Source organism: Serratia sp. MF1(2023), assembly GCF_030954545.1.
GTDB classification, from domain to species: Bacteria; Pseudomonadota; Gammaproteobacteria; order Enterobacterales; family Enterobacteriaceae; genus Serratia; species Serratia sarumanii.
In genome coordinates this window covers 57,672-113,326 of record NZ_JAVHUX010000004.1, presented here as the reverse complement: position 1 = coordinate 113,326, position 55,655 = coordinate 57,672, and the positions used below count along the sequence as shown (strand labels likewise).

The following is a 55,655-nucleotide window of genomic DNA, read 5'->3' as shown; positions in this document are numbered from 1 at the left end:
TTAGCAAAGGCACAGTAAAACCGCTCGTCGATTGGCGCGGCTATTTTCATGGCTCAACGGACTATACTTCCACCGAGTTCACCGGCTATGGTGTCGGATATGGCCTCTGATTGATGCAAGCAGGTGTTGCTCTAGCTGGCATTAGAAAAAGACTAAAACATTCAAATATCTCTGAAGGAGTGAAAGAACTTGGTCGTATATTCATGATCGCAGGACTCATTCATCTCGCTTTTATGTCACTTTCAGGGATATTCCTTTAGCTGCTAAGATTACGTTTCAGCTTAACGCATAGACAGCCATGATGAGCCAGACATTGAGCGAGCTTGTCCCGCCAATGCCCACACCGTTGTGAATGAGTAATATTTTCCTTATCAATCAGAGAGATTAACTCATCACACCGGCATATTCATGATGTCCTGGTAGGCCGCGACCAGCTTGTTGCGCACCTGCACGCCCAGCTGCAGCGAGACCGATGATTTCTGCAGATCGACCATCACATCGTTCAGGCTGATGCCCGGCACGCCCAGTTCGAAATCCTGCGCCTGCTTGCGCGCCGTTTGCTGGGTCTCGCTGATCTTGCCGAGCGCCGCGGTCAGTTCGCTGGCGAAGCTGACGCCCTGCGGCGCCGTATTCTGCCCCATCTTGCCGGCCTGAACCGCCATGGTCTGCATCTGCTGCAGCACCCCTTCAATGCCCTGAATCGCCATCTGGTCCTCAATCATCTCGTCTCGCCGGGTGACGTTTCACCCTGCACTTCTCCAATGATGCACACCCTAGCACAGCGTTTTCAGACCTAAAGCTGCTAATTAACTGCAAAAAACCCGGCTTATCGGGCAATCGGAATCGTCTGATAAGGCGAATAATGGCCTGCCCAGAAATGGGAGCGCCGCTATTTAGAAGATATGTGTATCAGGGAGTCTGTTTTGTCACACAACGCTAACCATACCGTTCATCAGCCTGGCAGGGAGCTGCTCAGCGGCCCATACGGGATCGTGAGCGCCATTGAAGGACGAGACCTAAAATGAGTGCTTCGATAACCGCCGGCGAAAGCCGCGACAACGGCCTGCAGGCCATCTGGAATCGTCTGCGCGCCAACCCGAAAATTCCGTTGCTGGTCGCCGCCTCTGCCGCGATCGCCATCGTTGTCGCGCTGCTGTTGTGGGTGAAAAGCCCTGACTACCGCGTGCTGTACAGCAATCTGAACGACCGCGACGGTGGCGCCATCGTCACCCAACTGACGCAGATGAATATCCCTTACCGCTTCGCCGAGAATGGCGCGGCGCTGCTGATCCCGGCGGAAAAGGTGCATGAAACCCGCCTGCGCCTCGCGCAGCAAGGGCTGCCGAAGGGCGGCGCCGTCGGCTTCGAACTGCTGGATCAGGAAAAATTCGGCATCAGCCAATTCAGCGAACAGATCAACTATCAGCGCGCCCTTGAGGGCGAGCTGTCGCGCACTATCGAATCGCTGGGGCCGGTGCAAAACGCCCGCGTTCACCTGGCGCTGCCTAAACCTTCGCTGTTCGTGCGCGAACAGAAATCCCCTTCCGCCTCGGTGACGCTGACCCTGCAACCCGGCCGTGCGTTGGACGACGGCCAGATCAACGCCATCGTTTATATGGTGTCGAGCAGCGTCGCCGGCCTGCCGCCGGGCAACGTGACCGTGGTCGATCAGGCCGGGCGCCTGCTGACGCAGTCCGACGGCACCGGGCGCGATCTCAACGCCTCGCAGCTGAAATACGCCAACGAAGTGGAAAACGGCTTCCAGCGCCGCATCGAAGCGATCCTCGCCCCGGTGGTCGGCAGCGCCAACGTGCGTGCGCAGGTCACGGCACAGATCGACTTCGCCACTCGCGAACAAACCGATGAACAGTACCAGCCGAACCAGCAGCCGGACAAAGCCGCTATCCGCTCTCAGCAAACCAGCCTGAGCGAGCAGATCGGCGGGCCACAGGTGGGCGGCGTGCCGGGCGCGCTGTCCAATCAGCCGAGCGCGCCGGCCACCGCGCCGATTGAGACCGCCAAGCCGGCCACCGCCGCAGGCAACAATGCCAACGCCAACGCCACAGCGCAAAACGCCGCGACCACCCGCAGCACGGCGGTCAACGGCGTGCCGCAAAATACCCGTCGCGACGCGACCACCAACTACGAGCTCGACCGCACCATTCGTCACACCCAGCAAAAAGCCGGCACCGTGCAGCGTCTGTCGGTCGCCGTGGTGGTCAACTATCTGGGCACCGATAAAGACGGCAAACCGCAGCCGATGAGCAAAGAGCAGCTGGCGCAGATCGAAGCGCTGGTGCGTGAAGCGATGGGCTACTCCAGCAGCCGTGGCGACACCCTGAACGTGGTCAACACGCCGTTTACCGACACTCAGGTGACCGGTGGCGAACTGCCGTTCTGGCAAAGCCAGTCGTTTATCGATCGCCTGATCGATGCGGGCCGCTATCTGCTGGTGCTGCTGGTGGCCTGGCTGCTGTGGCGCAAACTGGTGCGGCCGCAGCTGCAACAGCGCCAGGCGGCGCAACAGGCCGCCGTCGCCGCCGCCAACGCCCCTGCCGCCAAAGCGGTCGACAGCAGCAAACCGAGCAACGAGGAGCTGGCGCAGCGTCGTAAATCGCAGCAGCGCGTCAGCGCAGAAGTCCAGAGCCAGCGGATCCGCGATCTGGCTGACAAAGACCCACGCGTGGTCGCTCTGGTAATCCGCCAATGGATGAGTAACGAGATATGAGCCTGACCGGAACCGACAAAAGCGCCATCCTGCTGATGACGCTGGGTGAAGATCGCGCGGCGGAGGTGTTCAAACACCTCTCCTCGCGCGAAGTACAGCTGCTGAGCGGCACCATGGCCGGCATGAGCCAGGTTTCACACAAACAGCTCGGCGAAATACTGACCGAGTTCGAAGACGACGCCGAGCAATACGCGGCGCTGAGCGTCAACGCCAGCGACTACCTGCGTTCGGTGCTGGTCAAGGCGCTGGGCGAAGAGCGCGCCGCCAGCCTGCTGGAAGACATTCTCGAATCGCGCGAGACCACCACCGGCATGGAAACGCTCAACTTTATGGAGCCGCAGAGCGCCGCCGATCTGATCCGCGACGAACACCCGCAGATCATCGCCACTATCCTGGTGCACCTCAAACGCGGCCAGGCGGCGGATATCCTGGCCCTGTTCGACGAACGCCTGCGCAACGACGTCATGCTGCGTATCGCCACCTTCGGCGGCGTGCAGCCGGCGGCGCTGGCGGAGCTGACCGAAGTGCTGAACAACCTGCTCGACGGCCAGAACCTCAAACGCAGCAAAATGGGCGGGGTGCGCACCGCCGCCGAGATCATCAACCTGATGAAAACCCAGCAGGAAGAAGCGGTCATCGACGCGATGCGCGAATACGACGGCGAGCTGGCGCAGAAGATCATCGACGAGATGTTCCTGTTCGAAAACCTGGTGGAAGTCGACGATCGCAGTATCCAACGCCTGCTGCAGGAAGTGGAAGGCGAGTCGCTGCTGATCGCCTTGAAAGGCGCCGAGCAGCCGCTGCGCGAGAAGTTCCTCAAGAACATGTCGCAACGCGCCGCCGACATCCTGCGCGACGATCTGGCCAACCGTGGGCCGGTGCGCATGTCGCAGGTGGAGAACGAGCAGAAAGCCATCCTGCTGGTGGTGAGACGCCTGGCGGAAAGCGGCGAAATGATCATCGGCGGCGGCGAGGACACCTATGTCTGATCGCATTAACACCCTGCCCTGGCAGCCCTGGTCGCTCAACGATCTGGGCGAACAGAAACCGGCGATCGAACTGCCGCAGTTGCCGGATCTCGAACTTGACGATCCGTCGCCGGACGCACAGGCCGAATTGCAGCAGCAGTTGGCGACGCTGCGCCTGCAGGCGGAGCAACAGGGCCAGCAGTTGGGCTATACCGACGGCCAGCAAAAAGGCTATGAGGCCGGTTTTCAGTCCGGACTGGAGGAAGGCCGCCAGCAAGGGCTGCTGGAAGCGCAACAGCAGCAACAGCCGCTGACCGCCCACTGGCAGCAGCTGGTCACCGAATTCCAGCACACGCTGGACGCGCTCGACAGCGTGATCGCTTCGCGGCTGATGCAGCTGGCGCTGACCGCCGCCAAGCAAGTGCTGGGCCAGCCGCCGGTGTGCGACGGCACCGCCCTGCTGGCGCAGATCCAACAGCTGATCCAGCAGGAACCGATGTTCAACGGCAAGCCGCAGCTGCGGGTACACCCAGACGACTACTCGCGCGTCGAGCAGCAGCTGGGGGTCACCCTCAGCCTGCACGGCTGGCGCCTGCTGGCGGACGGCGAACTGCATCCGGGCGGCTGCAAGGTCAGCGCCGAGGAAGGCGATCTCGACGCCAGCCTGGCGACGCGCTGGCATGAACTGTGCCGCCTGGCGGCACCGGGAGAAGTCTGATGACCGCGCGTCTCGGCCGCTGGCTGAGCTCTCTGGATACGCTGGAAAAACGCATCGCGCGCGCGCCGATGGTGCGCCGCTACGGTCGCCTGACCCGCGCCACCGGATTGGTGTTGGAAGCCACCGGCCTGCAGCTGCCGCTCGGCGCGACCTGCCTCATCGAACGGCACGACGCCGGTGAGGTGCAGGAAGTGGAAAGCGAAGTGGTCGGCTTCAACGGCCAGCGGCTGTTCCTGATGCCGCTGGAAGAGGTGGAAGGCATCGTGCCGGGCGCGCGGGTTTACGCCCGCATCGCGCCGGAAGGCCAAAGCGCCGGCAAACAGCTGCCGCTCGGCCCGGCCCTGTTGGGGCGGGTGCTGGACGGCAGCGCCAAACCGCTCGACGGCCTGCCTTCACCGGAAACTGGTTACCGCGCGCCGCTGATCACCGCGCCGTTCAACCCCTTGCAGCGCACGCCGATCGAGCAGGTGCTGGACGTGGGGGTGCGCACCATCAACGGCCTGCTGACCGTCGGCCGCGGCCAGCGTATGGGCCTGTTCGCCGGCTCCGGCGTCGGCAAGAGCGTGCTGCTTGGCATGATGGCCCGTTATACCCAGGCGGATGTGATCGTCGTTGGCCTGATCGGCGAGCGTGGCCGCGAGGTCAAAGACTTTATCGAGAACATTCTCGGCGCCGAAGGCCGGGCGCGATCGGTGGTGATCGCCGCGCCGGCGGACGTCTCGCCGCTGCTGCGCATGCAGGGGGCGGCCTACGCCACCCGCATCGCCGAAGATTTCCGCGATCGCGGGCAGCATGTGTTGCTGATCATGGACTCCCTCACCCGCTACGCCATGGCGCAGCGTGAGATCGCCCTGGCCATCGGCGAGCCGCCGGCGACCAAAGGCTATCCGCCGTCGGTCTTCGCCAAGCTGCCTGCGCTGGTGGAACGCGCGGGCAACGGCATCAGCGGCGGCGGTTCCATCACCGCCTTCTACACCGTGTTGACCGAAGGGGACGATCAGCAAGACCCGATCGCCGACTCGGCGCGCGCCATCCTCGATGGTCACGTGGTGCTGTCCCGGCGCCTGGCGGAAGCCGGCCACTACCCGGCGATCGACATCGAAGCGTCAATCAGCCGCGCCATGACGTCGCTGATCGACGAAGAGCATTACCGCCGGGTGCGCACCTTCAAACAGATGCTGGCCAGCTATCAGCGCAACCGCGATCTGATCAGCGTCGGCGCCTACGCGGCGGGCAGCGATCCGTTGCTGGACAAAGCGATGACGCTGTATCCGCAGATGGAAGCCTACCTGCAACAGGGCATCTTTGAACGCAGCGGCTACGATGAAGCCTGTCAACAGCTGCAGCAGTTGATTGTTTAACGTCACCAGAGGCGCACAGCGATGAAATCACAGTCACCCCTGATTACCCTGCGCGATCTGGCGCAGGATGCGGTGGAACAGGCCGCGCAACAGCTGGGCCAGGTACGGCAGGCGCAGCAGGCGGCGGAGCAACAGCTGTCGATGCTGCTCAACTATCAGGACGAATACCGCCAGAAGCTGAATCATACGCTCTGCGACGGCATGGACAGCTCACGCTGGCAAAACTACCAGCAGTTTATCGGCACGCTGGAACAGGCCATCGACCAGCACCGCCAGCAGCTGCTGCAGTGGGGGCAGAAAGTGGATCATGCGGTGAAGCAATGGCAAGACAAACAACAGCGGTTGAACGCTTTCGAGACCCTGCATACCCGCGCCATAACGGCGGAGCAGCAGCAGGAGAACAAACGGGATCAAAAACTGATGGATGAGTTCGCTCAACGCAGTGCACAAAGGAATATCAACCCATGAATCTGAACGCCCTGCCCGGCCTGGCCTTACCCGGCGACGCCGGCGGCCTGGCCGAACTGACGTCGGCGCTGGATGAAAGCCAGCTGTCGTCCGCTTTCGCCCAGCTGCTCGGCGCCCGTTTCGCGCCCGCCGCCGACGGCAAACAGCCGCCGGTCGCGCTGAGCACGGACGATGAACGCGCCCCGGCCCTGAGCCGCAACCAGCTCAATCAGCTGCTGGCCACCTTCGGCGAGCGCGGAGGCCTGCTGCCGGGCCAGACCGTCTCAGCCGACGCGCTTTCACCTGAGGGTGCCGAGGGCGGAGCGCCCGCCGCCGGCGACAAACCGGCGCAGCCGCCGATCGCCGCCGCCAAAGAGCTGGATGCCGCAACGCTGCAGGCGCTGTACGCCATGCTGCCGGCCGCGATCGTCGCCCAGACTCAGCCAGCCGAAGGCCAACGCTCGCTGCCGGTGGAAAGCGCTGACGAGGCGACTGCGCTGCAGCCCGGCAACGGCCTGCTGAACATCGCGGCGGCCGGTGATAAAACCGCCACACATTCATCGGCATCCCCTGCTCCGTCGCCGACGGGCGCGAAAACGCCTGCCGCCGACGGCGATAACGCCACGGCGGTGCTCCCGCAACCGACCAACGGCGAACGCGCAAGCACCGCACAACCGCTACAGGCGGGCGATACGCCACAGCAGCCGCCGCTCAATCACGCCGTCGCCCTGGCCGCCGCCAGCCCGACGCAAACCGCCGCCCCGGCCAGCGCACTGGTGACCGCGCCGCCTGCGCCGCAACTCAACGCGCAGCTGGGCAGCCCGGAATGGCAGCAGGCGTTGAGCCAACAGGTGCTGATGTTCCACCGCAACGGCCAGCAGAGCGCCGAGCTGCGCCTGCACCCGCAGGAACTGGGCGCCCTGCAGATCACGCTGAAGCTGGACGATCAGCAGGCGCAGCTGCACATCGCCTCCGCTCACGGCCAGGTGCGTGCGGCGGTGGAAGCGGCGATGCCGCAGCTGCGTCACGCGCTGGCGGAGAGCGGCATCAACCTGGGGCAAAGCAGCGTGGGCGGCGAGTCCACGCCGCAATGGCAGCAACAGGCGCAGCAGCAGGCTTCCAACGGCCAGGGGCGTGCCAGCTATGCGGAACATCATGGCGGTGACGCTGCGGCCGCCGAGGGCATCAGCGCACCGGTGGCGCTGCAGCGCATGGCCAGTGCGGTCAACGGCGTCGATATTTTCGCCTGAGCCGCCGCAAACGCCCAAGCTGGCACCCATTTCCGCGTCTATTCAGGCTATTGCACGCCGCAATAGACGCGATAATACCTTTACATGTCATGCGTGCGGCTTTGCCGCGCGCTATGCCCGCCGCCTCGCCGGCCGCGGGTGGAACAACAGGAATTAGATTTGGCTATGTCTCAGAACACCCTTCCCGCAGCACCGAAACGCCCCCTTCTGGTCATCCTGCTGGTGTTGATCAGCGTCGTCGCCTGTGGCGCCGCGGGCTACAGCTGGTGGCTGCTGCAACAGCATAAAAACGGCGCCGAACCGGCCGCCGCCAAACAGCAACCGCCGGCCGCGCCGGTGTTCATGCCGCTCGACACCTTTACCGTCAACCTGGTGACGCCGGACAACAACCCGGATCGCGTGCTGTACATCGGCCTCACGCTGCGTCTGCCGGACGAAAGTACCCGCCGTCAGCTGAACGATTTTCTGCCGGAAGTGCGCAGCCGTCTGCTGATGCTGCTCTCCCGCCAGGAAGCGAGCCAGCTGGCCAATGAACAAGGGAAGCAACGGTTGGTGGCGCAGATTAAGGACGTGCTCAGCCCGCCGCTGGTTAAGGGACAACCGAAGCAGGTGGTCAGCGATGTGCTGTTCACCGCCTTCATACTGCGGTAATCACTATGGGCGACAGCATTCTTTCACAGGCAGAGATCGACGCCTTGCTCAACGGCGACAGCGCGGGTGATGAACCCGAAGCGATAGTCGGCAAAGAGAGCGAGGTCAAGCCTTACGATCCGACCACCCAGCGCCGCGTGGTGCGCGAGCGTCTGCACGCGCTGGAAATCATCAACGAACGTTTTGCCCGGCAGTTCCGCATGGGGTTGTTCAACCTGCTGCGCCGCAGCCCGGACATTACCGTCGGCCCGATCAAAATCCAGCCGTATCACGAGTTCGCCCGCAACCTGCCGGTGCCGACCAACCTGAACCTGGTGCATCTGAACCCGCTGCGCGGCACCGCCCTGTTCGTGTTCGCGCCGAGCCTGGTGTTCATCGCCGTCGATAACCTGTTCGGCGGCGACGGCCGCTTCCCGACCAAGGTCGAAGGCCGCGAGTTCACCCCGACCGAACAGCGGGTGATCAAGCGCATGCTGCGCCTGGCGCTGGACGCCTACGGCGATGCCTGGAGCGCCATCTACAAGATCGACGTGGAGTACGTGCGCGCCGAAATGCAGGTGAAGTTCACCAACATCACCACTTCGCCGAACGATATCGTGGTCACCACGCCGTTCCAGGTGGAGATCGGCGCGCTGACCGGCGAGTTCAACATCTGCATTCCGTTCGCCATGATTGAGCCGCTGCGCGAGCTGTTGACCAACCCGCCGCTGGAAAACTCGCGGCAGGAAGACAGCCATTGGCGCGAAACCCTGGTGAAGCAGGTGCAACACTCCGAACTGGAGCTTATCGCCAACTTCGTCGATATCCCGATGCGGCTGTCGAAAGTCCTGAAGCTGCAGCCGGGCGATGTATTACCGATAGACAAGCCGGAACGCCTGATTGCCCATGTGGACGGCGTGCCGGTACTGACCAGCCAATACGGCACGTTGAACGGGCAATATGCCCTGCGTGTTGAACATTTGATTAACCCTATTTTGAATGCTCTGAGTGAGGAACAGCCCAATGAGTGATCCTAAGCAACCGTCTGGCGAAGGAAAGGAATCCGTAGACGATCTGTGGGCTGATGCGTTTAACGAGCAGCAGTCCTCAGAGAAGTCCGGCGCGAGCACCGAAGGGGTGTTCAAGTCGCTGGAAGCTCAGGATGCGCTCGGCAGCCTGCAGGATATCGACCTGATCCTGGATATTCCGGTCAAGCTGACCGTGGAACTGGGGCGCACCAAGATGACCATCAAAGAGCTGCTGCGCCTGTCGCAAGGCTCGGTGGTAGCGCTGGACGGCCTGGCCGGCGAGCCGCTGGACATCCTGATCAACGGTTACCTGATCGCACAAGGTGAAGTGGTGGTGGTGGCCGACAAGTTCGGCGTGCGCATCACCGACATCATCACCCCGTCCGAACGCATGCGTCGACTGAGCCGCTGATGACCGTCGCGGCGCCCGTTACCGTCCAAAGCAGCCAACCACCCGCCGCGCCGGCCTTGCCGGCCGGTTCGGTGTTGATGCAGGTCAGCAGCGCGCTCGGCGGCATTCTGCTGCTGATCCTGCTGGCCGGTTGGCTGTTCCGCCGGCTGGGCTTCGCCCCGCAGGCGCGCAACAACAAGCTGCTCAACCTGCGCGCCAGTTGCCAGGTCGGGCAGCGCGAGCGCGTGGTGGTGGTGGAAGTCGACGATACCTTGCTGGTATTGGGCGTCACCGCCCAGCAGATCACCCCGCTGCACACCCTGCCCGCCCCGCCGAAAGACGAGGGCGCGGCCGACGCGGCGACGCCGGCGGACTTCCGCCAACTGATGCAAAAAGTTCTGAAACGCCCGGAAAAATCGGCATGACCTCGACTCTTCATACCCTCGTCCGCCGTCCGGCGGTTTGGCTCCCTGCCGCCCTGCTGTTCATCAGCCCGGCGGCTTTGGCGCAACTGCCGGGGCTGATCAGCCAGCCGCTGGCCAACGGCGGCCAAAGCTGGTCGCTGCCGGTGCAGACGCTGGTGCTGTTGACCTCGCTGACTTTCCTGCCCGCCATGCTGCTGATGATGACCAGCTTTACCCGCATCATCATCGTGCTCGGGCTGCTGCGCAACGCGCTGGGCACCCCGTCGGCGCCGCCGAACCAGGTGATGCTGGGGCTGGCGCTGTTCCTGACCTTCTTCATCATGTCGCCGGTGTTCGATAAGGTCTATCAGGACGCCTACCTGCCGTTCAGCCAGGACAAGATCGGGCTGGAGGTCGCGCTGGATAAAGGCGCGCAGCCGCTGCGCGAATTCATGCTGCGCCAAACGCGCGAAACCGATCTGGCGCTGTACGCCAGGCTGGCCAATCAGCCGCCGCTGGCCGGCCCGGAAGCAGTGCCGATGCGCATCCTGCTGCCCGCCTACGTCACCAGCGAACTGAAAACCGCCTTCCAGATCGGCTTTACGGTGTTCATTCCGTTCCTGATTATCGACCTGGTGGTCGCCAGCGTGCTGATGGCGCTGGGGATGATGATGGTGCCGCCGGCCACCATCTCGCTGCCGTTCAAGCTGATGCTGTTCGTGCTGGTCGATGGCTGGCAGCTGCTGCTCGGCTCGCTGGCGCAGAGTTTCTATTCGTAACCCCCGACCGGAGAACGCGAGATGACACCTGAATCGGTTATGGCGCTCGGCACCGAAGCGATGAAAGTGGCGCTGGCGCTGGCCGCCCCGCTGCTGCTGGCGGCGCTGATCAGCGGCCTGGTGGTCAGCCTGCTGCAGGCCGCCACCCAGATCAACGAAATGACGCTGTCGTTCATCCCCAAAATTCTGGCGGTGGTGGCCACCATCATCATCGCCGGCCCCTGGATGTTGAACCTGCTGCTGGACTACATGCGCACCCTGTTCAGCAACCTGCCCACCCTGATCGGCTAACCGTGCTCACCTTCGACAGCGCCCAGCTCACCGTCTGGCTCAGCCACTATTTTTGGCCGCTGCTGCGCATTCTGGCGCTGATAAGCACCGCGCCGGTATTCAGCGAAAAGCAAATCAGCAAAAAGGTCAAAATCGGCCTTGGCGGGCTGATCGTCATCCTGATCGCGCCGACGCTGCCCGCCAGCAATATCCCGATCTTCTCCGCCGCCGGCCTGTGGCTGGCGATTCAACAGATTCTGATCGGCGTGGCGCTGGGATTGACCATGCAGTTTGCCTTCGCGGCGGTGCGCCTGGCGGGCGAAGTGATCGGCATGCAGATGGGCCTGTCGTTCGCCACCTTCTTCGATCCCAGCGGCGGCCCGAACATGCCGGTGCTGGCGCGCCTGCTCAACCTGCTGGCGATGCTGCTGTTCCTCAGCTTCGACGGCCATCTGTGGCTGATTTCGCTGCTGGCGGACAGCTTCCACACCCTGCCTGTCCAAACGCAGCCGCTGAACGGCAACGGCTTCCTGGTGCTGACCCAGGTCGGCTCGCTGATCTTCATCAACGGCATGATGCTGGCGCTGCCGCTGATCTGCCTGCTGTTGACGCTCAACATGGCGCTCGGTTTGCTCAACCGCATGACGCCGCAGCTGTCGGTCTTCGTGATCGGTTTCCCGGTCACCATGACCTTCGGCATCATGACGCTGGGCATGATGATGCCGATGCTGGCGCCGTTCTGCGAACATCTGTTCGGTGAAATCTTCGATCGGCTGGCGGCGGTGATCGGCGGCATGACTTTCTGAGCCCCTAAGCCGCCCCTTCTTTCCCTCCCGCTTCCCTCTGAGACAAAATGGCAATAAAAACGCTTTCCTGGAACAAAAGCCTGAGAAACGTCTTTTATCCGGATTAAGGTTCAAATGTCTCCGGCGGCTTGAATAAATAAAACCCCGACCTAGAATAGACCCGGTAACAAAAAAATATCGCCTTGCACCTCCTTAATTTTCCGCGGCGATAAAATACGTTTATCTCGAGTAAAAAAATAAAAACAACCCCGTCACGCATTGTTAAATGCGCGGCAGATAACTGACACCCTGAATAAATGCGTCCGGCGCCTGCCGGCTGCAGGGCGCAGCATCGACCTTTGCTAACCACAGGAGCGAGATCATGATTAAAGCGAAAAGCAACCGCAAGGCACGCCGGTTATTCGGTTTGACCCACTGGAAAAGCAACAAGTTTAGAGTTTCTTTTACCGAGACGGCCGACGGCGGGAAATGGAAAGTGGTGAAGAAAAAGAAATAATACCGTACGGTTTTTAGCAAAACACTCCGGGTTGCGCCCGTATCCGGCCTCTGCTGCGCCATTCGACGCTGCACCGGGACGGCAACCCGGCTCCTGCCGTAACCGGCATTGATCACCCGTCGGCAAGCCATGTCGACATCCTGTGCATTTCATTGTCAGGAATGAAATAATGCAGCACGTCGCCCTCGCTGCCACGCTAAATTTAGAGATAATGCATTAATAATTTGATTTACTCACACCTCTTATTTATCCGCTGACAAGAAAAATCGATTTCGCCCCTTATTCCCCCAGCGTTATATTGAGAACGACCTTGCAGACAGCACGCTGCAAACCTCACCAAAATATAATCGGTGTAAATATGAAGATACAATTTCAGCTGAGTGATTTATTTATCTCCGGCATTGCCCTCTTGATCATGAGCACCATTTTAAACACGTTGGGCTTTTCATGGGGTTTGTTTGTTCTGCCGCCTGGCGTCGATAGGTTTGTCATCATCCTGTTTACTTTGTTCGGGTCATTAAAACTGGCCGAGTATATCTGCAAACCCATACGGTGGCTGCTCAATGCAAGCCTCAAATCAAAAACAACAACCCTAAAAATAACGCGAAGTCGCGTTAACAGGAGATCGACCTATGTTGAGAGAACTGACCAGCCGTAACGGCAGTGCGATTGGCACTGCGGCGGCCTCAGCCTTTGTCAATATAGGCAGTCAATGCACTAGTCCGGCAACGATCGCGGCGTGCCTTTCCGCTGACGCTTAAGGTGAATGGGAACACGCAGACAAAAAAAGGCGCGTCGCTCAGTCAGTAGTGGGAGAACAAGCGACGCGCCAAACGAGTGCGCCCGGTTTCAAGAAGCCTCCCTCCCCGCGGGGCGGAGAGGGTATTTTCTAAGCGCACTAAAGGGAAACCCGTCGCGGTCAGGCAACGGGGTATTGCTCTTAACGATTCATCTGGAACAGCGACATGCCCTGCATATCGCTGAAGGTTTTATACGACGCCTGCAGCGCCGCCTGCTGCATAAAGTAAGACGAAATAGACTCGGCCAGATCGGCATCCGTCAACGCGCTCATCTGGACCTGGTTGGTCATGTCGCGCTCTTTGCCGATGCTGTCCAGCTGATCCATTTCCTGCAGCTGGCTGCCCAGCTCGGCGCGCACGCTCAGCACGTTGTTGTAAGAGTTGTCCAGGCCGCGGTTGGCTTTCGCCAGCGCATCGTTCACCTGCTGCCTGGTGGCCTCATCGGCGCCCTGCAGCGGGGTTTTCAGCGCGTTCAGCGCGATATCGATACTCTCGAACACGTTGCTGACCGGCGCGCTGCCGTCCGGCTCAGGCTTGGGATTGCTGGTCAATGACATGAACACCGCGTTGCCGGTATGGCCGATGGTCATGGTGCGGTTGGCGTCCACTTTCTGCTGAACCGTCTTGTCGCCGCCCTGATAGCTGACGGTGCCGCCGTTATCGACGAACGGCGCCTTGTCGTTCACGTATCCGCCGAACATATAGCGGCCGTTGCCGTCGGTGCTGTTGGCCTGGTTCAGCAGCTGATCTTTCAGCCCCTGCAGTTGGGTGGCCAGCGACTGACGGTCGTTATCGCTTTCGGTGCCGCCGGCGCTGACGATCAGCGCCTTCATGTCCGCGATGGTGGACGTTGCGCCGGCCAAGACCGTTTCTTCCATCGACACGCTTTGGCGAGCGAAAGTGCGCGCCAGCGTGTATTGGCTGTTTTCCGCCTGCGACTGCGACAACATCACCGCGCGCGACGCCGCCAGCGGATCGTCGGACGGGTTGATCACCCGCTTGCCCGAGGAAAGCTGCTCGGCGGCCTTCATGAACAGCGACTGGTTGCCCGTGATGCCGTTCATGTTCTGTTGGTACATCATGCTGGTGCTCATGCGCATGCTGTGGGTTCCTTACTCTGAGCGGCCGGCGCCGTTATCGGCGCCGGTTAACAATAAAATCAACGAATATTCAGCAGCGCATCGAACAGCGAGCTGGCGGTCTGGATCACCTGCGCGTTGGCCATGTAGTACTGCTGGAAACGCAGCAGCTCACCGTACTCTTCGTCGAGGTTGACGCCGGACATCGACTGCTGTTGCGCGCCCAGCTGCGTCACGATCTTGGCCTGCGACGTGGCGATGGCCTTGGCGGCAGCGGTCTGGTTGCCGACGCCGCTGACGATGCCGGCGTAAGCGCCGCTCAGGGTCGCCTTGCCGTCCACCAGGTTTTTGGTTTGCAGATCCAGCAGCTTCTTGGCGTTTTCGTTATCGCCGCGGCCGCTGTCGTCTTTACCGGCGGCGGCGATCTTGGACGAGTCGGTGATGGCCACTTTCAGATTGCCCGCCACGTCGCTGACCGGCTTCACGGTGAAGCTGTCTTTGGCCTGCGCATTGCCGTCGATGCTCACTTCCAGCCCGTCGAAGTTCAGCGTCGGTTTGCCGTCGGCGCTGGTGCCCGGCGTGGCGTTGACTTTCACGTTGTCCGGCAGGCGGCTGACCTGCCAGTTGCTGCCGTCGAACTCGACGCGATAATCGTTGGCCTTCACCTTGCCGGTGTCGGTGTAAGCGACCGACAGCGACGCATCGCCGGTGTTGCGGGTGTTATCCACCACCCGGCCGCCGCTGAAGCTGAAGAAGTCGCCGCCCGCGTCGCCGTTCAGGTCGAAACCGGCGCGATGCTGCTGGTTGAAGCTGTCCGCCATCGCCAACGCCAACTGGCCCAGCTGATTGCGCACGCCGTCCAGCGTCTCGCTGCGGAATTTCAGCACGCCGCTCAGCGTGCCGCTGGTGATCTGGCCTTCCGGCACTTCGCTGGCGCCGTTGCCGCGGTTATAACCGATGGTCAGACGGGAAGGATCGCTGCTGGAAGGCACGGCTTCCACCTGATAGGTGTTGCTGCCCTGTACCAGGGTCAAACCGTTGGCGAAGGAGACGGTATAGGCGTCGCCGTCCTGCTGCGTGACCTGTACGCCCACCAGCTGGTTCAGCTCGGTAACCAGCTGATCGCGCTGATCCAGCAACGCATTCGGCTCGCCGCCGGCGCTGCCGCGCAAGCGGGTGATCTCGTCGTTCAGCTTGGCGATCTGTTGGCTGTAGCTGTTGATCTGCTGCGCCGTATCGCTGATCTGCTGATTGATGCCGCTGTCCATGTCGCGCAGGAATTTGTCGGTGTTGTTGAACTGGTTCACCAGGCCGTTGGCCTTGCCCAGCACCGTCTGGCGCGCGGCGTCGTCACCGGCGTTGCTCACCAGGTTCTGCAGGTTGGTGAAGAAATCCTGCATGTTGGTCGACAGCGGGTTGGTTTTGCTCGCCAGCAGGTTGTCGATCTGCGAAATCTTCTCGTAATAGGCGTTTTGCGCCCCGAACGAACTCTGTGCGCCACGCAGCTGGTTGGTGATGAACTGGTTGTACTCGCGGTTGACGCTGGTGACGGTGACGCCGTTGCCGATAAAGCCGCTCATGGTGGCCATGCCGCCGTTCTGCGCCAGGATCGCGGTCTGGCGGTTGTACCCCGCCACGTTGTAGTTGGAGATGTTGTTGCTGACGGTACTGAGCGCCACCTGAGCCGCATTCAGCCCGCTCATCGCGGTATTGATTAAGCTATTGGACATCGGAATTCCTTATGCTGCGGCGCCGGTGGCCCACAGGGTTCAAATTGAGCTGCTGAGCCTGTTCGCTCAGCCTGTCTCGGTTATCGGCAAAAATGAGAAGAACTTGAGGAAAAAAAGCGGCAATGCGGTCAGCCTCCAGCCAGCCTTCATTACCGCCTATCCCCTAAATAATTGGCGCCGCAGCAAGGCAACAAGCATGACGGGGATTTAGAACAACTCTTTCAAATCGTGGGTATAGGCTTTGACCGCCTGTTCCCCCGCGCTCTTCATCTGCTGGATCACGCTGACCAGTTTGCTGGCGTACTGCGGGTCGGTGGCGTATCCGGCGCGCTGCAACGCATGCGCCGCCTGCTCCGGGCTGCGCGCGGCGGCCACGTCGGCGTAGCGCGGGTTGTTGGTCAGCAGTTTGACGTAATCGGCGATCGCTTCGACATACGAACCGTAAACGCGGAACTTCGCCTTCACCTTCTTCGCCGCGCCCTGTTCGAACTCGGTGGTGGTGATCTCCGTCACCGGCCCGTTCCAGCTGCCGCCGGCCTTGATGCCGAACAGGTTGTAGCTCGGCGTGCCGTCTGAGGTCGGGATCTCGCGCTGCCCCCAGCCGGACTCCAGCGCCGCCTGCGCGACGATCAGCTGATGCGGAATGCCGCTCTGCTGGCTGGCGACCTTCGCCGGGATCGACAGGCGGGCGACGAAGTTGCCGTTGTTGAGCGACAGCGGCGCGGCGGCCGGCGGGGCTTTCGGCATCGCGCGGCGCACCATCTGCTCCAGCGCCTGGTTCGGCAGCGTTTGCAGCACCTCGTTGTCCAACGCCATCGGCGACAGGCCCGCCGTTTCACTCGGCACCGCGTTGGCGTTGCTCATCTGCTTGACCATCATGTCCGCCAGCCCCAGCCCTTTTTGCGACATCTGCTGGGCGATTTGCTGGTCGTACATCGAGGTATAGAGCCGCGTTTGATCGCTGCTCAATACCCCGTCCTGCGGCAAAGCGGAACGCATGCTTTTCAGCATCATCTGCACGAACATGCCTTCCACCTGCTGGGCCACCTGCTTGAGGTTGCCCTGCGGGTCGGCCGCCGCGTCGCGCTTGAGGCCGTTCAGCGCCTGGGCGTCATAGGCCGCGCCCGACATCGCCATCAGATCGCCGGCCATCAGATGATTTCCAGCTTGGCGCGCAGGCAGCCGGCGCTCTGCATCGCCTGCAGGATCGACATCAGGTCGATCGGCGTGGCACCCAGCGCGTTCAGCGCGCGGATCACGTTGTTCAGGTTGGCGCTGGCGTTCACTTTCTGCAGCGATCCGCCCTGTTGTTGCACCGAGATCTGGGTGTTTGGCGTCACCACCGTCTGGCCGCCGCCGAACGGCGTCGTCGGCTGGCTGACGGTGTTCTGCCGATCGACCACCACCGACAGATTACCCTGAGCGACGGCGCAAGAGTCGAGGATCACATCGCGGTTCATCACCACCGAACCGGTGCGCGAGTTGATGATCACTTTGGCGTCCATCGCGCCGACGTTGACGGTAATGTTTTGAATCTCAGCCAGGAAGCGCACCTGAGAGCTGTTGCCCTGCGGCACCAGCACCTGGATCGTGCGGGCGTCGAGCGGCGTCGCGGTGCCGCCGCCGCGTTGGCGGTTGATGGCGTCGCTGATCTGCTGCGCCAACGTGAAATCCTCGTCGTTCAGCTGCAGGTTGAGAACGCCGCCGCTGCCGAAGGTGGTCGGCAGCTCACGCTCGATGGTGGCGCCGTTGCTGATGCGCCCGCCCGCCAGCTGGTTGACCTGCACGCTGCTGCCGCCGGCCGCCGCGCCCGCGCCACCGACCAGCACGTTGCCCTGCGCCAGCGCATAAACCTGGTTATCCACGCCTTTGAGCGGCGTCATCAGCAGGGTGCCGCCACGCAGGCTCTTGGCGTTGCCCATCGAAGAAACCACTACGTCGATGTTCTGCCCGGCGCGCGAGAACGGCGGCAGTTTGGCGGTCACCATCACCGCCGCCACGTTTTTCAGCTGCATGTTGGTGCCCGGCGGCACGGTGATGCCCAGCTGCGACAGCATGTTGCTCAGGCTTTGGGTGGTGAACGGCGTCTGCATGGTCTGGTCGCCGGAGCCGTCCAGCCCCACCACCAGGCCGTAGCCGATCAGGGCGTTGTCTCGCACGCCCTGCACCGTCACCAGATCGCGGATGCGCTCCGCCGCCGCCGGCAAGCACACCAGCCCGACGCACAGCGCGATAAACCATTTTTTCAGCATCAGTCAATCCTTAGAACGGTGAAACATTTAAGAAGAAGCGCTGCAGCCAGCCCATGGTCTGCGCTTCGTTGATATAGCCATTGCCGACGTATTCGATACGCGCGTCCGCCACCTGCGTCGAGGTCACCGAGTTGTTGCCGCTGATGGTGCGCGGATTGACGACGCCGGAGAAGCGGATGAATTCCGTGCCCTGGTTGATGGCGATCTGCTTTTCCCCCACCACGTGCAGGTTGCCGTTGGCCAGCACCTGGTTGACCGTCACCGTAATGGTGCCGTTGAAGGTGTTGTTGGCGTTGGCGCCGCCCTTGCCGCCGAAGGTGCTGTCGCCGGAAATGTCCATATCGGCGCGCGCATTGCCCAACAGGCCGTCGAGGTAACGCGGCGAGGTGGCGACGCCGAACTTGCTGGCGCCGTTGCGGCTGGCGTTGGCGGAGGAGCTTTTGCTGGCGCTGACGTTTTCCTGCAGCACGATGGTCAGGGTGTCGCCGACGTTGCGCGGACGGCGGTCTTCGAACAGCGGCTGGTAGCCGTAGTTCATCGGCTGCACCGTCTGGAAGATCGAGCCGTTCGGCATCGGCGCGCTGGCCGGCGCCGGTTGCGCCGTGGTCGCGCCGTCCACCAGCGGTTTGTGCGGGATATAGGCGCAGCCGCTCAGCGTCAGCATCACCATGCCCGCCAGCCAGCGTTGTCCCTGCCGCGGCAGGATTGCCATCGAATATGTGGTTACCACGGGTATCGCCTTTGTTTCACGAAAGAGAATGACGGGCGCGGCAAGCCGGGCCCGTCAATGACAGATTACAGTTGCGTCAGCTTTTGCAGCATCTGATCGGAGGTCGATACCGCTTTGCTGTTGATCTCGTACGCGCGCTGAGTCTGGATCATGTTGACCAGCTCTTCCGCCACGTTGACGTTGGAGGTTTCCACGTAACCCTGATACAGCAAACCGGCGCCGTTCAGCCCCGGGGTGCTCTCGTTCGGCGCACCCGAGCTTTCGGTTTCCTGGTACAGATTCTCGCCCACGCTCTCCAGACCGCTGTCGTTGACGAACGTGGTCAGCGTCAGTTGGCCCACCTGCTGGGCGGCGGTTTGCCCCTGCTGGGTGACGCTGACGATGCCGTCGCGGCCGACGGTGATGGACAGCGCGTTAGCCGGAATGGTGATCGCCGGCTGCACCTGGAAACCGCTGGAGGTCACCAATTGGCCGTTCTGATCGATCTGGAACGACCCGTCGCGGGTATAGGCCTGGGTGCCGTCCGGCAGCATCACCTGGAAGAAACCCTGCCCCTTGATGGCGACGTCTTTACTGTTGTTGGTCTGCGACAGATTGCCCTGGCTGTGCAGACGCTCGGTCGCCACCGGGCGCACGCCGGTGCCGATCTGCAGGCCGGAAGGCAGCGTGGTCTGCTCGGAGGACTGCGCCCCCGGCTGACGCATGGTCTGGTACAGCAGATCTTCAAATACCGCACGCTGGCGTTTGAAGCCGTTGGTGCTGACGTTCGCCAGGTTGTTGGCGATCACGTCCATGTTGGTCTGCTGCGCGTCCAGACCGGTTTTGGCAATCCATAAGGATGGAATCATCGGTTATTTCCTTGCTGCTTAACTCAATGAGAGCAGTGAGTTGGCACGCTGTTCGTTTTCATCCACGCTGTGGATGACCTTCATTTGCATTTCAAAACGGCGGGCGTTGGCGATCATGTCGACCATGGTCTCCATCGGCTTGACGTTGCTGCCCTCCAGCACGCCCGGCATCACCCGCACCTGCGGATCGTTTTGCAACTGATTGCCGCGCTGCTGTTGGGTTTCCGGCGTCAGGCGGAACAGCCCGTCGTCACCGCGCATCACTTCGCGCGCATCAGCCTTCACCAGCTTCAGGCGGCCGATCTGCGCGATGGTGTTCGGCGGATCGCCGGCGTTCAGCGCCGAAATGGTGCCGTCGGCCGCGATGGTGATCTCCGCCGACGGCGGCACCTCGATCGGGCCGCCGTCGCCCATCACCGGCAGCCCCTGCACCGTCAACTGCCCGGTGGAGGAGATCTGAATGTTGCCGTTGCGAGTATAGGCTTCACCGCCGCCCGGCAGGCTCACCGCCAGGAAACCGTCCTGCTGCAGCGCCACGTCCAGCGGGCGCGCGGTGTAGTTCAGCGCCCCCTGGCTCATGTCGGCGCCCGGCGTCGACGCGGTCACCAAGGTGCGCGTCGCCAGGCTCGGCCCGTCGACCGGCACCGCGCGCAATGCGGCGAGCTGGGCGCGAAAGCCCGGCGTCGACGCGTTGGCCAGGTTGTTGGCGGTGATGGACTGCTGCTCCAGCGTTTGGCGCGCCGCGCCCATCGCGGTATAAATCGCGTGATCCATGACTCGGCCCTATTAGCGCAGGCTAACCAGCGTCTGCAGGATGGAGTCCTGCGTCTTGATGGTCTGGGCGTTGGACTGGTAGTTACGCTGCGCGACGATCATGTTCACCAGCTCCTGGCTCAGATCGACGTTGGAAGATTCCAGCGCGCCGCTGGTCAGCTTACCGAAGCCGCCACCGCCCGACAGACCGACGCGCGGCTGACCGGACGCGCCGGTTTCCTGCCAAACGTTATCGCCCTGCGACGCCAGCCCTTCCGGGTTGGAGAAGTTGGCCATGACGATCTGGCCCAGCACCTGGGTCTGCTGGTTGGAGTAGATGCCCACGACGGTGCCGTCGTTGTTGATTTGGAAGTTGGTGTATTCACCGGCGGCATAGCCGTCCTGCGCCACTTTGCTCACCGAGTCGCTGCCCACGTTCTGCTGCATGCTGCCGGCGAAGCTCAGGGTGAAGTTTTGCGCCGGTGCGCCGTCTTTGGCAGTCATCGGGATCACCATGCTGAACTCGCCCGGCGCGCCGTTGGTGCTGGTGGTTTTCACCAGGTTGCCGCTGGTGCTGAACTCCATGGTGCCGGCGTTCACTGGCGCGGCGCTGCCATCCTGGGTATAGACCTGCCACTTGTTGTCGTCGGTCTTGACGAAGTAGGCGTTGATGTTGTGCGCGTTGCCCAGCGAGTCGTAAGCGGTGATGGTGTTAACGTAGTTGTAGCTGTCCTGTTTGGTCGGATCGAAGGTCTTGTTCTCCGGCACCTTATGGGTGGACTTCAGGTTGGTCACCATCTCGCCGGAAGTGGACGCCTTGGCATTCATCATGCCTTCAGGAATGCTCAGCGGCACCGGGTTGGCGCCCTGCTGGATGGTCGGCGGGGAACCGGCCGCCGGATAACCGGTCAGCTGCAGGCCCTGCATGTTGGTCAGGTTACGGTTCTCGTCCAGCTTGAACTGGCCGTTGCGGGTATAGAAGATGCCGCCGTCTTTATCCTGCATGCGGAAGAAGCCGTTGCCGTTGATGGCGATATCCAGCGCACGGCTGGTGCCGGTGGTGGTGCCGCCCTTGAAGTTCTGGGTGATGCCGGACACCTTGACGCCCAGCCCAACCTGCGAACCGGCGAACATGTCGGCGAAGGAGACGCTGCCGGATTTGAAGCCCGCGGTCGCGGAGTTGGCGATGTTGTTACCGATCACGTCCAGATTGGTTGCTGCCGCGTTCAAGCCGCTGACTGCCTGAGAAAAGGCCATGTTATTCTCCGAATAGTGGTCAGGCTATCGTCCGATTGAGCCTGATGCTTAGGGTTATAAGATCTGTCGCACGTCTTCCAGGGTGGCGTTGCCCGCCAGGCCGAGATCCAATTTGGCGCCGTTGCCGTCGCGGATCACGCCGTTGACCAGCCCGAAGTGCAGGCTGCGCGCCACCAGCTGCTCGCCGTTGCCTTTGGCGTTAACCGCCACTTTGTAGGCACCGTCAGGCGCGGTGGTGCCGTCATCCAGCGAACCGTCCCAGGTGAAGGCGTGTACGCCGGCGGTCAGGCCGCCGATTTCGATGGTGCGCACCACCTGCCCGCTGGCGTTGGTGATGGTGGCGGTCACCTGATCGGCGGCGCGCTCCAGTTCCACGCCGAACGGCGTGGTGCTGACCTTGCCGTCCTTGCTGCCGACCAGAATGTTGTTGCCCGGCACCATTACGCCGTGACCGATCAGCGCAGTCGCCTGCAGTGACTGATTGCTGTTGATCTGGCCGGAGATCGACCCCAGCGTGGTGTTGAGCTTTTCGATGCCCTGAACGGTGTTGATCTGCGCCAGCTGCGAAGTCAGTTCGTTGTTCTGCATCGGATTGGTCGGATCCTGGTTTTTCAACTGCGCCACCAGCAGCGTCAGGAAGCTGTTGTGCAGATCCTGGCTGTTGGTATTTTTGCTGTTGTTACCGATGACGGTGTTGTCCAACGACTCGTTGGTGGTTGCGGCGATAGCCATGGGAACCTCCGGTTACTGACCCAGCGTCAGGGTTTTCATCATCATCGACTTGGTGGTGTTGAGCACCTCGACGTTGGCCTGGTAGCTGCGGGAAGCGGAGATGGTGTTGACCATTTCCCCCACCACGTCGACGTTCGGCATGCGCACGTAGCCCTTGGCGTCCGCCAGCGGGTTGCCCGGCTGATACACCAGACGTTCGGGCGCCGGATCGTCCACCACCTGGGCGACGCGCACGCCGCCGGTCGGCTGCCCGGGCGCCGCCGCGACCTGGAACACCACCTGCTTGGCGCGGTAAGGCTCGCCGTCCGGGCCAGTCACGCTGTCGGCGTTGGCCATGTTGCTGGCGCTGACGTTCATGCGCTGGGATTGCGCCGATAGCGCCGAGCCGGAGATATCAAAAATGTTCAGTAAAGACATGCGCCTTATCCTTGTTGCAGCACGGACATCATCCCTTTGATCTGCCCGTTGAGCAGCGTCAGGTCGGTCTGATATTTCAGGCTGTTATCGGCAAAGTTGGTGCGTTCGCGATCCATGTCCACCGTGTTGCCGTCCATCGATGGCTGGTCCGGCACCCGGTACAACAGATCGAGCTGCGGCGGCTGCAGGGTCTGCGCCGGGATGTGGCGCGCCGCCGTCAGGTTCAGCGACATGCCGTTGCCGTTGACGCGCCCTTGTTCCAGCACTTTGTTCAATTGGCTGGCGAAATCGATATCCCGCGCCTGATAACCCGGCGTATCTGCGTTGGCGATATTGGCGGCCAGAATTTCCTGCCGCTGGGCGCGCAAGTTCAGCGCCTCTTGGCCAAAGCGCAGAGCCGCGTCCAGTTTGTCGAGCATGCTCCCTCCGCGAGGTTAGAATTTGGAGTCGACAGCATAAACGCCCCCTGCGCCACCCTATCGCGGGAATAAACGCAAAATGGGGCGCTATTTATCTGCTTAGCCTGCGCGCGCTGCGGGTACACTTACGCGTATCCCGATGAGGCTTGAGAAGATGACGATGAAAGGTAAAATGCTGCTGCTTATCGGCCTGCTGTGCAGTCTGAACGCGCGCGCCGACGATCTGGCGACGCAAATCGAAAGCTTCATCCAAGGCAAGTTCAGCGGCGAACCGGTGCAGGTGAAAGTGCGGGTGCGCACGCCGCCGGCCCAATGGCCCGCCTGCGAACTGCCGCAGCTGTCGCTGCCGCCCAACGCGCGGATCGGCGGCAACGTCAGTATTTCGGCGCGCTGTGGCCAGGAGCGGCGTTTTATCCAGACGCAGGTGCAAGTGTTCGGCCGCTATCTGGTTTCGGCGCGCGGCATCAGCGCCGGCAGCCGGTTGACCGCGGCGGATCTGACGTTGAAAGAAGGCCGGCTCGATACCCTGCCGCCGCGCGCGCTGACCGAAGCGGGCAAGGCGTTGGGCGCCGTCAGCCTGCGCAACATCAGCCCCGGCCAACCGCTGACCCTCGCCATGCTGCGCCGAGCCTGGATTATCAAGGCCGGGCAATCGGTACAGGTCAACGCGCAGGGCGAAGGATTCAACATCAGCGGTTCGGGTAAGGCGATGAACAACGCCGCCGCCGAAGACAGCGTGCGGGTGCGCATGGCGTCCGGGCAGATCGTCAGCGGCGTGGTCGGGGACGACGGCGCGATCCGCATTACGTTATAAAAAAGTAAAGGTTCCGCAAACCTTGCCGATAAGACAAATCAAGCAGCATTTTATCGGCCACCAGGGCCGCAACACTTTCATTGCAGCGTCGTCGCCCGAGAGCGGTCACGGCGTAAACGGAGATGGACCATGAGTATCGATCGCACCCAGCGGTTACAGCCGGTTTCCACTGTGCAACCGCGTGAAACCCCGGCCGACAACCCGCTCCAACCGCGTAAGGCCGCCGTGGCCGAAACGGCCGTCAGCGGCACGCAGGTCAAGCTGAGCGAGGCGCAGGCGCGCCTGATGCAGCCGGGCACCCAGGATATCGATATGGGCCGGGTCGAGGCCATCAAGCAGGCGATCCGCAGCGGCGAACTGAAGATGGACGCCGGCAAAATCGCCGACGCGCTGCTGCAAGACGCGCAGAGCGACATTCAATGGATCGCCGGGCGCGACTGACGGCGCGGCGGCGAGTAGCGGTAAAGGATAAGTCATCACTATGGAAAACCTGGCACAACTGCTGGATAAACTGTTGGAAACGCTGCAGGCGCTCAATGGCGTGCTGGAGGAAGAGCACGACTTGCTGTGTTCCGGCCAGTTGCCCGGCGTGGCGCTGCAGCGCGTCACCGATGCCAAAAGCCAGCTGCTGGCGACGGTCGCCTACCTCGAGCAACAGCGCCTGGGGCAGGAAAAAGCCTGCGGGCAACGCGCGCCCTACGCCAGCCATGCGCCCCTGGCCGATCGCTGGCAACGCGTTCAACTGCTGAGCCAAACGCTGCGCGAAAAGAATCAGCACAATGGCCTGCTGCTCAATCAGCAGATCGACCATAACGCTCAGGCGCTGGCGATCCTGAGCAAGAACAATAAATCGCTGTATGGCCCGGACGGCCAGTCGCACGCCGGCAGCCTGCTCGGCAGAAAAATCGGCGTCTGACCTGACTCATTTCGCCCGGTGAACGCACCGCCGGGCGCGGGTTTCCCCGGTTATGCGCAGCCTCTCGCATTTTCTTCTTACCGCTTTCTGAATTCCCTTAACGCTATGCGCCAGGCTGCGCATGCCGTGAATTTGGCTGTTTCTTTCCCTTTGGCCGCTTGTCACCCTGTGGTTATTTTTAAACCACTTGAAATATACCCTTAACGGGTATAGATTCGCAGGGAGAGCGAATGGCCGATATTTATCTCACCAAAACCTTTCTGGGTTTTGCCGCGCGCGAGCGCATCAGCGACGCCACGATAGTGAAAGCGGCGCGAGAGATGCAACGTCAGCTGTACGACGCCAATCTTGGCGGTTGCGTATACAAAAAGCGCATCGCTCGGACGGGTGCGGGCAAACGGGGCGGCTATCGGGTACTGATCGTTTTTCGCGATGAAGAACGCCTGTTTTTTATGCGCGGCTTTGCCAAAAGCGAGAGAGAAAACATCAGTACGGACGAGTTACAAGGATTGAAACATCTGGCTGCGCTGTATCTGGATTATTCGCCATTCAGACTTTACCAGCTGGTCAACAACAAGGAATTGCGGAGGCTAAGCGATGAGTAAAATTCTTGCCGAGATCCACCAGGAAGTTCAGGGCCTGCACCGCGCCGGTTTCGTCGACGACGTGACCATGCGCACCTTCGACATGCTGTGCCTGCGGCCGGTGAAACAGTTCGGGCCGGCCGAGATCCGCGCATTGCGCGAACGCGAAAACGTCAGCCAGCCGGTGTTTGCGCTGTATCTCAACGTCAGCAAAAAGGCGGTACAGAAATGGGAGCGCGGCGAAGCGCAACCGAACTCCGCCGCGATGAAGCTGTTGACGCTGGTGGAACGCAACGGCCTGGCGATCCTGGCCTGAAGCGCCCCTCCCACCACTTCGCTCACCGGATGAGGTCGGCAGCCGTCGGCCAGACAATCAAAGTTGAAATCAGAACACATTAAACAGCCCTCGATACAACAAGGAACTATCCGATGTATATTATCGATTCTATTAATTACTTCATATCGAGAGCCAGCGAATCGGCCTATTGAATAAAACGCTTCAGGGTATTTATATTCATACCATAAATGCCCGCAGCTTACATTTACCTTACCTGTTTTTGTTACTTAAACGGCGTCAATTTAGACGCTCGCAGCTTATAAAGCTCATTGTTTTTCGCTTTAAACTGGCCATCGATAATACCGCCATACCAATCGCCATACATCGGATTCGGGAAGATAATAAAACGCTTGCCAAATTCTTGCTGCACATCCTCCATCATTTTATTCCTTTCAGCCTGGCTTTTACCTTTTGAATCAATAAAGTCAGCCAGATTGTCGCCAAAATACAGCACGACGTCATACTGGCTTTCCAACGCGTCGCGACGACTCTGTTTACCCTGCATCTCCGGTGTTTTTAACAACAGATTTTCTTTTTTCGCCTGAGGCAAATTAATGCGGCGTAAATTTTTTAGCGTCACGTCAATCTGCGACTGCTTTCTGTCACTCAGGTAGAAAATGGTAACGCCGTTTTCATCGGCAAACCTCAGGAAATCGATAGCGCCGGGCACGGCTTCCGCCGCTGCCATGTCGACCCATTCATCCCAACCGTCAAGCAAAAACGACTGGTTCTTTATCAACCAGGCCTGGTGCGGGCTGTCATCCAGCACGGTCTCATCAAGATCCAGCACGACGGCACGCGGCTTCTCCGATTTATTCTTTAATTCCTGCTCAAGTCGGAGCTTGCCCAACTGATACCCTTGATAAAAAGCCGCCCGTGCCTCTGCCGCATTCTGATACCACAATACCGACATGGCGAATTGTTCCGTGAGGCAACTGGCGGGCAGTTCAGTCCGGGAAGGATCGCAGTGATTATTTGACGAAGCGGTGAAAGCCACGCATAAAAGTAATAATGGCATGTATGATTTTAAAATTTTCATAGATACTCCATATAAGTTTAATTTTATGAGAGTACGGCGAGGATTATTTATATAGTTAATACATTGCGCATAATTTACTAAGGGACGGGTAAATTAACGCCCTTCACGCACGTTTAATCTTCATAAATTTGAAGATTAAGCGGAAATTACAATAAAACAAAGAGAGAAACAACGTATAAAAATAGGATTATGACTGTTGTCACACAAACAGGCTCCAGATTGTGCCGCGCGACAAAGGCGGCCGTGAGTCTTGAATTTCCAGGCTCATTTTATCGCTTAAGCATAACGCCGGCCGGCGCCAAACTACCCCACCGAACCGGGCGGCGACCTATTCGTAATTGACGATCACCTGATTGCCAATCACCCGCAGCGGCGGATTCAACCCGCCTTGCGACTGCACGTAATAGACAAAGCGCAATTCCGCATTGGCCGGTTCGCCCTGCAGACCGTTGCTGCTGCCACTGCCGCCGCCGAGCGGAATGCAGCGGTTTACCGTGCAGAGCTGGGCCTGCAGCCCGGCCGGCTCCGGCCCCAGCAAACGGTAGCGCCAGCTGACGCGGGTGATGCGCGCATTGGCGTCCGGCAGCGCGTTCGGCGGCCGCAAACCGGCGGACTCATCGCGCATGCCGCCCTGTTCCAACGTCACGCCCGCCCCTTCGGCCACCCAAGAGCCGGACACCGCGCCGGCAGTCAACGGGGCCAGCAAACACAGCACGAACAGACAGCGTTTCATCAGGCGGCTCCGATGGTCGAGGTCATGCGAATCTGGCGATCGTCGTTGATCTCGAGGTTGGACAGCACCACGAGCTGCGGCAGGCTGCGACGCAGGAAGCGCGCCAGTAAAGGCCGCAGCGCATGGTTAACCAACAGCACCGGCGGCGCGCTGAGCATCTCTTGCCGCTGCAGCGCCTGGCGCGCCTGTTCCAGCAGGCGATCGGCCAGCCCCGGCTCCAGCCCGCCGCCGCCCTGCAACGCCTGCAGCAACAGACGCTCCAGTTGGGTATCCAGACCGATGACCTGAATCTCGCCGTTGCCCGGGAACCACTGCTGCGTGATCGCCCGGCCCAGCGCCACCCGCACCACGGTGGTCAGTTCATAAGGATCGCTCTGCGCCGGAGCGTGCTCCGCCAACGTTTCGACGATGGTGCGCATATCGCGGATGGAGACGCGCTCGGCCAGCAGGTTTTGCAGCACCTTGTGCAGCGTGGTCAGTGATACCACGCCCGGCACGAAGTCTTCGGTCAGCTTCGGCATCTCCTGCGACACGCGATCCAGTAACTGTTGGGTTTCCTGGCGGCCAAACAGTTCGCTGGCGAACTGGCCGATCAGGTGATTGAGGTGCGTCGCCACCACGGTGCTGGCTTCCACCACGGTAAAGCCCTGGATCTGCGCCTGCTCGCGCAAGGCACTGTCGATCCACACCGCCTCGAGCCCAAAGGCCGGATCGACGGTTTTGTCTCCCGCCAGGTCGCCCACGGCATTGCCGGGGTTGATCGCCAGCCAGCGGCCCGGCTGCGCTTCACCGCTGCCGATTTCGACGCCTTTCATCAGGATGCGGTAGCTGGCAGGCGGCAGTTCCAGGTTGTCGCGAATGTGTACCACCGGCGGCAGATAGCCCATGTCCTGCGCGAATTTCTTGCGGATACCGCGAATACGCCCCAGCAGCTCGCCGTTCTGTTGAAAATCGACCATCGGAATCAGCCGGTAGCCCACCTCCATCCCCAGCGGATCTTCCAACTGCACGTCGGCCCAGCTGGCTTCGGCGGCCTGCGGGTTGTCCGGCATCACTGGCTCTTCAACCGCTCTCGGCGCCTGTTGTTCACGGCCGCGCAGCCACCAGGCAAGACCCAACAGAGCCGCGGTAAACAGCAGGAACACCAGGTTCGGCATGCCCGGCACCAGGCCCAACAGCCCGAGCACCCCGGCGCTCAACAGCATCACGCGCGGATTGTTGAACAGCTGGCCCACCATCTGCTCGCCGACGTCCTGATCGGTCGCGACGCGGGTGACGATAACGCCGGCGGCGGTGGAGATCACCAGCGCCGGGATCTGCGCCACCAGGCCGTCGCCGATGGTCAGCAGCGTATAGCTTTCCGCCGCCGCCCCCAGCTCCATGCCGTGTTGCACCACGCCGACCAACAGGCCGCCGACCACGTTCAGCACCATGATCATCAGGCCGGCGATGGCGTCGCCGCGCACGAATTTACTGGCGCCGTCCATCGAGCCGTAGAAATCGGCCTCCTGGGTGACTTCGGCGCGGCGTTTCTTCGCTTCGTCCTCGCCGATCAACCCGGCGTTCAGGTCTGCGTCGATCGCCATCTGCTTACCCGGCATGCCGTCCAGCACGAAGCGCGCGCCCACTTCGGCGATACGCCCCGCCCCCTTGGTGATCACCATAAAGTTGATCAACACCAGGATGATGAACACCACGATACCGATGGCGAAGTTGCCGCCCACCAGGAAGTGGCCGAAGGCCTCCACCACGCGGCCGGCGGCGGCGGAACCGGTGTGCCCTTCCAGCAGGATGATGCGCGTCGACGCGACGTTGAGCGACAAACGCAGCAGCGTGGAGAACAGCAGAATGGTCGGGAAGGCGGCGAATTCGAGCGTGCGCTGGGTGAACATCGCCACCAGCAGCACCATGATCGACAGCGCGATGTTGAAGGTAAACAGCAGGTCGAGGATAAACGCCGGCAACGGCAGCACCATCATCGACAGGATCAGCAGGATCAACACCGGGCCGGCCAACACCTGCCACTGCGTATCTTTAAAATTGCCCGGCAAACGAAGCAGGGAGGCCAAATTAGCCATCAGAGTCACTCTCTTTTGCAAAATCCAGTGCTTCCGGCACCGGTAAACGTTCAGGTTTTTTCGGGATCAGGCCGCCCTCGCGCCGCCAGCGGCGCAGCTGGTACACCCAGGCCAGCACTTCGGCGACCGCGGCATACAGGGTGGCCGGAATATGTTGCCCAATTTCGCTGTGTCGATACAGCGCACGCGCCAGCGGCGGCGCCTCCAGCATCGGGATGCGGTGTTCCGCGCCGAGCTCGCGGATGCGCAAGGCGATTTCACCGGCGCCCTTGGCCAGCACTTTCGGCGCACTCATTTTTTTATCGTTGTACTGCAACGCGACGGCGTAGTGCGTCGGGTTGGTGACGATCACGTCCGCCTTGGGCACATCGGCCATCATGCGGCGCCGGGCGATCGCCCGCTGCTGCTGACGAATGCGCCCCTTGACGTGCGGGTCCCCCTCCTGGTCTTTGAATTCGTCGCGAATATCCTGCTTGGTCATCTTCAGCTTTTTGAAGTGGCTCCACAGCTGGTAGAACACGTCGAACGCCACCATCGGCGTCAATCCCAGCACCACCAGAAAACCGCAGAACAGAATCATCTGCAGCGCATTGCCCAACGCGTCGAGCGGCTGCTGGGTCATCAGATGCAGCATCGCCGCCCAGTTGTGCCACAGATAGAGGCCGGTCACCCAGCCGACCAGCGTCGCTTTCAGGATCCCTTTCAGCAGCTCGGCCAGCACCTGGCTGGAAAAGATGCGCTTCAACCCGGACAACGGGTTCAGCCGTTTCAAGTCGAACTTGATCGACTTGCCGCTGAACAGGATGCCCCCCAACAGCATCGGCGCGGCGAGCGCCACCAGCACCAGCCCCGCCATGATCGGCAACAGCGCCAGCACCGCCTGGCGCAGCAACATGCCCAGCTGGCGCAGCATCTGTTTATCGTTGCTGACCATGCCGTGGTCGAAGTTCAAGCCCTGCGTGAGCATCGCCGCCAACTGTTGCGCCATGTTGCTGCCGGACATCAGGATGATCGCCAGGCCCGAGAGCAGCATCAGTACCGAGGTCAGTTCGCGGGAACGCGGGATCTGGCCGTCTTCACGCGCCTTCTCCAGCCTGTGGGGCGTGGGGGCCTCGCTTTTTTCCAGATCGCTGTCTTCAGCCACGAAACGCCGTTCCTGTGTCGGGAGGGTAAAGAATGGCGGTCAGCATGCCAAAAAATTGGCGATGTCATTGACGGAACAACGGGGGAAAAGGCGGGTTATTTAGGGGATGAGACGAAAACTGCGCGGAATGTTGTCGGGGCGCGCCGCTGCGCGCCCCGATAAGCCTCAGAAACCGAGGCTGTCGAGCAGATCGTCGACCTGCGCCTGGTTGGCGATCACGCCGACGCCGTTCTGATCGAGCTGTGGGCCGTTCAGCAGGCTGTCGTTCGGCCGTTTTTCCTTCACCGGCTGCTCCGGCATGTTTTCCATCAGCACCATCAGCAGCTGCTTTTCGATCTCCTGCACCACGTCCATCATGCGCTTGATCACCTGACCGGTCAGATCCTGGAAGTCCTGCGCCATCATGATCTCCAGCAGTTGGGCGTTGGTGAAGGCCGTATGGCCCGGCACCTGATCCAGATACTGGCGCGTGTCGTTGACCAGAGAACGCGCGTCGTCCAGTTCGATAGGATTGGCGAACCACTCGTCCCAGCGCCCCTTCAACGCGTTCGCGCCGGATTCCAGCTCCGCCTGGCGCGGTTGCGCCGCCTCCACGCAGTTCAACGCCCGTTCCGCCGCCTGCGCCGTCATGGTTACGACATAGTCAAGACGGTCGCGCGCATCCGGGATCGCCTCTGCCGCCTGGGCGATCGCCTGATCGAGCCCCAGTTCGCGCATGCTGTCGCGCAGCATTCGGGTCAGTTGGCCGATGCGGGAGATGATCTCTCCCGCGGTCGCTGCATCGCTGGCAGGCATTGGAATGTCTCTCATCGCCCTCTCCTTACATGCCCAATTTTTCAAAAATCTTGTTGAGCTTTTCTTCCAGCGTCGCCGCCGTAAATGGTTTCACTACATAACCGCTGGCGCCGGCCTGCGCCGCCGCGATGATATTTTCTTTCTTGGCTTCCGCCGTCACCATCAATACCGGCATCGCGGCCAGCGCGCTATCGGCGCGGATGGTTTGCAGCAGCTCCAGCCCGTCCATGTTCGGCATGTTCCAGTCGGACACCACGAAGTCGAAACCGCCGGCGCGCAGCTTGTTCAGCGCATCCGCGCCGTCTTCAGCTTCTTCGACGTTGTTGAAGCCCAGCTCTTTGAGCAGATTTCTGACGATGCGACGCATGGTGGAAAAATCGTCCACAACCAGAAATCTGAGGTTCTTGTCTGCCATTGTTACTCCTGAAATAGTTAACCGTTTAATGATGCAAAACCGCAGGCCGCCGCGCGGCGAACCTGGGTCATATCGCCGCCGAGTAGACCCTGCGGACTAAAATCAAATGCGCAATGCCTGGCCGCCGGCGATCTGCGCCAACATGCGCTGGCTCATCCTGTCCAGCTCGACCACTTCGCTGACGCCGCCGCCGGCGATCGCCTCGCGCGGCATGCCGAACACCACACAGCTCGCCTCGTTTTGCGCCAGGGTATAGGCCCCGGCGCGGTGCATCTCCAGCATCCCCGCCGCCCCGTCGTTGCCCATGCCGGTGAGGATCACGCCCACCGCATTGCGGCCGGCATATTGCGCCACCGAGCGGAACAGCACGTCGACAGACGGACGATGGCGGTTAACCGCCGGGCCGTCATGCAGCTTCACCTGATAGTTGGCGCCGCTGCGCGCCAGTTCCAGGTGGCGGTCTCCCGGCGCGATGTAGGCATGGCCCGGCAGCACGCGCTCGCCGTCCTCCGCTTCTTTCACCGTGATCTGACACAGCTTGTTCAGCCGCTCGGCGAACGAACGGGTGAAACCGGGCGGCATGTGCTGGGTGATCAGCAGCGCCGGACTGGTGGCAGGCAGCGGCTGCAGCACCTGGCGGATCGCTTCGGTGCCGCCGGTGGAAGCGCCGATGGCGATCAGTTTTTCACTGCTCAGCAGCGGCGCGTGGCTGAGGATCGCCGGCGCCGGGCTGTTGGAACGCTGTGGCAGGCGCGCCCTGGCGGCGGTGCGGATCTTCTCGGCAATCAGCTCGCTGTAAGCCAACATGCCTTCGCGAATGCCGAGCTGCGGTTTGGTCACGAAGTCCACCGCGCCCAGCTCCAGCGCGCGCAGCGTGATTTCCGAGCCTTTGCCGGTCAGCGAAGAGACCATCACCACCGGCATCGGCCGCAGGCGCATCAGCTTCTCGAGGAAATCCAGCCCGTCCATGCGCGGCATCTCGACGTCCAGCGTCAGCACCTGGGGATTAAATTTTTTGATCAGATCGCGCGCCACCAGCGGATCCGGCGCGGTCGCCACCATTTCCATGTCGGCGTGGCCGTTCACGATTTCCGTCATCAGCTGACGCATCAGTGCCGAATCGTCTACGCATAACACTCTGATTTTACTCATTACCTCTCCTTGGTCAGCCCATACACAGTCTGCCCACGCAAGTAGAAATCCCGGCTGATTTGGCTGAAATTCTCGGAGTGGCCGGCGAACATCAGCCCCCCCGGCTTAAGCAAGGGAACGAAGCGGCGCAGGATGCGCTCCTGCGTCGCCTTATCGAAATAGATCATGACGTTGCGGCAAAAAATGGCGTCGAACTGCCCCGGCAGCGCCCACTCCGGCGCCAGCAGGTTCAGCGGCTGAAAGTTCACCCGCGCCGCCAGTTCCGGCCGCACGCGCACCAGCCCCTGATGCGGCCCGGTGCCGCGCAGGAAATAGCGCTGCATTTGGGTCGGCGTCAGGGTGCGCAGATCTTCCTGGCGGTAAACGCCCGCTTCCGCTTTTTCCAGCACCTGCGTATCGATGTCGCTGGCCCAGACCTGGCAACTGCCGGCCCGCTGGCCCAATGCATCGCTCAGCGTGATGGCGATCGAATACGGCTCTTCGCCGGTCGAGGCCGCGGTGCTCCAGACGCTGTAGCCGTTCGGCCGCGAGCGCGCGTGTTCCGCCAGGATCGGGAAGTGATGCGCCTCGCGGAAAAAGGCCGTCAGGTTGGTGGTCAGCGCGTTGATAAACGCCTGCCACTCCGCGCTGTTCGGATCGCTTTCCAGCAGCGCCAGGTAGTCGCCGAAATCGTGCAGTCCCAACAGCCGCAGCCGGCGCACCAGACGGTTGTAAACCATCTCGCGCTTATGCTCCGCCAGCACGATGCCGGCGCGTTGATAAATCAACTGGCTGATACGGCGAAAATGCACGTCCGACAGCGGCAGGCGCTGCACCATTTGCGTCAACATCGACGCAGTATCCCGGTTAGAAGTTGACGGCACCTGTTTCATGCCACCTCACCGGGGAAACACGTGCTGCTTATGCGGTTTAACAATCTTGGGCTTCCTTTACCACGGGTGAAACTGCGTTGTTGCTGTTACCTGGCGCGACGAAGTTATCGTCCGCCAGACGGAATACCGCGACCGCGTCAGCCAGGGTAATGGCCTGCTCTTCCAGCGCGGTGGCGGCAGAAGCGGACTCTTCCACCAGCGCGGCGTTCTGCTGGGTGACCTGATCCATCTGGGTCACCGCCTGCGTCACCTGCTCGATGCCGCGGCTCTGTTCATCCGAAGCCGACGCGATCTCGCCCATGATATCGGTCACGCGGGTCACCGAACGCACGATGTCCTGCATGGTGGCGCCGGAGTTTTCCACCAGCACCGAGCCGTGTTTGACGCGGCTGACCGATTCATCGATCAGCACCTTGATCTCTTTCGCCGCCTGCGCGCTGCGGCTCGCCAGGTTGCGCACTTCGCCGGCGACCACGGCGAAACCGCGCCCCTGTTCACCGGCGCGCGCCGCTTCCACCGCCGCATTGAGCGCCAGAATGTTGGTCTGGAAGGCGATGCCGTCAATCACGCTGGTGATGGCGCCGATTTTCTGCGAACTGTTGGCGATATCGTGCATGGTGGTCACCACGTCGCCGGCCAGTTCGCCGCCCTTGGCCGCGGTGGCCGAGGCGTCGCGCGCCAGTTGAGAAGCCTGTCGCGCATTATCGGCGTTCTGTTTCACCGTGGCGGTCAGCTGTTCCATGCTGGCGGCGGTCTGTTCCAGCGACGCGGCCTGCTGCTCGGTGCGGGAAGAGAGATCGTTGTTGCCTTCGGCGATCTCCTGCAGGCCGATCAGAATCGACTCCGCCCCGTCGCGCACCGCGCCGACGGTGCCGATCAGCGACTGCTGCGTGCGTTGCAGGCTGGCGAACAGCATGCTGATTTCATTGCGGCCATACACCTGAATCGGCGTCGCCAAATCGCCGGCGGCGATGCGTTCAAAGTGGCTGCGGATCTGGTTCAGCGGCTGTACCAGCATGGTGCGTAACCACCACATGGCGCTGCCGGTCACCACGATCAGCATCAAGACCGCCCCCGCCAGCATCAGGCCCGCCAGCGTGAAGGAGAACTGGTTGGCGTCTCTGGCTTCGCTGATGTCGCCGTTGACCAACTGCAGGTACTGCACGAAGTCGGCTTCGAACAGGTCCTGGGTTTTCTGCGTCGGCTGGTCCATAAACGCCTGCAGCTCCCCTTTCTCCAGGAAGCCGATCAGCTCGCGCAGCGCGCCGCGCAGCCGCTCGTAGCTGGCCTTGGTGGTTGCCGTCTGCTGACTCTGTTGCTCACTGCTGCGCTCAACCGCCATGAACTGATTGAAATAAAGATCGGCCTTCTGCAGCGAACTGCGGGCGCTGCTCATCAATTCGTTCACCTGCTCCTGCGGCAGTTTCAGCGCCGCACGGGTGCCGGCGCGGTTAAGCGTATTGCGCGCCTGCAACAGCGACACCCAGCTCAGGCTGAGCGAATCGCGCTGCTGGCTGCCGAGGGTGATGATGTCGAGGTTGTGGTTATCGGAACGAAACGCGGAATACGACAGGCCGCTGCTGGCCAACTGCAGAACGCAGAAGGTCATCAACAACAGGAACAAGCTGGTAGAGATACGGATTCGGTTAAACACTGTGAACCTCCTTGCAGCCGGCCGGCGACCGGCCTACGTAGGGGAAAGGGCCGCTGCGAGAGAGGCCCGATACCGGTCAGAACGTTTCCCAGTTATCCTGCAGGTCGCTGGCGTTCATTTTCTTATGATTGATTACCGGTGTTACCGTCGCCTTGCTGGTGACAGGCGCTTTAAACTCTTCCTGGCCTTCCGCCCTCAGGCGGAATACCGCCACCGACTGGGTCAGCATGCTGGCCTGTTCTTCCAGCGCCGCCGCCGCCGAGGCGGACTCTTCCACCAACGAGGCGTTCTGCTGGGTCACGCGGTCCATTTCCGCTACCGCCTGGCCAACCTGATCGATCCCGCGGCTCTGTTCGTCCGAAGCCGAGGCGATTTCGCCCATGATGTCGGTCACGCGGGTGACGGCGTTGACGATGTCGCCCATGGTTTCGCCGGCGCTTTCCACCAGCACGGAACCCATATCGACGCGGCTGACCGAGTCTTCGATCAGGCCTTTGATCTCTTTGGCCGCCTGCGCGCTGCGCTGCGCCAGGTTGCGCACTTCACCGGCCACCACCGCGAAGCCGCGGCCCTGCTCGCCGGCGCGCGCCGCTTCCACCGCGGCGTTCAACGCCAGGATGTTGGTCTGGAAGGCGATGCCGTCGATCACGCCGGTGATATCGGCGATTTTCTGCGAGCTGCCGGCGATGTCGTGCATGGTCTGCACCACGTTGGCCACCACCTTGCCGCCCTTCTGCGCGGTTTCGGAGGCGCTCAGCGCCAGCTGTGAAGCCTGACGGGCGTTTTCGGCGTTCTGTTTCACCGTCGCGGTCAGCTGTTCCATGCTGGCGGCGGTCTCTTCCAGCGAAGCGGCCTGCTGCTCGGTGCGGGAGGAGAGATCGTTGTTGCCCGCGGCGATTTCAGACGCGCCGCTGTAGATGGCGTCCGCGCCCTGACGCACGCCGCTGACGGTTTCGATCAGTTCGCTTTGCATGTGTTTCAGGCTGGCCGCCAGCACGCCCATTTCGTTGCGGCTGGTGACGACGATCTGCTGAGTCAGGTCGCCGGCGGCGATCTGTTTGATGTGGTCAATCATGCGGTTCAGCGGGCGCACCAGGATATGATGGATGCCGGTCCAAACGAGCACGATCACGGCCAACACGACCAGCAACACGATCACCAGCGTCCAAATGGCCGAGGAGAACGACTTGTTGCTGTCTTCTACCGCGCCTTGGTACAGCTTGTCGTTTTGTGCCAGGTAGGTGTTGTAGATCTGCTCGAAGCCATCCTGATAGCTTTGTGTCGGTTGATCGAAGAAGGCATTGATTTTGCCTTCGCCCAACAGCTGAATCAGTTCGGTCAAAGCACCGTGCAAGATGTCATACTGTTGCTTGAATTTTTCCGCGGACTGCACGTCCTGACGCGGATCGAGAGGGATTTTTTCATAGGCGGCGTAATGCTGTTCCGCGACCGTCAGCATGCTCTTCGCCGAAGTCAACAGATCGGTGACGGTGGCACCGCTGCCGATTTTGTTGGTATCCATCATGTAACGAATACCCGCTCGGTTCAGGGTATTACGAGTCTGCAGCAGGTTGACCCAGCTTTCGTTCAATTCAGACTGCTGCTGGCGGATCGTTTGCAGGACGGTAAAGTTTTCCTTATCGCTTTTCAGCGAGGAGAAAAAGAGTCCGCCCGAAATCAACTGCAAGGCGCCAAACAGCACCAACACCAGCAACAGGCTGGTGACCACCTTCATACGATTTAACATGATTTCCCTTGTTGAAGCCCGCGCAGACAGGCTCTGATGACGTTGAATGTGAGAGTTATCGGCGCCGTGCGGCAAAACTTTATGCGGGAAAGTAACTATTTTTAGTGGGGGTTCCGGGCGCGGTCTGCGGCGCCGCGACAGGTCAGGAAGAGTGATGGATGAAGGGGGCAGCGCCCTGCCCCCTGGGGTCATGAATCAGACGCTTTTCGCCACGCTGTCGACCAGCGACATCTCTTCGCTGCTCAGCAGCTTTTCGATATCCACCAGGATCAGCATGCGCTCGCCCAGCGAACCGAGACCGGTGAGGTATTCGGTCGCCAGCGTCACCGCGAACTCCGGCGCCGGGCGGATCTGCTCGGCGGTCAGCGACAGCACGTCGGAAACGCCGTCGACCACGATGCCCACCACGCGCTGACCAAAGTTCAGCACGATCACCACGGTGTTTTCATCGTAAGACACGCTTTGCTGCGAGAATTTCACCCGCAGATCGATGATCGGGACAATCACGCCGCGCAGGTTGGTGACACCCTTGATGAACGCCGGCGTGTTGGCGATGCGGGTCACCTGATCGTAGCCGCGAATTTCCTGCACCTTGAGGATATCGATGCCGTACTCCTCATTGCCCAGGGTGAAAATCAGAAACTCTTGCCCTACCGTTTCGCCAGCCAATTTGCTGACGGCTGCCAATCCTGCCATATCATTCACCTTTTAAATCAATAAATTCATTATTATGCGGCGGCGTCCGTCAGACGCTTTTCACGGTTCAAGGTTTGCAACGCCGAGACATCGACGATCAAGGCCACGCTGCCGTCGCCCAAAATGGTCGCGGCGGAGATGCCCGGCACTTTGCGGTAGTTGCTTTCCAGATTCTTCACCACCACCTGGTGCTGGCCGATCAGTTGATCCACCAGCAACGCATAGCGGCGGCCGGCGCTTTGCAGGATAACGACGATGCCCTGCGTGGCGTCGGTTTTGGCGCCGTCCACTTCGAATACCCGATACAGCTCCACCAGCGGCAGGTATTCGCCGCGCACCTGCAGCACGCGTTCGCCCCCGGCCAGCGGATGCAAGTCTTCCGCCTGCGGCTGCAGCGACTCCATCACCGCGTTCAGCGGCAGGATAAAGACTTCGTCGTTCACCTTGACCGACATGCCGTCGAGGATCGCCAGCGTCAGCGGCAGCAGGATGCGGATGGTGGTGCCTTTGCCGGCCTGCGAACGGATCTCGACGTGGCCGCCCATCTCCTGAATATTCCGTTTCACCACGTCCATGCCGACGCCGCGGCCGGAAACGTCGGTCACCTGCTCGGCGGTGGAGAAGCCCGGCGCGAAGATCAGCATGCCGACTTCTTCGTCGCTCATGCTGTCGCTCACCGCCAGCCCTTGCGACGCGGCCTTGGCGAGAATTTTTTCGCGGTTCAGGCCGGCGCCGTCGTCGATAACCTCAATACAGATGTTGCCGCCCTGATGTTCGGCCGACAGCACCAGATTGCCCACCGCCGATTTGCCGGCGGCGATGCGGGTGGCCGGCTCTTCGATACCGTGATCGAGGCTGTTGCGCACCAGGTGCGTCAACGGATCGATGATGCGTTCGATCAGGCTCTTGTCCAGTTCGGTCGAGCTGCCCTGCAGCGTCAGCTCCACCTGCTTGTTCAGCTTGCCGGCCAGATCGCGCACCAGGCGCGGGTAGCGGCTGAAGACGTATTCCATCGGCATCATGCGGATCGACATCACCGACTCCTGCAGATCGCGCGCGTTACGCTCCAGCTGGCTCATGCTGTTCAGCAGATCGCCGTGGTTGACCGGATCGAGCGTGCCGGAGCGCTGCGCCAGCATCGACTGGGTGATCACCAGCTCGCCCACCAGGTTGATCAGCTGATCCACCTTTTCCACCGCCACACGAATGCTGGTGGACTCGCTCGCCTTGGCGCGCGCTTTCGGCGCTTCCGCCGCTGCGGCGGCCGGTTTGGCGGCAGGCGGCGCGGCGCTGGCGACCGGCGCTGGCGCAGGTTCCGGCACGGCGACCGCTGCCGGTAAGCTAGCTTCTGCGGCGGCCGGTTCGCTCGGCGTCGGCGTCGAGAAGCTGATTTGTTCCGGTTCCAGCACGAAGCACAGCACGGCGCTGATGTCGTCTTCGCTGGCGGAGGTGAGCAACGTCACGTCCAGACTGTGTTCCGTCTGATGAGGGTCTTTAACCTCACCGAGGTTGCCCAGCTCTTCCAACATCAAGGGAATTTCACTGGCTTTCAGCCCGTTCAGGCTGATGCGCATGCCGCCTTCGATCGCCGCCGGCGCAGCCGCCGGCTTCACGACAGGCTGCTGAACGGCCGGTTGAGCCGCGGGCGCCGCCTGCTGCTGTTGCGCTTCCAACGCCAGCTGGCGCAGCGCCTGGCAAATGTATTCAAAGCTTTCGGCGTCAGGCTGTTGCGAGGTTTTATAGGCGTCCAGTTGCTCCTGCATAATGTCTTTGGTTTCCAGAAACAGGTTGATAATCTCGGTGCTCAGGCTCATTTCCTGGCGTCTTGCACCGTCCAGCAGGTTCTCCAGCAGGTGGGTGGTTTCCTGCAGCACCGAAAAGCCAAAGGTCGCCGCGCCGCCCTTGATCGAGTGCGCCGCGCGGAAGATGGCGTTCAACGGCTCGATATCGGGGGCCAGCGGATCCAGCTCCAGCAGATGTTGCTCCATGTCGGCCAGCAACTCGTCCGCCTCATCAAAGAAGGTCTGATAAAAATCGCTAATGTCCATGCTCACGGGGTCACCTCTGGCTGTGAGTCGCGGTTAGTCGGTGCGGGTGCGGCCGCCGGTTGTTCCGGCGCCTGATCGGCCGGGGCTATCGCCGGGGATGCCTGCGCTGGGACGCTCGGCGCTGGCGTTGACGCCGCCGGCTCCGGGGCTGCCGCCGAGGGCTCCGGCGTTTGGCTGGCCAGCGCAGTCGCCGACGGCGCCAGCTGTTTCAGGCTGTCCGGCTGGGCGATATCCATCGCGTTGCTTTCGGCATTTTCATGTTCGATGCCTTCTTGCGTTTGCTTATTCAGCACCAGCACGGTGATGCGACGGTTAATCGCGTCATCGGCGCCGTGCTGTTTCAGGCTCATGGTGGCCGCCATGCCCACCACCCGCAGCACCTTGCCTTCCGCCAGGCCGCCGGCGATCAGCTCGCGCCGGGAGGCGTTGGCGCGATCGGCCGACAGTTCCCAGTTGCTGTAGCCGCGCTCGCCGCTGGCGTAAGGGATATCATCGGTGTGGCCGGACAGGCTGATCTTGTTGGGCAAATCGTTGAGGATCGGCGCTATCGCCCGCAGAATATCGCGCATATAGCTCTCGACCTGCGCGCTGCCGGTTTTGAACATCGGCCGGTTTTGGCTATCGATAATCTGGATGCGCAGCCCCTCGTCCATCATGTTGATCAGCAGATGCGGGCGCAGCGCCTTCAGGCGCGGATCGGACTCAATCAACTCATCCAGCTTTTCGCGCAGCTTGTTCAGGCGCAGCTCTTCGGCGCGCTTGTCCGGCGAATCGACCTGCTTTCTCACCAGGCCGTGCTGCTGCGTAGGATCGTCGCCGCCGCCCGGGATCGGGCTGCTTTCGGAGCTGCTCTTGTCGCCGCTGGTCAGGGCCACCTTGAGCGGCGTGCGGAAATATTCGGCGATTTGCGTCAGCTCCTGCGGGCTGGCGATCGCCAGCAGCCACATCACCAGGAAGAACGCCATCATCGCCGTCATAAAGTCGGCATAAGCGATCTTCCAGGAGCCGCCGTGATGGGCGGCATGATGTGACTTGCGCTTTCTGACCAGAACGACCGGATGATTCTGTTTCATGCTTCTTCTTCTTCCGTCGCCTGCTGCGCCGGCGCTTTCACGCGGCGCACGTGTTCTTCCAGCTCAACGAAAGAAGGACGTTCGGTGGTATACAGCGTTTTGCGGCCAAACTCGACGGCGATCTGCGGCGCGTAGCCGTTCAGGCTCGACAGCAGCGTGACCTTGATGCACTGCATCATCTTGACGTTTTCGGCGCTCTTCTGGCGCAGCAATGTGGCCAGCGGCGAGATGAAGCCGTAGGCCAGCAGAATGCCGAGGAAAGTACCGACCATGGCGTTGGCGATCAGCGCGCCCAGTTCCGCGGCCGGCCGATCGGCCGAAGCCAGGGCGTGCACCACCCCCATCACCGCCGCGACGATACCGAACGCCGGCAAGGAGTCGCCCACCATCGCCAGGCTGCCGGCGGGCACTTCGCTTTCCTGCTCGTAGGTTTCGATCTCTTCGTCCATCAGCGCTTCGATCTCGAACGCATTCATATTGCCGCTCACCATCAGCCGTAAATAGTCGGTAATGAACTCCACCAGGGTGTTATCGGCAAGGATGCGCGGATAATTAGAAAAAATTTCACTTTCTTGCGGATTATCGATATCGAACTCGAGCGACAGCATGCCCTGCTGGCGCGATTTGGCCAGCAGGCGGAACAGCAGCGCCATCAGATCCATGTACAGATCTTTGTTGTATTTGGAACGGCGCATCAGCCGCGGCAGCGCGCGCAGCGTGGCTTTGATTGCCTTGCCGTTGTTGCCGACGATGAAAGCGCCGACCCCCGCCCCGCCGATAATCAGAAACTCCGCCGGCTGATACAACGCACCGAGATGGCCGCCCACGATCAGGTAGCCGCCAAACACCGCACCCAATACCACCAGATAACCCAAAATAACTAGCACACGCATTCCTTAAATTAACAATGTGGATGGAAGGTGGGGCAAACGCGCCCTGGCGCACAGACCAGGCTGCGTGTCTGGGGGCGGCATGCCGCCCCTGCGTATCACACGTCGGTATTCATTGCCGAGAGCCGGCAATGTGGCGGCTCAAATGGCGCGTTTGACCTGCTCGTCCAGCAGTTGAGGAATAATATCGGCCAGTTGCGGCGAAAGTTTACGTCTTTTTACGGCGCGGGATGGGGGTTGGCATAAACTGCAGATGAAACCGTTCAGCGGCTGGTGCGCGTGGGTGATAAATGCGCCGCCGCAGCAGCTGCAGGCAGAGAGCTGCAGCATGCCGCTGTCGACGAAACGCACCAGCGTCCAGGCACGGGTCAGCGCCAGCAACGGCGCCTCACCGGCCTGCTGAGGACACTGCTCCAGGTAGAGGCGATAGGCTTTGATCACCGCCTCCACTCCGCTGCACTGCCCGCTTTTCATCAGAAACAGGTAGGCGTTGTAAAACATCGACGAGTGAATATTTTGTTCCCAGGTCATAAACCAGTCGGTTGAGAACGGTAACATTCCTTTTGGCGGCGGGCTGCCGCGTAACTCCTTGTAAAGTTTAATCAAGCGCCCGCGGCTGAGCTGGGTTTCGCTCTCCAGCATCTGCAATCGGGCTCCCAGCGAAATCAGCTCCATGGCGAGCTGAATGTCCTTGGCTTCTTGAACGATACTTTTCTCAACCATCATCAGGCTCTTTTCTTCGTCGGGCTAGCGTCTTTACTCGATAGCTCTTGCAGTAAATGGCTTGATAGCAAAATGCCGGTATGGATTTGTTGCAGATCGTCGACGCGCGACTCTTTGGTCAGGCGTTCGATGGTCTGGCTTTCGTTAAAGCGGAAGTGGCAAACCAGCTGGTTGGTCTCGGCCAGTTTAACCATTTGCGGCAAAGTCAGCTGCGCCAGCGCATCGGCCATGGCTTCATCAATACCAAGACGGAACATCGCGGAGGCTTTTTCATCGTTGATCAAACGCTGTGCTAAAAGTAAATATGACAGATTGATGTCATAAATATGCTTAAGTAATTCAGACGTACCCATATTCCCCATCCCGACAGACTATGTTTAAAAACATACGCTGGGTGATAAATTTTATCGCCCGTGACCTGGGTTGTTTCCCAAAGCTGGCAAATTAATCTCTCAAAAACGACTGCTATAATTTTCAACAATCGCTAAATTTGACCACTGTTCAGTATTTGCTACGAGCGTAAACCAACGTGTATGGATGTACAGCATTCTGCTTCGATAGTGTTTAGTCACCATGAAACTATTTTTACAAATTTAATAAGATTATTCCTAAAGCAGCGCAACTCTACCCCCGAACCATTAGCACACACAATGTAAGTGAGAGGCAATTTTAAATACAATGTGACATAGATCACAAAAATAAAAAATAATTAAGCCAAATACACCCAAATACGCTCGCTTATTGACCGCCATTTTGTTCACAAAATAGCCATAGGTAAAAAAACGTCTTAAAAACAATGTTTATCCGCCAAAAAATTATCTTTTTTAGATCAATTCGAACAAAAGCATCACCAAACCAAAATAACAGAACAAAAATCTGTATATAGGCGACAAACTCAGTATAAATAACCATTTGAGTTACTAAAAAATATCCAAGCTGAAAAATAACCTGCGTAAACTATAAGGTTATTAGCTATCGGATTTGACTTAAGCCCTCAGCCTGAAGCTGTTCTAATTTTCCACATCAGGTGATTATGGCTTATCAATGATTCGCAGGCGTAGTGAACAAGCTAACAGACGTAACGATATGTTTCCGTATTAGCGCGATGCAAGAATGCTTTTTCTACATTAGAGTTCCCCAAAACGACATATCGGCAGCAATCCATAAAACTTTAATGCCTTTTATTTCTTTTTCTGTCGCCGTGATAATTCTCTCTCCCCCAGAGATTATTTACATGGCTTACGTTTTCATCACTTCATTGTCATAAAATAAAACGCAGTTTTGTTTTACTCTTCATATTTCCCCATCGAGAAAAACGGCTTTTCAGCGCAAGCGACGACGACAAACACCGCCCAATGCCGCAGCGGCACCACGGACGGTGAAAAAATCACCGCAAAAGATGGCCTGGCGCGGCGCCGCGAGCTTGTGCACGGCAAGAACGACGACGCGTCGGCCGTCAGCCGCCCTGAGACTTTCCCTATTTATCCGTTTATCAGCAGGATGAGATTGCTGACGGCGCACTGGCATATTATGATTTATCAAAGCGCCGTTACGTGCGGCGTGACATCATTACCCGGTGCAATTTATCTACTTGAAATGATTTTTGTCAGGTCGTACATCGCTGCCTCGACGGCGTCGCCGTGAGCCGCCGATGTGTTATTCACCCGGCTTTAACTATTAACAGGCTATATTTTAATCATGACCGATACGCTCGAATATCTGCTGACATTCCGTAAATGCTCCTCTTTGGACAGCCTGGAGAAGGTGTACGACAAACTGAACTACTCCATTGAAAATGATAAAGAAATGAGCAACATGTACCGCGCCGCCGACCACCGTCGCGCCGAGCTGGTTGCCGGTAAATTGTTCGATCTGGGCAAGGTGCCGAAAACGCTGTGGGCGCAGGTGCTTTAATTCAGTGAAATTACGTGCGGCAACGGTTTTATCTTTTATTGCTATATAACCGGGGTAAATTCGGCTTTTATTGCCGCGCGTGATGCGAAACACATTTATTCCCCCCGCCAGGCTCTACCCTTATCCGACGCAGTACCTCCGCCAAGGCCGCCGATGCGGCAGCCTGAAATGCGATGGATACAACAAGGAGTGGGATATGGGGTATCAAAACGTTCTGGTCACCGTCGCCGTTGCCCCTGACAGCCACCGCCTGGTGGAAAAAGCCGTCTCCATCGTCCGCCCTTACGGCGGCAGCATCACCTTGTTAAGCACCCTCGCCAACCCGGAAATGTACAATAATTTCGCCGGGCCGATGCTGGGGGATTTGCGCTCGTTGATGGAGGAGGAAACCCGGCTGTTTATGGCGGAACTGCGTCAACGCGCCGGTTACCCGATCGCCGATGCGCTGATCGTGCACGGCGAGCTGGGTGACAGCCTGGAATACGCCAGCCGCCGTCAGCCGTTCGACCTGCTGATCTGCGGCAATCATCGCGACGGCATGATGAATAAGGTCTCCTGTTCCGCCGCCCGCTTTATCAATATCAGCCATATCGACGTGCTGATCGTTCCGCTCTAAGGCTAAGCACATTCGGTAACGTTGCCTTGCCGCCCCTGGACTAGGCTTAACGCATCTTGTTTGTCGCAACGCAAAGGAGCTTTCGATGTCCCCTTCTTCTCAACAGAACCGCCGCTTCCTGCTGGCCTCGCGTCCGCACGGTGAACCGACGGCGGCCAACTTCCGTCTCGATACCGTCCCCGCACCGCAGCCCGGCGCCGGACAGCTGGTGCTGCGCACCGTTTATCTGTCGCTGGATCCTTATATGCGCGGGCGCATGAGCGATGCCCCCTCCTACGCGCCGCCGGTGGAGATCGGTCAGGTGATGGTGGGCGGCACGGTATCGCGCGTAGCGGCTTCACAGCATCCCGATTTCAACGTCGGCGATTGGGTGTTGGGTTATGACGGCTGGCAGGATTACGCCCTGTCTGACGGCAGCGGCCTGCGCAACCTCGGCCCGCACCTGCCGCATCCTTCCCGCCTGCTGGGCGTGCTGGGCATGCCGGGATTTACCGCTTACATGGGGCTGCTCGACATCGGCCAACCGCAGGCGGGAGAAACGCTGGTGGTGGCCGCCGCCAGCGGGGCGGTCGGTTCGGTGGTCGGCCAAATCGGTAAGCTGAAAGGCTGCCGCGTCGTCGGCATCGCCGGCGGGGCGGAAAAATGCCGCTATGTGGTGGAAGAGTTGGGTTTCGACGCCTGCATCGATCACCGCGCCCCTGACTTTGCCGAACAGCTGGCGGCCGCCAGCCCTAAAGGCATCGACATCTATTACGAAAACGTCGGCGGGGCGGTGTTCGACGCCGTACTGCCGCTGTTGAACACCAAAGCGCGCGTTCCGGTGTGCGGCATCATCGCCCATTACAATGCCACCGGGTTGCCTGCGGGGCCGGATCGCTTGCCGCTGCTGGAGGGGCTGATCCTGCGCAAACGCATCCGTATGCAGGGCTTTATCATCTTCGACGACTACGGCTCACGCTTTGACGAGTTCTTGCAACAAATGAGCAGTTGGGTCGAGGAGGGGAAAATCAAGTTCCGCGAGGACATCGTCGACGGGCTGGAGCAGGCGCCGCAGGCGTTTATCGGCCTGCTGCAGGGCAAGAATTTCGGCAAGCTGGTGATCCGCGTCGCCGACGAATAACCTCTAGCAGGGCGTGGTACACCACGCCCTGCTTTTAGTCGCCGAATCGCACATCCTCCTCTACCGTCCTCGGCCGTCAGCGTCACCTGCACGATAGTGCGCACCGCTTCCACCCTCGTCGCCAGCGCCCTGCTCGGCTTGCCCGGATGCGCCGCCACCGGCAAACGCGCAACGCGTACGCATTCTCCCGCTGCCTGACGAATTGGCCATCACGTCTTTCCCCATTGAGCCGATCGCCGGCCGGCAGGCAAAGCGCGACCCGGTCTTAATCTGGCTCTGCGGCCTGATAAGCCAAATCGCCTTCGTTCCCTGTCCACATTAATAATTGCTGCATTATCAATCGTTCAACCCCTCGACCAACGGCCTGCAGAGGGGGCTTTCCACGCCCACCAAATAGGAATCATCCGAATTAACATTCGTAAAATTTATATATTTGATCATATTTAAGTGGCAAATGGTAAGGATAAAAAACAGTCAGTGACTTTTTTTACGTAAAAAAAGAGTTGTCTTATAAGCATGTTGACTTAAGTGTTACAGATTTATTTTTTGGTATTACCAATTATCCAATAATTTGAGATAAAAAATGATCTGCTCGCATGTATATGTTTTAGATGATTAAAACCAAGATCGTGAGCAAGTTAACGAATTGAGCATTGATCCACAAGGCTATTTTGCAAATGCAGAGCTCTATTGTAGACTGCACAAATCGTGCCTTTGTGTAAACTTTGTTAAATCTTTCGTCAGTTCCTGTCTCTATTCGTGACAGATACGCCATCGGGATCGCGCGTCAATTCTCGTGCGGTAGCTATGCCTAAAGCGGGGAATAGTATGGATCGCCTTATCATTGCGCACACGCCTTTGCCCTCCCATCAGCTGTTGTTCAGAAGCCTTTCCGGTGAGGAAAAACTGGCCGGATTGTTCGAGTTCGACGTCGAGCTGCTCAGCCCCGACAATCGGCTCGATCTGAAAGCGCTGCTGGGACAAAAAATCACGTTGGAGCTGCGGGGCAATCCGCTGGCGCCGCGCTATCTCAACGGCAATATCACGCGCATGACCCTCTCCGGAAGGGAAGCCGGCGGCAACCGTTACTATATCTACCGCGCCGTGCTGCGCCCCACGCTGTGGTATCTGACGCAAAACCGCGATTTCCGCATCTACCAGGAAAAGACCGTTCCCGACATCCTGACTCAGGTGCTGGGGCAGTATCAGGTGAAAATCGATAATCGCCTGAGTTACGACTACCGCATCTGGGGGTACTGCGTGCAGTACCAGGAGAGCGATTTCGATTTCATCAGTCGCCTGATGGAACACGAAGGCATCTATTACTATTTCACGCACCAGCAAGACGGCCATACGCTGGTGCTGGCTGACGCGCCGTCGGCGCATCAGGAACTCGCCGGCTACGCCAGCATTCCCTATCAGCTCGCGGAAGGCGGCCTGGTGGAAAACAAAGACAGCATCAACAGCTGGAGCGTTTCGGACGCCATCACGCCCAGCCTGTATAGCCTGGATGACTACGATTTTCGCAAGCCGCGCGCGCGGTTGCTGGAGGCGCGGCAGAATCCCGCCTCGTTCGCGCAGGACAAAGCCGAGGTGTTCGACTGGCCCGGGCGTTATACCGATCACGCCCACGGCCAGTTTTACGTCAAGGTTCGCCAGCAGGAGTTCGAAGCGCAGCACGAGCAGATGAGCGGCGAAGGCAGTTCGCAGGGCATTGCGCCCGGCTACCGTTTTCAACTGATCCAGGCGCCGCGTATGGAGGACAACCGCGCCTACCTGGTGGTCAGCGCGCATTACTTCATGCAGGAAAACAGCTACGCCAGCAATGATAACGACGTCGGCGAGCAGCGTACCGAATTTCAGGTCGTTCCGGCGGACATCAATTGGCGCCCGGCGCGCATCACGCCCTGGCCGAAAACCCACGGCCCGCAAACTGCCGAAGTGGTGGGGCCGGAAGGCGAAAGCATCTGGACCGATAAGTATGGCCGGGTGAAACTCAAATTCCGTTGGGATCGCCACGGCAGCGGCAATGAAACCAGTTCCTGCTGGGTGCGCGTCTCCAGCGCCTGGGCCGGCTGGAAATACGGCGGGATCCAGATCCCGCGCGTGGGCGAAGAAGTGGTGGTCGACTTTATCAACGGCGATCCGGATCGCCCTATCATCACCGGCCGCGTTTACAACGAAGACAGCATGCCGCCGTGGGATCTGCCCGGCGACGCCACCAAAATGGGCTTTATGAGCCGCAGCAAAGGCGGCGGCGCCGACAACGCCAGCTTCCTGTTCCTGGAAGACTCGCCCGGCAACGAATCTTTCGACATGCACGCCGAACGCAACATGAACATGACGGTGGAAAACGACAAGAACGTCAATATTGACGGCAGCCGCACCACCACCATCGGCCGCAAGCAGGACGACACCGTCACCGGCAACGCCACGTTCCTGTACAAAGCGAAACGCACCACCACCGTCGATGGGCTGGAAACCGCCAACCTGAACGCCCACCAGACGGTGAACATCAAAGGCGGCCGCGACCTGACGATTATCGACGGCGGCGATAAAATCGACATCACCGGCAATCAGTCCTTTAAGCTTGACGGCGCGCAGACGCAAAACATTACGCAGACCCAACACGTCACGGTGAAGGGCAATCAGACCCTCGACATTACCGAAGGGCAACAAACCAGCACCATCAAGCAAGGGCAAACGGTCAACATCACCTCCGGCGGGCAGCACACCACCATCACCGCCGGCGGGCAGGAATTGACGGTTAAAGGCGGCGGCCAAACCGCTACCGTCACCGGGAATGTCACCGAGACCTACAAAAACGATCAGAGCACGACGATCACCGGTACGCTGACCATCAAAGCGAAAACGATCAACATCACCAGCGCGGACGGCGTGTCGGTGCAGACACCGAGCTGGAAAGATAACTGCCACGGTTGGAAATGGGTGGCGACCGGAGCCAACTTCGCCTTCTACGGCTCCAATCTTGCGTTGACAGGAGCCAGCCTGAAACACACGATGCTGGATATCTCGCACAATCCGCTGGCGATCAGCAAAACCAATTTCAAGCTCAGTAACGATCCCATGACGTTCACTCAGCTTGGCGCGCTGGTGACCAACGGCGCCTTACGGTTGAGCACCAAGGCGCTGGCGATCTTTTTATAAAGGGACTCCCATGTCGAAGGCCAAAAATGTTCTCACCGTTATCGGGTTGATTTTATTGGCTCCTATCCTCAGCCTGGTGGGTTTTTTCAAATTCATCACGGTCGATATCTGGGGTTATTTCAAACATATCGGTTCTTCCCTCAGCGTGATGGAGAACGGTATTTCCGCCTCCGGGCAAATCGTCAGCATTCGCCAGACCAACCTGTGGGACGGGAATCGGCCGGTCTGCGAAGTCGAAGTCAAATACATCGCCCAAGACGGAAAAAACCATACGGCCGTGGCGAAAGGCCCAATTAGCGTCGTGGATCTGCCGCGTTATCAGCCGGGCCATTTCACCGCGATCAAGTACGACCCGAAGAACCCCAAAAAAGCGGTGATCGAAGAGCTTTCCCGGCTTTGAGCGAAAAGGCTCCTTTCAATCACGCGATCCGATTGCAACGCTCTGCCAACGGCTTATCGTTCATCGGTTCGCTAACTCACCTTGCATAAGGAAGTGTCACGATGGGCGCGTTCATTGCCTTTTCGACGCAGGACAGCCTCTGGGGACAAATCCTGTTTACCTTCTTTGGCATCCTGGTTGGCTGCGTCTTGCTCGCCGCGATCGGCAAAACCTTTTTGTCGGCCAGCCGAGCGGCCGCGTTGCCTGCGCGGTTGCTGATCTTTGTCGCGCTGATGCTGGCGCTGCTGAAATACAACCAGCAGGTGATGTCTGCGGTGAATGCCCCCGCAGAATTGATCGGGTTCCTGATTTTGCCCGGCTTTTTGATGGGTTACCTGGGTGCGGCGCCCACCGGCAGACTGGCGCTGGCGATAGAGCTGCCCTGTTTTGCGGCGCTCGCCGCGCTGCTGATTCTGGGCACCGCCGACGTCGAATTTTTTGCCCCCTATCACCTGGAGAGCGCCGGCCAATTTATCGCCAAGGCGATCGCTGCGGCATTGTCCGTCGCCGCCGTGCTGTTGGCTCGCGGAATAAACGGGAAGGACGGCGCACTGTCCTCTTGATCATCCCTTTCGAAGCGGGGCCCTCCCCGCATTAACGATCGGCGCTGAACGCCACATCGTTTTCTTCATCTGTTGTGACATAGCCTGATATCTATTAAACCGAAAAACGGATTGTTTTTGAGCAGCAGCCTGGCTGCCAGCTGATATCCACAGGAAGCTTTACACACACAATGAAAGTCGTAAAACCTCTGCGCCTCAGCGCGCTTCATCGCCCCTTCTCTTGGCAAGGGCAAAACCATCTGGGCGTTTCCGTTTTGGCCTTGGCCGATATGGGGGCTTCCCCGCGCCTGCGCCCCGAACCGGAGCTGTGGCAGTTGGCCGCCGAAGAACTCACGCTGAGCGGCGGCGTGCTCGATTTGGCTATCCCCAAAGCCTGCGCGGAGTTTCTCGCCACCGGTAACGCCTACACCCACCATCAACAAGACAAAACCGCTTGCGCCGTAAAGATCCAGCTGGATTCGCTGGAAAAAACGCTGGTGGTTTTCGGCGATCGCCATTGGATCAACGATCGTCCCTCCACTCCCCTCCCTTTTGCAGAAATGCGTCTGGACTGGCGCCGGGCTTACGGCGGCACCCAGTTCGCCGATAATCCGCACGGCATCGGCGCCACTCCAGAAACATTTCCGCAGGGCCGTATCCATCGCCTACCCAATATTGAACCGCTGCAGGGGCGCCTCGCGTCTCCTCGGCAAAGCGCGCAACCGGCAAGCTTTGACGCGTTGGATATCACCTGGCCGCGCCGCTTCTCCCGCATCGGTAAAAACTACGACGCCGACTGGTTGAAAAACGGCTTTCCCGGCTTCGCCAACGATATCGACTGGCGCCTGTTCAACATGGCGGAAGGCGATCAGCAGTTTCCTCAACGCGACAGCTTGCCGCCCCGCGCCGCCTATCGAATTTGGAACATGCACCCTTCAGAACCGGTGCAGCAAGGTCATTTGCCGCCGTGGCGCACACGCTGTTTCATCAACCGGCTGCGCGGCGACGAAACGCATTTCGAAGAAATCGCGATGCGCCACACCACCGTCTGGTTCTTCCCCCATCGGGAACAGATGCTGCTGATTTATCAGGGCAGCACACGCATCAATGAAGACGATGCCGCCGACGTAATGCAGCTGATGCCGGCTTTGGAAATCGAAGGCGAGCCCCGCTCCACCGCGCATTATCGGCAGGTGTTGACCCAGCGGCTGGATAAGGAACGGGGGGCTCTGCACGCGTTTCGTGAGCAAGAGTTGTTGCCGGAAGCGTGCATCGGCGCCTGGCTGGATACGGAAACGCCGACGCAGCAAAGCCCGATGGCGGAAAATATCGCCGCCTACGAGCACCGGCAGCGCGAAGAGCACCGCCAGCGCCTGCTGCGTGAAGGCCAGGACATCGATGAACTGTTCCCGCTGCCGTCGCAAGACGCGCCGCCGAAGCTGGACGAGCTTGCCGAATTCGTCGAGCGTCTGGAAAGCCAGGCCGAGGCGCAGTATCAGGACATGCTCAAGCTGGCGCAAGCCGAGGGTATCGATCCGCGCAATCCCGGTGGGGATCACGTGCCGCCATCCGGTGCGGAAAGCTACCAGCAGCAGCGCGATCTGCTGTTCCAGGAGGCGCGCCGGCATCCCGACGCGTTCAGCGAAAAACAGCTGGGGGAAAGCGAGCGCGCGCTGCACCAAATGTATTTAATGTCGGCACAGGCGCAAAGCCCTGCGCTGCGTTTAAGCGGCGATCTGGCGCAAATCATTCGCCAACGCGTCACCGCCGCCATGCTGCGCGATAAGGATCTCAGCGGTCTTGATCTCACCGGCGCCGATCTGTCCGGCATGGATCTCTGCCAGGCTAACTTGCGCGGCGCTTTGCTGGAAAACGCCAATCTGCGCCAAACCCAACTGGTGGGTTGCGACCTTCGCGAGGCGATGCTGGCGCGCGCCGATCTCAGCGGTGCCGTCTTGCAGCAGGCCGATCTGAGCCACGCCTCTTTGGCCCTGGCGAAATGCGAAGCGACGGATTTCGGCGGCGCGCAGCTGAACGAAACCAACATTCAGCAAACGTTGTTTCAACGCTGCGATTTCACGATGGCCTCATTACGCGATTTGCTGGGATACGAAACCTTGCTCGGGCAGTGTGATTTCAGCCGCGCCACGCTGGCCAACATTACGCTGATGGAGCTGCAACTGGAGCAGCTGACATTCAGCCACGCCCGGCTCGAAAAAGTCAGCTTCGTCAAATGCCGCTTGCAGGCGGTGAACTTCGATCGGGCGCGGCTTGAAAGCTGCGCCTGGGTTGATACCGAGACGCAAAGCCTCAGTTTCCGCGCCGCACGCCTCACGGCCTGCGCCTTCGCGGCAAAGACGCTGCTGCCGCAGGCGGATTTCAGCGACGCGACGCTAAACCAGTGCAATTTACGCCAGATGCCGTTGCAGCGGGCCAATTTCAGCCGTGCACGTCTCAATAATTGCGACCTGTCGGAAACCCGGTTGAACGACGCCGATTTCCGTCAGGCCAACGGCAGCGGCAGCCTGTTCATTCGCAGCGATCTGTCTCGCGCCAACCTGCGCGACGCCAATTTCATTGCGGCGATCCTGCAAAAATGCGTGCTGTCGGGCGCCGACCTGCAGGGCGCCAATCTGTTCCGGGCCGACCTGTCGCAGTCGCAAGTGGATCAGGCGACCCGGCTCGAGGGCGCCTATACCGCCAGGGTGAAAACATTGCCTCGCCACAACGGGAAGGAAGTATGACCTCAAAGCCAGAGCAAATACGCCAGCGCGTGAAACGCGGCGAGCTGATTGCCGGTGAGGATTTGCACGGCCTGTCATTCGCCGGTATGGATTTGGCCGGCGGCATGTTCAACGAACTGAACCTGAACGGCGTGAACTTCTCCGATTGCGATCTGCGCGACAGCGTCTTCAGCAATTGCCGGCTCGAACAGGCGCAATTTGCACGGGCGAACCTGAAGCAAACGGCCTTCAACCAGTGCGCCATGTCGGGCGGCCGCTTCAGCGAGAGCCATATCGAACTGACGATGTTCAACGACTGCCGGCTTGAACAGGGCGACTTCAGCCGGCTGGCGCTCAACCAAAGCCACTGGATGTCATGCCAATTGGCCGGCGCGAATTTTTCCGCCACTCAGCACGATCGCACCACCTTTTACGAAAGCCCGCTCGACGGCGCTGCGTTGAATCAGGCGCGGTTATCTCTTGTCACGTTCTTCCGATTAAATCTCCGTGACACAAGGTTTGAAGGGGCAGATTTCGACCGCGTCACGTTTTTCGAATGTGACCACCGCGGCAAAAGTTACGCCGGGCAGCGCCTGATCGCCTGCCAGTTTACCGATAACCAACTGGACGACGTCGATTTCAGCCAGGCGACGCTGCGTCAAAGCAACTTCAAGGGCGCTTCGCTGCGGCGCGCCAACCTGGCGAGCGTGCAGGCGCAGCAGTCACTGTGGCTGGAGGCCAATCTGACCCACGCGCAGTGCCGCGGCGGGCAGTTCGATCAGGCGATCTTCAGCGAAGCGACGTTGGACGCCGCCAGCTTCAGCCAGGCGCGCCTGTATCAATGCGTATTCCAGCACAGCCGCGCGGCGCGCTGTGATTTCAGCGACAGCGACCTGACCTACGCCGACTTCTGTTATGCCGACATCGGCGCCGCCGATTTCCGCCGCGCGCGCTTTATGCGCACCCGCATGCACCGCGCCCATCAGCAGCAAACGCGCTGGGGCGATCGCAGCGGAATTCTCGAGCGCGACGAAGAGCTGTACGCCGCCGAAACCTGGAGCGCACAGCGCCAGAGCCGAATCTGAATGCATTGACCACTTCACGAGGGGATCACCATGAGCGTTGCCAACACAACCCGCGCCGTCAACATCGCACCGCCCCAGCAGGCCGCCGGCCAGGTCGTCAACCTGTTGCCGGACGGCAGTCTGGTGGTGGAGTGCGAAGGCCGCGGCTGGCATTGCCGCCGGGCGGCGAGCTGCCTGCTGACGCCGGCCCTCGGCGATAGCGTGCTGGTCGCCGGCTGCGGCCACCAGCTGTGGGCGATCGCCGTCCTCGAACGTGCGGAACCGCAAAGCGCGGCGCGGCTGAGCGTTGCGGGCGATCTGCATATCGAAACGCCAAACGGCTCGCTGTCGCTGCACGGCGCGCAGGCGCTGAAACTGAGCGGCGACGCCATGACGCTGCAGGCGAACAGCGGCGACTGCCAGGTCGACAAGATGAAATACAGCGGCGAAGAGCTGTCGGCCTTCGTCAGCATCAGCCGCCTGGTCGGCAAACGCTGCGAGTCGCTGTGGCATTCGGTCAGCCAGATCAGCCATTCGCTGTTCCGCAAAGTGCGCCAGACCGAGCACGTGCGCGCCGGGCAGCTGGATTACCAGGCGGAAGATTACGCCCGCATTCATGCCCGCAACACGCTCATTACTTCAAAAGACATCACCAAGCTGGATTCGGAACAAATCCACGTCGGATAACCTGCGGAGGCCTTTTATGTTTGCCAACAGCCAAATGATCGGCGTGGACCTGGCGTTTCCCGACGTCTGTCTGACGCCAAGCCCGGCGCCGGTGCCGGTGCCCTACCCGGATATCGCCCTGGCGCCGACCGCCATTCCGAACGCGTTCAACATTCTGTTCGTCGGCACCCCGGCGCACAACATGGCGACGGTGACGCCGCTGACCAACGGCGACAACCCCGGCGTGGCCACCGGCGTCGCCTCCGGGACGGTGATGGGGCCGTCCCGCCACCTGACCGGCGCCTTTACCGTGCTGCTCAAAGGCACCCCGGCCACCCGGCTGACCAGCCTCAGCCTGCAGAATTCCACCAACGCGCTCGGCATGCGCATCGTGCCGAGC

General features: G+C 60.3%; 60 protein-coding genes (2 of these 60 cut by a window edge). 32 read left to right on the top strand and 28 right to left on the bottom strand.

Annotation, left to right across the window (positions count from 1 at the left end; all coding sequences use genetic code 11):
* Positions 1-4 carry the end of a hypothetical protein gene (locus REA38_RS01370; RefSeq protein ID WP_308884667.1) on the top strand. 245 nt of this gene lie to the left of the window's left edge, so 4 of the gene's 249 nt are visible here — the last part of the coding sequence; the start codon falls outside the window, past its left edge; it ends in the stop codon at positions 2-4.
* Positions 5-392: 388 nt separating this feature from the next.
* On the opposite strand, the gene fliE is transcribed toward REA38_RS01370, so the two are convergent.
* Positions 393-707: a flagellar hook-basal body complex protein FliE gene (gene fliE / locus REA38_RS01365; RefSeq protein ID WP_033638515.1), complete on the bottom strand. Its 315-nt coding sequence runs from the start codon at positions 705-707 to the stop codon at positions 393-395.
* Positions 708-1,021: 314 nt separating this feature from the next.
* Here fliE and fliF point away from each other — a divergent pair, with 314 nt between their 5' ends.
* From fliF to sra, 14 genes are all read left to right on the top strand, one after another.
* Positions 1,022-2,728, top strand: a complete 1,707-nt coding sequence (gene fliF, locus REA38_RS01360; RefSeq protein ID WP_103772286.1) for a flagellar basal-body MS-ring/collar protein FliF — start codon at positions 1,022-1,024, stop codon at positions 2,726-2,728.
* Positions 2,725-3,717: a flagellar motor switch protein FliG gene (gene fliG, locus REA38_RS01355; protein ID WP_033634975.1), complete on the top strand. Its 993-nt coding sequence runs from the start codon at positions 2,725-2,727 to the stop codon at positions 3,715-3,717. The genes fliF and fliG overlap by 4 nt, the downstream gene beginning before the upstream one ends.
* Complete coding sequence (fliH, locus tag REA38_RS01350; protein WP_033653642.1) at positions 3,710-4,414, top strand: flagellar assembly protein FliH; 705 nt, start codon at positions 3,710-3,712, stop codon at positions 4,412-4,414. The genes fliG and fliH overlap by 8 nt, the downstream gene beginning before the upstream one ends.
* A complete protein-coding gene (gene fliI, locus REA38_RS01345; RefSeq protein ID WP_033634977.1) occupies positions 4,414-5,775 on the top strand; it encodes a flagellar protein export ATPase FliI in 1,362 nt (453 codons plus the stop codon). Before fliH ends, fliI begins: the two co-directional genes overlap by 1 nt.
* A gap of 21 nt (positions 5,776-5,796) precedes the next feature.
* Positions 5,797-6,243: a flagellar export protein FliJ gene (gene fliJ / locus REA38_RS01340; RefSeq protein WP_047571550.1), complete on the top strand. Its 447-nt coding sequence runs from the start codon at positions 5,797-5,799 to the stop codon at positions 6,241-6,243.
* Positions 6,240-7,472, top strand: coding sequence for a flagellar hook-length control protein FliK (locus REA38_RS01335; protein WP_308884661.1), 1,233 nt, complete (start codon positions 6,240-6,242; stop codon positions 7,470-7,472). The genes fliJ and REA38_RS01335 overlap by 4 nt, the downstream gene beginning before the upstream one ends.
* A 165-nt stretch (positions 7,473-7,637) precedes the next feature.
* The gene (gene fliL, locus REA38_RS01330; protein WP_039565519.1) at positions 7,638-8,123 is read left to right on the top strand and encodes a flagellar basal body-associated protein FliL; all 486 of its coding nucleotides are present in this window, start codon (positions 7,638-7,640) and stop codon (positions 8,121-8,123) included.
* 5 nt (positions 8,124-8,128) lie between these two features.
* Positions 8,129-9,133, top strand: coding sequence for a flagellar motor switch protein FliM (gene fliM, locus REA38_RS01325; protein WP_033634981.1), 1,005 nt, complete (start codon positions 8,129-8,131; stop codon positions 9,131-9,133).
* Positions 9,126-9,542, top strand: coding sequence for a flagellar motor switch protein FliN (gene fliN / locus REA38_RS01320; protein WP_004934799.1), 417 nt, complete (start codon positions 9,126-9,128; stop codon positions 9,540-9,542). The genes fliM and fliN overlap by 8 nt, the downstream gene beginning before the upstream one ends.
* Positions 9,542-9,946 carry a flagellar biosynthetic protein FliO gene (gene fliO / locus REA38_RS01315; protein ID WP_033647771.1) on the top strand — a complete coding sequence of 135 codons (405 nt, stop codon included), beginning with the start codon at positions 9,542-9,544 and terminating at the stop codon, positions 9,944-9,946. The genes fliN and fliO overlap by 1 nt, the downstream gene beginning before the upstream one ends.
* Positions 9,943-10,704 (top strand): flagellar type III secretion system pore protein FliP, encoded by a 762-nt coding sequence (gene fliP / locus REA38_RS01310; protein ID WP_025303257.1) that lies wholly within the window; start codon positions 9,943-9,945, stop codon positions 10,702-10,704. The genes fliO and fliP overlap by 4 nt, the downstream gene beginning before the upstream one ends.
* A gap of 21 nt (positions 10,705-10,725) precedes the next feature.
* Complete coding sequence (fliQ, locus tag REA38_RS01305) at positions 10,726-10,995, top strand: flagellar biosynthesis protein FliQ (RefSeq protein WP_004934803.1); 270 nt, start codon at positions 10,726-10,728, stop codon at positions 10,993-10,995.
* Positions 10,996-10,997: 2 nt separating this feature from the next.
* Positions 10,998-11,780 carry a flagellar biosynthetic protein FliR gene (gene fliR / locus REA38_RS01300; RefSeq protein WP_033647774.1) on the top strand — a complete coding sequence of 261 codons (783 nt, stop codon included), beginning with the start codon at positions 10,998-11,000 and terminating at the stop codon, positions 11,778-11,780.
* A gap of 361 nt (positions 11,781-12,141) precedes the next feature.
* Entirely contained in the window at positions 12,142-12,276 is a 135-nt protein-coding gene (gene sra / locus REA38_RS01295; protein WP_086556932.1) for a stationary-phase-induced ribosome-associated protein, read from the top strand.
* Positions 12,277-13,216: 940 nt separating this feature from the next.
* Here the strand turns inward: sra and flgL are convergent.
* Positions 13,217-14,176, bottom strand: coding sequence for a flagellar hook-associated protein FlgL (gene flgL / locus REA38_RS01290; RefSeq protein ID WP_041035613.1), 960 nt, complete (start codon positions 14,174-14,176; stop codon positions 13,217-13,219).
* 59 nt (positions 14,177-14,235) lie between these two features.
* On the bottom strand, positions 14,236-15,885 hold the full coding sequence (gene flgK / locus REA38_RS01285) for a flagellar hook-associated protein FlgK (RefSeq protein WP_308884656.1): 1,650 nt from the start codon (positions 15,883-15,885) through the stop codon (positions 14,236-14,238).
* Between flgK and REA38_RS01280 the strand changes: the two genes are divergently transcribed.
* Positions 15,878-16,096 (top strand): hypothetical protein, encoded by a 219-nt coding sequence (locus REA38_RS01280; protein ID WP_039565507.1) that lies wholly within the window; start codon positions 15,878-15,880, stop codon positions 16,094-16,096. The two genes, flgK and REA38_RS01280, sit on opposite strands and share 8 nt — an antisense overlap.
* Here the strand turns inward: REA38_RS01280 and flgJ are convergent.
* From flgJ to flgB, 9 genes are all read right to left on the bottom strand, one after another.
* Positions 16,093-17,037 (bottom strand): flagellar assembly peptidoglycan hydrolase FlgJ, encoded by a 945-nt coding sequence (gene flgJ, locus REA38_RS01275; RefSeq protein WP_033634991.1) that lies wholly within the window; start codon positions 17,035-17,037, stop codon positions 16,093-16,095. The two genes, REA38_RS01280 and flgJ, sit on opposite strands and share 4 nt — an antisense overlap.
* Positions 17,037-18,137, bottom strand: a complete 1,101-nt coding sequence (locus tag REA38_RS01270; RefSeq protein WP_004934816.1) for a flagellar basal body P-ring protein FlgI — start codon at positions 18,135-18,137, stop codon at positions 17,037-17,039. The genes flgJ and REA38_RS01270 overlap by 1 nt, the downstream gene beginning before the upstream one ends.
* Positions 18,138-18,147: 10 nt before the next feature.
* Positions 18,148-18,849, bottom strand: a complete 702-nt coding sequence (gene flgH / locus REA38_RS01265) for a flagellar basal body L-ring protein FlgH (protein ID WP_004934817.1) — start codon at positions 18,847-18,849, stop codon at positions 18,148-18,150.
* An 83-nt stretch (positions 18,850-18,932) separates the two neighbouring features.
* Positions 18,933-19,715 (bottom strand): flagellar basal-body rod protein FlgG, encoded by a 783-nt coding sequence (gene flgG, locus REA38_RS01260; RefSeq protein WP_004934819.1) that lies wholly within the window; start codon positions 19,713-19,715, stop codon positions 18,933-18,935.
* Between the two features lie 18 nt (positions 19,716-19,733).
* Complete coding sequence (locus REA38_RS01255) at positions 19,734-20,489, bottom strand: flagellar basal body rod protein FlgF (RefSeq protein WP_033647783.1); 756 nt, start codon at positions 20,487-20,489, stop codon at positions 19,734-19,736.
* A gap of 12 nt (positions 20,490-20,501) precedes the next feature.
* On the bottom strand, positions 20,502-21,725 hold the full coding sequence (gene flgE / locus REA38_RS01250) for a flagellar hook protein FlgE (protein ID WP_033634993.1): 1,224 nt from the start codon (positions 21,723-21,725) through the stop codon (positions 20,502-20,504).
* Between the two features lie 54 nt (positions 21,726-21,779).
* Positions 21,780-22,457, bottom strand: a complete 678-nt coding sequence (flgD, locus tag REA38_RS01245) for a flagellar hook assembly protein FlgD (RefSeq protein WP_033634994.1) — start codon at positions 22,455-22,457, stop codon at positions 21,780-21,782.
* Between the two features lie 12 nt (positions 22,458-22,469).
* Positions 22,470-22,874, bottom strand: coding sequence for a flagellar basal body rod protein FlgC (flgC, locus tag REA38_RS01240; RefSeq protein WP_004934826.1), 405 nt, complete (start codon positions 22,872-22,874; stop codon positions 22,470-22,472).
* 5 nt (positions 22,875-22,879) lie between these two features.
* Positions 22,880-23,293, bottom strand: a complete 414-nt coding sequence (gene flgB, locus REA38_RS01235) for a flagellar basal body rod protein FlgB (RefSeq protein ID WP_033634995.1) — start codon at positions 23,291-23,293, stop codon at positions 22,880-22,882.
* A gap of 160 nt (positions 23,294-23,453) precedes the next feature.
* Between flgB and flgA the strand changes: the two genes are divergently transcribed.
* The 5 genes from flgA (at position 23,454) to REA38_RS01210 (ending at position 25,923) form a co-directional block, all read left to right on the top strand.
* The gene (gene flgA / locus REA38_RS01230; protein ID WP_033634996.1) at positions 23,454-24,107 is read left to right on the top strand and encodes a flagellar basal body P-ring formation chaperone FlgA; all 654 of its coding nucleotides are present in this window, start codon (positions 23,454-23,456) and stop codon (positions 24,105-24,107) included.
* A 129-nt stretch (positions 24,108-24,236) separates the two neighbouring features.
* Positions 24,237-24,548, top strand: coding sequence for a flagellar biosynthesis anti-sigma factor FlgM (gene flgM / locus REA38_RS01225; protein WP_033653635.1), 312 nt, complete (start codon positions 24,237-24,239; stop codon positions 24,546-24,548).
* A 40-nt stretch (positions 24,549-24,588) separates the two neighbouring features.
* A complete protein-coding gene (locus tag REA38_RS01220) occupies positions 24,589-25,023 on the top strand; it encodes a flagella synthesis protein FlgN (RefSeq protein WP_033634998.1) in 435 nt (144 codons plus the stop codon).
* Between the two features lie 230 nt (positions 25,024-25,253).
* Positions 25,254-25,628, top strand: a complete 375-nt coding sequence (locus tag REA38_RS01215; protein WP_047571546.1) for a type II toxin-antitoxin system RelE/ParE family toxin — start codon at positions 25,254-25,256, stop codon at positions 25,626-25,628.
* A complete protein-coding gene (locus REA38_RS01210; RefSeq protein WP_047571545.1) occupies positions 25,621-25,923 on the top strand; it encodes a DNA-binding transcriptional regulator in 303 nt (100 codons plus the stop codon). The genes REA38_RS01215 and REA38_RS01210 overlap by 8 nt, the downstream gene beginning before the upstream one ends.
* A gap of 244 nt (positions 25,924-26,167) precedes the next feature.
* Here REA38_RS01210 and REA38_RS01205 read toward each other — a convergent pair whose 3' ends face one another.
* From REA38_RS01205 to flhD, 16 genes are all read right to left on the bottom strand, one after another.
* Entirely contained in the window at positions 26,168-26,983 is an 816-nt protein-coding gene (locus REA38_RS01205) for a 5'-nucleotidase, lipoprotein e(P4) family (RefSeq protein ID WP_033653633.1), read from the bottom strand.
* A 328-nt stretch (positions 26,984-27,311) separates the two neighbouring features.
* Positions 27,312-27,716, bottom strand: coding sequence for a flagellar protein FlhE (locus tag REA38_RS01200; RefSeq protein ID WP_041035624.1), 405 nt, complete (start codon positions 27,714-27,716; stop codon positions 27,312-27,314).
* Positions 27,716-29,794 carry a flagellar biosynthesis protein FlhA gene (gene flhA, locus REA38_RS01195; protein ID WP_103829612.1) on the bottom strand — a complete coding sequence of 693 codons (2,079 nt, stop codon included), beginning with the start codon at positions 29,792-29,794 and terminating at the stop codon, positions 27,716-27,718. Before flhA ends, REA38_RS01200 begins: the two co-directional genes overlap by 1 nt.
* Positions 29,787-30,938, bottom strand: a complete 1,152-nt coding sequence (gene flhB, locus REA38_RS01190; RefSeq protein ID WP_015378261.1) for a flagellar biosynthesis protein FlhB — start codon at positions 30,936-30,938, stop codon at positions 29,787-29,789. Before flhB ends, flhA begins: the two co-directional genes overlap by 8 nt.
* Before the next feature lie 165 nt (positions 30,939-31,103).
* Positions 31,104-31,748, bottom strand: coding sequence for a protein phosphatase CheZ (gene cheZ / locus REA38_RS01185; protein WP_004934858.1), 645 nt, complete (start codon positions 31,746-31,748; stop codon positions 31,104-31,106).
* Positions 31,749-31,758: 10 nt separating this feature from the next.
* Positions 31,759-32,148: a chemotaxis response regulator CheY gene (gene cheY / locus REA38_RS01180; protein WP_004934862.1), complete on the bottom strand. Its 390-nt coding sequence runs from the start codon at positions 32,146-32,148 to the stop codon at positions 31,759-31,761.
* A gap of 102 nt (positions 32,149-32,250) precedes the next feature.
* Positions 32,251-33,300 carry a chemotaxis response regulator protein-glutamate methylesterase gene (locus REA38_RS01175; protein ID WP_033635003.1) on the bottom strand — a complete coding sequence of 350 codons (1,050 nt, stop codon included), beginning with the start codon at positions 33,298-33,300 and terminating at the stop codon, positions 32,251-32,253.
* Positions 33,300-34,172, bottom strand: a complete 873-nt coding sequence (gene cheR, locus REA38_RS01170) for a protein-glutamate O-methyltransferase CheR (protein ID WP_033653631.1) — start codon at positions 34,170-34,172, stop codon at positions 33,300-33,302. The genes REA38_RS01175 and cheR overlap by 1 nt, the downstream gene beginning before the upstream one ends.
* Before the next feature lie 37 nt (positions 34,173-34,209).
* Complete coding sequence (locus tag REA38_RS01165) at positions 34,210-35,826, bottom strand: methyl-accepting chemotaxis protein (RefSeq protein ID WP_033647792.1); 1,617 nt, start codon at positions 35,824-35,826, stop codon at positions 34,210-34,212.
* A gap of 76 nt (positions 35,827-35,902) precedes the next feature.
* Positions 35,903-37,573, bottom strand: coding sequence for a methyl-accepting chemotaxis protein (gene tsr, locus REA38_RS01160; protein WP_308884646.1), 1,671 nt, complete (start codon positions 37,571-37,573; stop codon positions 35,903-35,905).
* Positions 37,574-37,768: 195 nt separating this feature from the next.
* Positions 37,769-38,269, bottom strand: coding sequence for a chemotaxis protein CheW (gene cheW, locus REA38_RS01155; protein ID WP_025303271.1), 501 nt, complete (start codon positions 38,267-38,269; stop codon positions 37,769-37,771).
* Positions 38,270-38,301: 32 nt separating this feature from the next.
* The gene (gene cheA / locus REA38_RS01150) at positions 38,302-40,323 is read right to left on the bottom strand and encodes a chemotaxis protein CheA (protein WP_060421524.1); all 2,022 of its coding nucleotides are present in this window, start codon (positions 40,321-40,323) and stop codon (positions 38,302-38,304) included.
* A complete protein-coding gene (gene motB, locus REA38_RS01145) occupies positions 40,320-41,390 on the bottom strand; it encodes a flagellar motor protein MotB (RefSeq protein WP_308884644.1) in 1,071 nt (356 codons plus the stop codon). Before motB ends, cheA begins: the two co-directional genes overlap by 4 nt.
* A complete protein-coding gene (gene motA, locus REA38_RS01140; RefSeq protein WP_015378266.1) occupies positions 41,387-42,277 on the bottom strand; it encodes a flagellar motor stator protein MotA in 891 nt (296 codons plus the stop codon). The genes motB and motA overlap by 4 nt, the downstream gene beginning before the upstream one ends.
* Positions 42,278-42,421: 144 nt before the next feature.
* Positions 42,422-43,006 carry a flagellar transcriptional regulator FlhC gene (flhC, locus tag REA38_RS01135; RefSeq protein ID WP_016927281.1) on the bottom strand — a complete coding sequence of 195 codons (585 nt, stop codon included), beginning with the start codon at positions 43,004-43,006 and terminating at the stop codon, positions 42,422-42,424.
* A complete protein-coding gene (gene flhD, locus REA38_RS01130) occupies positions 43,006-43,356 on the bottom strand; it encodes a flagellar transcriptional regulator FlhD (RefSeq protein WP_033647796.1) in 351 nt (116 codons plus the stop codon). Before flhD ends, flhC begins: the two co-directional genes overlap by 1 nt.
* 928 nt (positions 43,357-44,284) lie before the next feature.
* On the opposite strand from flhD, the gene REA38_RS01125 reads away from it, so the two are divergent.
* From REA38_RS01125 to REA38_RS01075, 11 genes are all read left to right on the top strand, one after another.
* On the top strand, positions 44,285-44,647 hold the full coding sequence (locus REA38_RS01125; protein WP_308884642.1) for a hypothetical protein: 363 nt from the start codon (positions 44,285-44,287) through the stop codon (positions 44,645-44,647).
* Between the two features lie 54 nt (positions 44,648-44,701).
* Positions 44,702-44,917: a transcription modulator YdgT gene (gene ydgT, locus REA38_RS01120; protein WP_033635010.1), complete on the top strand. Its 216-nt coding sequence runs from the start codon at positions 44,702-44,704 to the stop codon at positions 44,915-44,917.
* Between the two features lie 196 nt (positions 44,918-45,113).
* Positions 45,114-45,533, top strand: a complete 420-nt coding sequence (gene uspC / locus REA38_RS01115; RefSeq protein ID WP_049194650.1) for a universal stress protein UspC — start codon at positions 45,114-45,116, stop codon at positions 45,531-45,533.
* 85 nt (positions 45,534-45,618) lie between these two features.
* Complete coding sequence (locus tag REA38_RS01110; protein ID WP_060443096.1) at positions 45,619-46,653, top strand: NADP-dependent oxidoreductase; 1,035 nt, start codon at positions 45,619-45,621, stop codon at positions 46,651-46,653.
* A gap of 828 nt (positions 46,654-47,481) precedes the next feature.
* Entirely contained in the window at positions 47,482-49,821 is a 2,340-nt protein-coding gene (locus REA38_RS01105) for a type VI secretion system tip protein TssI/VgrG (protein ID WP_308884638.1), read from the top strand.
* Between the two features lie 10 nt (positions 49,822-49,831).
* Positions 49,832-50,221 carry a DUF3592 domain-containing protein gene (locus tag REA38_RS01100; RefSeq protein WP_033647801.1) on the top strand — a complete coding sequence of 130 codons (390 nt, stop codon included), beginning with the start codon at positions 49,832-49,834 and terminating at the stop codon, positions 50,219-50,221.
* A 101-nt stretch (positions 50,222-50,322) separates the two neighbouring features.
* Positions 50,323-50,823, top strand: coding sequence for a hypothetical protein (locus tag REA38_RS01095; RefSeq protein WP_049194648.1), 501 nt, complete (start codon positions 50,323-50,325; stop codon positions 50,821-50,823).
* A gap of 170 nt (positions 50,824-50,993) precedes the next feature.
* On the top strand, positions 50,994-53,546 hold the full coding sequence (locus REA38_RS01090) for a DUF2169 domain-containing protein (protein ID WP_308884634.1): 2,553 nt from the start codon (positions 50,994-50,996) through the stop codon (positions 53,544-53,546).
* Positions 53,543-54,610, top strand: coding sequence for a pentapeptide repeat-containing protein (locus REA38_RS01085; protein WP_060437796.1), 1,068 nt, complete (start codon positions 53,543-53,545; stop codon positions 54,608-54,610). Before REA38_RS01090 ends, REA38_RS01085 begins: the two co-directional genes overlap by 4 nt.
* A 30-nt stretch (positions 54,611-54,640) precedes the next feature.
* Positions 54,641-55,276 (top strand): DUF3540 domain-containing protein, encoded by a 636-nt coding sequence (locus tag REA38_RS01080; RefSeq protein ID WP_161724666.1) that lies wholly within the window; start codon positions 54,641-54,643, stop codon positions 55,274-55,276.
* A 16-nt stretch (positions 55,277-55,292) separates the two neighbouring features.
* Positions 55,293-55,655: the 5' portion of a DUF4150 domain-containing protein gene (locus tag REA38_RS01075; protein ID WP_004934933.1), read on the top strand. The gene runs 30 nt beyond the window's last position; the window shows 363 of its 393 coding nt (coding positions 1-363); the start codon lies at positions 55,293-55,295; its stop codon lies beyond the right edge, outside the window.

What these genes read in the sequence shown, in the direction of transcription:
- REA38_RS01335 (WP_308884661.1), top strand. Translation starts at nt 6,240, where the DNA reads ATGAATCTGAACGCCCTGCCCGGCCTGGCCTTACCCGGCGACGCCGGC.
- flgC (WP_004934826.1), bottom strand. Translation starts at nt 22,874, where the DNA reads ATGTCTTTACTGAACATTTTTGATATCTCCGGCTCGGCGCTATCGGCG.
- flgE (WP_033634993.1), bottom strand. Translation starts at nt 21,725, where the DNA reads ATGGCCTTTTCTCAGGCAGTCAGCGGCTTGAACGCGGCAGCAACCAAT.
- REA38_RS01220 (WP_033634998.1), top strand. Translation starts at nt 24,589, where the DNA reads ATGGAAAACCTGGCACAACTGCTGGATAAACTGTTGGAAACGCTGCAG.
- fliQ (WP_004934803.1), top strand. Translation starts at nt 10,726, where the DNA reads ATGACACCTGAATCGGTTATGGCGCTCGGCACCGAAGCGATGAAAGTG.
- flhA (WP_103829612.1), bottom strand. Translation starts at nt 29,794, where the DNA reads ATGGCTAATTTGGCCTCCCTGCTTCGTTTGCCGGGCAATTTTAAAGAT.
- REA38_RS01215 (WP_047571546.1), top strand. Translation starts at nt 25,254, where the DNA reads ATGGCCGATATTTATCTCACCAAAACCTTTCTGGGTTTTGCCGCGCGC.
- fliP (WP_025303257.1), top strand. Translation starts at nt 9,943, where the DNA reads ATGACCTCGACTCTTCATACCCTCGTCCGCCGTCCGGCGGTTTGGCTC.
- motB (WP_308884644.1), bottom strand. Translation starts at nt 41,390, where the DNA reads ATGAAACAGAATCATCCGGTCGTTCTGGTCAGAAAGCGCAAGTCACAT.
- flgK (WP_308884656.1), bottom strand. Translation starts at nt 15,885, where the DNA reads ATGTCCAATAGCTTAATCAATACCGCGATGAGCGGGCTGAATGCGGCT.
- REA38_RS01255 (WP_033647783.1), bottom strand. Translation starts at nt 20,489, where the DNA reads ATGGATCACGCGATTTATACCGCGATGGGCGCGGCGCGCCAAACGCTG.
- fliN (WP_004934799.1), top strand. Translation starts at nt 9,126, where the DNA reads ATGAGTGATCCTAAGCAACCGTCTGGCGAAGGAAAGGAATCCGTAGAC.
- REA38_RS01100 (WP_033647801.1), top strand. Translation starts at nt 49,832, where the DNA reads ATGTCGAAGGCCAAAAATGTTCTCACCGTTATCGGGTTGATTTTATTG.
- flgJ (WP_033634991.1), bottom strand. Translation starts at nt 17,037, where the DNA reads ATGGCCGGCGATCTGATGGCGATGTCGGGCGCGGCCTATGACGCCCAG.
- REA38_RS01200 (WP_041035624.1), bottom strand. Translation starts at nt 27,716, where the DNA reads ATGAAACGCTGTCTGTTCGTGCTGTGTTTGCTGGCCCCGTTGACTGCC.
- sra (WP_086556932.1), top strand. Translation starts at nt 12,142, where the DNA reads ATGATTAAAGCGAAAAGCAACCGCAAGGCACGCCGGTTATTCGGTTTG.
- REA38_RS01175 (WP_033635003.1), bottom strand. Translation starts at nt 33,300, where the DNA reads ATGAGTAAAATCAGAGTGTTATGCGTAGACGATTCGGCACTGATGCGT.
- REA38_RS01110 (WP_060443096.1), top strand. Translation starts at nt 45,619, where the DNA reads ATGTCCCCTTCTTCTCAACAGAACCGCCGCTTCCTGCTGGCCTCGCGT.
- REA38_RS01205 (WP_033653633.1), bottom strand. Translation starts at nt 26,983, where the DNA reads ATGAAAATTTTAAAATCATACATGCCATTATTACTTTTATGCGTGGCT.
- flhC (WP_016927281.1), bottom strand. Translation starts at nt 43,006, where the DNA reads ATGATGGTTGAGAAAAGTATCGTTCAAGAAGCCAAGGACATTCAGCTC.
- cheY (WP_004934862.1), bottom strand. Translation starts at nt 32,148, where the DNA reads ATGGCAGACAAGAACCTCAGATTTCTGGTTGTGGACGATTTTTCCACC.
- flgA (WP_033634996.1), top strand. Translation starts at nt 23,454, where the DNA reads ATGAAAGGTAAAATGCTGCTGCTTATCGGCCTGCTGTGCAGTCTGAAC.
- fliI (WP_033634977.1), top strand. Translation starts at nt 4,414, where the DNA reads ATGACCGCGCGTCTCGGCCGCTGGCTGAGCTCTCTGGATACGCTGGAA.
- REA38_RS01090 (WP_308884634.1), top strand. Translation starts at nt 50,994, where the DNA reads ATGAAAGTCGTAAAACCTCTGCGCCTCAGCGCGCTTCATCGCCCCTTC.
- cheZ (WP_004934858.1), bottom strand. Translation starts at nt 31,748, where the DNA reads ATGAGAGACATTCCAATGCCTGCCAGCGATGCAGCGACCGCGGGAGAG.
- REA38_RS01095 (WP_049194648.1), top strand. Translation starts at nt 50,323, where the DNA reads ATGGGCGCGTTCATTGCCTTTTCGACGCAGGACAGCCTCTGGGGACAA.
- fliG (WP_033634975.1), top strand. Translation starts at nt 2,725, where the DNA reads ATGAGCCTGACCGGAACCGACAAAAGCGCCATCCTGCTGATGACGCTG.
- fliJ (WP_047571550.1), top strand. Translation starts at nt 5,797, where the DNA reads ATGAAATCACAGTCACCCCTGATTACCCTGCGCGATCTGGCGCAGGAT.
- cheW (WP_025303271.1), bottom strand. Translation starts at nt 38,269, where the DNA reads ATGGCAGGATTGGCAGCCGTCAGCAAATTGGCTGGCGAAACGGTAGGG.
- uspC (WP_049194650.1), top strand. Translation starts at nt 45,114, where the DNA reads ATGGGGTATCAAAACGTTCTGGTCACCGTCGCCGTTGCCCCTGACAGC.
- fliH (WP_033653642.1), top strand. Translation starts at nt 3,710, where the DNA reads ATGTCTGATCGCATTAACACCCTGCCCTGGCAGCCCTGGTCGCTCAAC.
- flgM (WP_033653635.1), top strand. Translation starts at nt 24,237, where the DNA reads ATGAGTATCGATCGCACCCAGCGGTTACAGCCGGTTTCCACTGTGCAA.
- fliM (WP_033634981.1), top strand. Translation starts at nt 8,129, where the DNA reads ATGGGCGACAGCATTCTTTCACAGGCAGAGATCGACGCCTTGCTCAAC.
- cheR (WP_033653631.1), bottom strand. Translation starts at nt 34,172, where the DNA reads ATGAAACAGGTGCCGTCAACTTCTAACCGGGATACTGCGTCGATGTTG.
- REA38_RS01080 (WP_161724666.1), top strand. Translation starts at nt 54,641, where the DNA reads ATGAGCGTTGCCAACACAACCCGCGCCGTCAACATCGCACCGCCCCAG.
- REA38_RS01085 (WP_060437796.1), top strand. Translation starts at nt 53,543, where the DNA reads ATGACCTCAAAGCCAGAGCAAATACGCCAGCGCGTGAAACGCGGCGAG.
- REA38_RS01210 (WP_047571545.1), top strand. Translation starts at nt 25,621, where the DNA reads ATGAGTAAAATTCTTGCCGAGATCCACCAGGAAGTTCAGGGCCTGCAC.
- flgD (WP_033634994.1), bottom strand. Translation starts at nt 22,457, where the DNA reads ATGGCTATCGCCGCAACCACCAACGAGTCGTTGGACAACACCGTCATC.
- flgG (WP_004934819.1), bottom strand. Translation starts at nt 19,715, where the DNA reads ATGATTCCATCCTTATGGATTGCCAAAACCGGTCTGGACGCGCAGCAG.
- flgH (WP_004934817.1), bottom strand. Translation starts at nt 18,849, where the DNA reads ATGGCAATCCTGCCGCGGCAGGGACAACGCTGGCTGGCGGGCATGGTG.
- tsr (WP_308884646.1), bottom strand. Translation starts at nt 37,573, where the DNA reads ATGTTAAATCGTATGAAGGTGGTCACCAGCCTGTTGCTGGTGTTGGTG.
- fliL (WP_039565519.1), top strand. Translation starts at nt 7,638, where the DNA reads ATGTCTCAGAACACCCTTCCCGCAGCACCGAAACGCCCCCTTCTGGTC.
- REA38_RS01105 (WP_308884638.1), top strand. Translation starts at nt 47,482, where the DNA reads ATGGATCGCCTTATCATTGCGCACACGCCTTTGCCCTCCCATCAGCTG.
- REA38_RS01270 (WP_004934816.1), bottom strand. Translation starts at nt 18,137, where the DNA reads ATGCTGAAAAAATGGTTTATCGCGCTGTGCGTCGGGCTGGTGTGCTTG.
- fliO (WP_033647771.1), top strand. Translation starts at nt 9,542, where the DNA reads ATGACCGTCGCGGCGCCCGTTACCGTCCAAAGCAGCCAACCACCCGCC.
- fliE (WP_033638515.1), bottom strand. Translation starts at nt 707, where the DNA reads ATGGCGATTCAGGGCATTGAAGGGGTGCTGCAGCAGATGCAGACCATG.
- ydgT (WP_033635010.1), top strand. Translation starts at nt 44,702, where the DNA reads ATGACCGATACGCTCGAATATCTGCTGACATTCCGTAAATGCTCCTCT.
- flgL (WP_041035613.1), bottom strand. Translation starts at nt 14,176, where the DNA reads ATGCGCATGAGCACCAGCATGATGTACCAACAGAACATGAACGGCATC.
- flgB (WP_033634995.1), bottom strand. Translation starts at nt 23,293, where the DNA reads ATGCTCGACAAACTGGACGCGGCTCTGCGCTTTGGCCAAGAGGCGCTG.
- fliF (WP_103772286.1), top strand. Translation starts at nt 1,022, where the DNA reads ATGAGTGCTTCGATAACCGCCGGCGAAAGCCGCGACAACGGCCTGCAG.
- flhD (WP_033647796.1), bottom strand. Translation starts at nt 43,356, where the DNA reads ATGGGTACGTCTGAATTACTTAAGCATATTTATGACATCAATCTGTCA.